The sequence below is a fragment of the Marivivens aquimaris genome, assembly GCF_015220045.1.
Taxonomy (GTDB): Bacteria; Pseudomonadota; Alphaproteobacteria; order Rhodobacterales; family Rhodobacteraceae; genus Marivivens; species Marivivens aquimaris.
Map to the genome: position 1 here is coordinate 2,317,501 of NZ_JADBGB010000001.1, position 56,744 is coordinate 2,374,244.

Consider the following 56,744-nt stretch of genomic DNA (forward strand, 5'->3'; position numbering starts at 1 on the left):
ACCTTGGGACGGCAAACACGCTTGTCTATGTTCGTGGCCGCGGGATCGTTCTGTCCGAACCATCGGTCGTAGCCTATCACGTCAAAGACGGCGTTAAGAAAGTGCTGGCGGTCGGTGAGGATGCGAAACTGATGCTGGGCCGTACGCCCGGCACCATTGAGGCGATCCGTCCGATGCGTGACGGTGTCATCGCGGACTTCGACACTGCGGAAGAGATGATCAAGCACTTCATCCGCAAGGTCCACAAGCGCACCACATTCTCCAAGCCGAAGATCATCGTCTGCGTTCCGCACGGCGCTACTCCGGTTGAAAAGCGCGCCATCCGTCAATCCGTTCTCTCTGCCGGTGCCCGCCGTGCCGGTCTAATTGCAGAACCGATTGCAGCTGCGATTGGTGCGGGTATGCCGATTACCGATCCGACCGGTTCGATGGTTGTCGACATTGGCGGCGGCACCACCGAGGTGGCCGTCCTGTCGCTCGGCGACATCGTCTATGCTCGTTCGGTTCGCGTTGGTGGTGACCGTATGGACGAAGCCATCGTTAACTATCTGCGCCGTCAGCATAACCTGCTGATTGGTGAATCGACGGCCGAGCGCATCAAGACCTCCATCGGTACGGCGCGTATGCCAGACGACGGTCGCGGCGCGTCCATGATGATCCGTGGTCGTGACCTGCTGAACGGCGTCCCGAAAGAAACCGAAATCAGCCAGGCACAGGTTGCAGAAGCTCTTGCCGAGCCGGTGCAGCAGATTTGCGAAGCCGTCATGACCGCTCTGGAAGCGACCCCGCCGGATCTGGCCGCAGACATCGTCGACCGCGGCGTGATGCTGACGGGTGGCGGCGCGCTGCTTGGCCAGCTTGATCTGGCACTGCGCGAACAGACCGGCCTTGCGATTTCGGTCGCGGACGAGACCCTGAACTGTGTAGCCCTCGGCACCGGCAAAGCGCTCGAATACGAAAAGCAGCTTCGCCACGTTATCGACTACGATAGCTGATCGGGGTCCGATCCGTGGCCCGCGATAACAATCGTGACGACACCTACGGGAAGCCGCTTCGGCGGCTTCTTGTGACTTTGCTTGTCGTTGTTCTGGCCGCGACTTTCCTTGTCTGGCGTATCGACAGCCCGCGCATGGAGCGGATGCGCCTCGCCATTATCGACCGCATCCTTCCCCCGATGGAATGGGTGATGGCGCCGGTCACTGGCCTTGCGACTCTGGTCACCAATTTCCAATCCTATCAGCGTCTGGCCGAGCAGAATGCCGACCTGCGCCGCGAACTTCAGCAGATGAAGGCATGGCGCGAGGCGGCTCTCCAGCTTGAGCAGGAAAACGCGAAGCTGCTCGACCTGAACAACGTCGAGCTTGATCCCAAGCTGACCTACATCACCGGCATTGTTCAGGCGGATAGCGGCTCGCCGTTCCGCCAGTCGGTGCTTCTGAACGTCGGGCAGCGTGACGGCGTGGTCGACGGTTGGGCTGTGATGGACGGTATCGGTCTTGTCGGGCGTATCTCTGGCATCGGGCGCAACACCAGCCGCGTGCTTCTGCTGACCGACACCTCCAGCAACGTGCCGATCATCATTCAGCCGTCAGGTCAGCGCGCCGTGCTCAAGGGCGACAACAGCCGCAATCCGTTGATCGAGTTTCTTGAGGACCCCGACTTGGTCCGCCCCGGTGACCGCGTGATTTCGACAGGCGACGGCGGCGTGTTCCCCTCGGATATTCTGGTGGGGCAAGTCGCCCTCGGCTCCGACCGGCGCCTACGGGTGCGCCTCTCTGCGGACTACGAACGCCTAGAATTCCTGCGCGTTCTGCGCAGCCAGCCGCACGAGATCATTTCGGACCAAGGCGGCCTACTCGTCACCGATCCGATCATCGAGGAAAGTGAGTTCATCGGGCCGCGCATGCCCGCCCAACCCGCTGTTCGTAACGATGGCTGAGGCCCAGACCACACGAAGCTGGGGCGGACGCGTCGGCTTTGCACTTCTGGCGGCCGCGATCCTTCTGGCACAGCTTCTGCCGCTTTCGACCCAGCCGCCGCAATGGGCACCGCCTGACTGGCTGCTACTCATCACCTTGGTCTGGGTGATCCGCCGCCCCGACCTCGCGCCGGTTTCGTTGATCGCAGTGATCTTCTTTATCTCCGACATCCTTCTGATGCGCCCGCCGGGTCTGCTCTCGGCCCTCGTCGTCTTTGCGTCCGAAATCCTGCGCCGCCGCTCCGCCAACCTTCGTGCGCTGTCGTTCCCTGTCGAATGGATCGCGGCGACTTCGGCGATTGTGGGGCTGACGCTCGCTTATCGCGTAATCTTGTTCTTGATGGTCTTGCCACGCCCACCTGTTATGCTGACATTCAGCCAGACCGCGACGACCGTGATTGCATATCCGCTGGTCGTACTCGCCGCCTATTTGCTGTTCGGCATCAGTCGGCCTGCGCAGGGTGAAGTGGACATTCTGGGGAAACGGATATGAGGCGACCGCCCAAAGAATCTGCCGAAAGCGCACGTATTATCGGGCGCCGTGCGCTCGTCGTGGGCGCGTTGCAGCTCGGTCTGGCGGGTAGCCTTCTCATGCGTATGCGCTCCATGCAGCTGGAGCAGGCCGAACAATTCCGTCTGCTCGCTGACGAAAACCGCATCAACGTACATCTTCTGCCACCCGCGCGCGGACTGATCTTTGATCGCAACGGTGTGCTGCTGGCTGGCAACGAACAGTATTACCGCGTGACGATGACCCGCGAGGACGCGGGCGACGTCGAAACTGTGCTGCGCCGCCTCTCGAAGCTTGTCCCGATGACCGAGGAAGAGATTCAGGACGCCATGAAAGAGGTGTCCGAACGCTCGCGTTTCGTCCCCGTGACCATCGTGGATCGCCTGTCTTGGGAAGACATATCCCGCGTCACCGTCAACGCCCCCGCCCTCCCCGGCATCACCGCCGAAGTCGGCCTCAGCCGTTTTTATCCGCAGGGCGCGGACATGGCGCACGTTGTCGGCTACGTTGGTCCCGTGTCGGACTACGACCTCAGCCGTATTGAAGACCGTGACCCGTTGCTGCAAATCCCGAAATTCCAGATCGGGAAGACAGGCGCAGAGAACAAGATGGAGCAGACGCTCCGCGGTTCTGCCGGTACGCTCCATGTGGAGGTCAACGCCCTTGGCCGCGTGATGCGCGAGCTTGACCGTCAAGAAGGCGAACCGGGTGCAGACATCCAGCTGACGATCGATTCCAAACTCCAGACCTATGTCGAGGCGCGTCTCGAAGGCGAATCCGCTGGCGCTGTGGTGATCGACCTCGAAAAGGGTGACCTTCGCGCCGTTGTGTCCGCGCCGTCGTTCGACCCGAACCTCTTTGTGCGGGGCATTTCGGTCAAAGATTGGACCGATCTGAACGAAAATCCCTACCGGCCGCTGGCAGCCAAGGCCGTGCAGGGCATCTACCCGCCCGGTTCGACGTTCAAAATGATGACCGCGCTTGCCGCGATCGAAGAAGGCGTGCTCGATCCTGAAGAGACAATCTATTGCCGCGGCTATACCGAAGTCTCTGGCACCCGCTTCCACTGCTGGAAGACGTCTGGTCATGGCAACGTGAACCTGCACGACAGCCTCAAGCATTCTTGCGACTGCTATTATTACGAAGTCGGGCAGCGCATCGGAATCGACAAAATCTCCGAGATGGCTCAGCGCTTTGGCATCGGTGTGAGGCATGACCTGCCGCTATCTGCCGTCGCCGAGGGCCTCGCACCGACGAAGGAGTGGAAACGCCGCGTGCGCGGTGAAGACTGGCGCATCGGTGATACGGTCAACGCGTCTATCGGTCAGGGCGACGTGCTGGCGTCACCGCTCCAACTTGCCGTTATGGCAGCGCGTCTTGCAACCGGCCGGAACATCATACCGCGCCTCGTTCACACGGTCGATGGCGTAGAGCAGGGAGCAGATGCGGACCAGCCGATTGGCGTGAACGAAAACTCCCTGCGCCGTATCCGCGCGGCGATGGACGCGGTTTCGAACAACAATCGCGGTACGGCTTACGGCTCGCGGATCTCTGAGGTGTCGATGCGCCTCGCGGGCAAAACGGGCACCAGTCAGGTCCGCCGCATCACCGCCGAAGAACGCGCGCGCGGCGTGACCAGTAACGCCGACCTGCCATGGGAGCGCCGCGACCACGCGCTGTTCGTTTCCTTCGCGCCAGTCGAAAACCCCAGATTTGCCTGCGCTATCGTCGTCGAGCATGGCGGCGGCGGCTCTTCGACCGCCGCGCCAATCGCGCGCGATATCATGCTGCAAGCCCTCTACGACGGACCGCCGCCGCTGGAGGCCTATCCCTCTAACGTGCGCAACCGCATTGAAGAGCAGCAAAAGCGGATCGAGAACCGCATCGCGCCGGGCGCCTATCCGACGAGCGACCGCGCATGAGCCTTCTGGAAAGCAGCTACAAGAACGTCCCGACTGGCATTCGCAAACTGCTCTACGTCAACTGGGCCATTGTCCTTTTGACAATCGCGATCGCCTGCGCGGGCTTTTTGATGCTCTATTCCGTGGCCGGCGGGTCGGTGGAGCCGTGGCTCGATCCACAGCTGAATCGCTTCGGCTTCGGCCTGTTTCTGATGATTGCCATCGGGATGGTGCCCATCTGGTTCTGGCGCAACGTGTCTGCGGTCGGCTACATCATATCCCTGCTTTTGCTGGTCGCCGTGGAGCTATTCGGCGAGGTTCGCATGGGCGCCCAGCGCTGGATCAACCTCGGTTTTATGGTGCTGCAACCTTCCGAGCTGGCCAAGATTACCTTGGTCATGTTTCTTGCCGCCTATTACGACTGGCTGCCACTGGCGAAACGCTCGCGCCCACTGTGGATCGCGATCCCGCTGGCCGCTGTGCTGGTCCCGACGTTCCTCGTATTTAAACAACCTGACCTAGGGACCGCGCTTTTGCTCGCCGTGGGTGGCGGGACGATCATATGGCTGGCCGGGGTGCATTGGGCCTACTTCGCTGTCGTCGTTAGCGCGGGCATTGGCACGATCTGGGCTGTTTTCGAGTCCAAGGGCACGAGCTGGCAGCTTCTGAAAGACTACCAGTATGACCGGATCAACATCTTCCTCGATCCGTCGCAGGACCCGCTCGGCGCGGGCTATCACATTACGCAGGCCAAGATCGCCTTGGGCTCCGGCGGTGTGACGGGACGCGGCTTTATGCAGGGAACACAGTCCGGCCTCGACTTCCTGCCCGAAGCGCATACCGACTTTATCTTCACGACCCTTGCCGAGGAGTTCGGCTTTATCGGGGCGACGACATTGCTCGCGCTCTATCTACTGCTGATCGGGTTCTGTTTTGCCTCTGCGCTCCAGAACCGCGACCGCTTCAGTTCGCTCCTGACGCTCGGCATTTCGATGACGTTTTTCCTCTATTTCGCCGTCAACATGGCGATGGTTATGGGGCTCGCGCCTGTTGTGGGCGTTCCCCTCCCGCTTGTCAGTTACGGCGGCTCGGCAATGCTCGTCCTGATGGTCGGCTTCGGCCTCGTCCAGAGCGCCCATATTCATAGGCCCAGATAATGACAGTCATTCTCTTCTCCGCCGAAAACCAACTTTGGGATACTTACAGCGAGCTTCTGCTCGATGCGTGTCAGGCGGAGGGGATCGAGGCTGACATCACCCGCGATGCCGAGCGGTCGGAGGCGGAGTTCATTGTTTATGCGCCGAACGACCAGCTCACCGACTTCACGCCCTACACCAATTGCAAAGCTGTCCTAAGCCTATGGGCCGGTGTCGAGCGAATCGTCGGGAATGAGACACTGACCCAGCCGCTTTGCCGCCTCGTCGATCCGGGGCTGACGCAGGGCATGGTCGAATGGGTGACGGGTCAGGTGCTGCGTCATCACCTTGGGCTGGACATGTATATCCACGGCACGAAGGGCGCTTGGAAGCAGGTTGTTCCTCCGCTGGCCGCTGATCGTCCGGTCACGATACTTGGTGCGGGTGCGCTCGGCGCGGCTTGTGCGCAGTCGCTGACGTACCTCGGGTTTCCGGTGACATGCTGGAGCCGCACGCCGAAAAACCTCGATGGCATCAAGACCATTGCAGGGATGGCGAACCTAAACAGCGCGCTCGAAAATGCGCACATCCTTGTTCTCCTGCTTCCGTTGACCGACAAAACGACAAACCTGCTGAATGACGAGCGCCTTGCCCATTTGCCGACGGGCGCGTTCATCATCAATCCGGGGCGCGGACCGCTGATCGACGATCAGTCGCTTCTTGCCATGCTCGATACAGGCCACGTTGAACATGCAACGCTGGATGTGTTCCGCGTGGAACCCCTGCCCGCCGAGCACCCCTATTGGACCCACCCGAGCGTGACGGTCACGCCGCATATTGCGAGCGCAACGCGGCCGGAAACGGCGGTCAAAAGTATCGCCGCGAATATGCGGCGCGCCTTGAACGGCGAGCCGCTTCTCAACCTCGTCGACCGTAGCCGCGGTTACTGATTACTTCAGCTTCGGCGGCTTGTTCGGGTCCATGCCGGGATTTGCACCGGGGACTTGGGTGTTCTGTTCGGGCTTAGGCAAATCGAACCGCAGACCGACACGTTCGAGCTGTGCGATGAACGGATTGTCCGACGCCACGAACGTCACGTCCAGCATTCCGGCGTCGATGCCCGAGAACGTCAGCGCTTCGGATACAGCGCGGGTCAGCGCAGGTTCGGCGCCTTCTTTCACACCGACGAAGCACAGGATGTGACCATTCGTGCCGTTGTCGTATTTGACGCCGGTTAAGAACGCGACTTCGGCCAGCCCGCCAGCAGTCGCCAGTTTGCGGTCGATGCCTGCGATCAGCGTTTCCGGCAGCCCCTTGGGTGCGGTGATTTCGGTCGGGCGGGCGTCTGCCTCTTCGGGCGCGTGGGCCAACGTTTCGACCAGCCACTCGATTGCGCTCGGCGGGATGAGGATCGACGACGGCTGACCGAGGTTCACACCCATGCCTATGCCCTGCCCCTGAAGCATCTGCGCCAGACCGCGACCCGAGATCGACGCGTAGGACGCCAGACGTTCGGTAAATTCGGCAAGACGCTCTTCACGGTCGAAGACGAGCACGTACTGGACGCCGTCAGCTTCGATCACTTCGGGCATGATGTCGTCGTCTCCTTCGGGCTCGCCAGCGAGCAGAAGAAACAGTTCGTTATCGGCGAGGCGTTCGTAGAACCGCAGACGTGCTGCGTCATCCTCGGGGTTGGCTTCCATAGCTGCGTGGGCGGCGTCGAGTTCAGTCTGCATCCAGTACCTCCTTCACCCGCGTTCGCAATACGGGCAGTAATTCGTCAGTAAACCAAGGGTTCTTCTTGAGCCATGCCGTATTGCGCCAAGACGGGTGGGGCAAGGGGATGACGGACGGAAAATGGTCACGCCAGCTGTGCACGGCCTGCGTCACGTTCCGCGTTCCGATATGCCAGCGCTGCGCATAGCCGCCGACGAGGATCGTCAACTGAAGGTCTTTCAAGCTGTCGATCACCGGGGCCCGCCATGTTTCCGCGCAAACCTTTGGCGGTGGCAGGTCGGCCCCCTTCGCGTCATAGCCTGGAAAGCAGAACGCCATCGGGACAATGGCAATCCGCGATTTGTCGTAGAACACATCCGGCCCGATCCCGAGCCAATCGCGCAACCTATCGCCCGACGGATCCGCGAACGGCCTGCCCGCTGCATGGACCCGCGCACCCGGTGCTTGCCCTGCAATCAGGATGCGCGCGGAGGGTTCGAACCATACAACCGGACGCGGATGATGGCGGGTTGCGGTTAGGGCAAAACGCTCCGCACAGATCCGGCACGCAGATATTTTTTCCGAAATTCCGTCCATTTCCATTAACATAGCCCGCAGCGGAGTGGTGCAAATGGACAATCACAAGCCCAAAGGCGGTAGTCACTCTCTCCGTATCGTTGTGAATGCCGTTCACTTCCATTATCGCATCGGTGCGTAACCAACGAGGAAAGCTGCATGTACCGCGTCTGGAACTTCGTCACGGAGTATTCGCTCCTACTTATCTTAGGTGCTCTGATTGCCCTTGGTTGGGCAAATATGAACCCTGACTCCTATCACCACTTTGTCGATTACGTACTGATCGACGACTTCTTCATCGGCCACCTCCATGACGATGGACACGGCCGTGTCGTTCGCACGCTGACCCTGCACTACTTGGTCAACGACGTGCTGATGGCGTTCTTCTTTGCCATTGCGGCCAAGGAAGTCTGGGAAGCCATCATCCTCAAGGACGGCTCGCTGCGCGGCAAGAAAGCCGCCACACCGCTGATCGCGACCGCTGGCGGCGTTATCGGTCCGGTTGCCGTCTACCTCGGCCTTGCTGCCATGCTGGGTTCGACCACCTATGACGCTGTCGCAAACGGCTGGGCGATTCCCACCGCGACCGACATCGCGTTCTCGTACCTCGTTGGTCGTCTGGTCTTTGGCGGCGGTCACCCTGCTGTGCGCTTCCTGCTTCTGCTGGCTATCGCCGACGACGCCGTGGGCCTTCTGATCCTCGCGATCTTCTACCCGTCGGGTGAACTTGCGCCGATCTGGCTGCTGCTCTCGCTGGGCGCTGCTATTGGCGTGTTCGTTCTGGCGAACTGGCTGCCGCGCTACCTTGACCAAGGCAAGCAGGACCGTCCGAATTCCACTTGGGTTCGCAAGTACCTGTCGTTCTGGCCGTACCTCATCGCAGCCTGCCTCAGCTGGTACGCTTTCCAGCAATCGGGCATCCACCCCGCTCTGGGTCTGCTGCCGATCGTTCCGACGATCCCGCACGCAGACCGCGCCTTCGGTATCTTCTCGCAAGCAGAAGAGCACCTGCACGACCTGCTCAACGATATCGAGCACGCGCTGAAGCGTCCGGTCGAGATCGTTCTGTTCTTCTTCGGCCTGCTGAATGCGGGTGTCGAATTCAGCTCGATTGGTGAGCCGACTTGGCTCGTTCTGGCCGGCCTTCTGATCGGTAAGCCGATCGGCGTTCTGATCATGGGCTGGATTGCAGCCAAACCGCTGGGCCTCGGCCTGCCGGAAGGAATGCGCATCATCGACCTGCTCGTTGTCGGCTGCGTTGCGGCTATCGGCTTCACCGTTGCGCTCTTCGTTGCTGCGGTGGCATTCAAGGACTCGCCTGCGCATGTGCTTGATGCGGCCAAGATGGGCGCGCTCTTCAGCTTCTTCGCTGCGATCATTTCGTTGGTCGTGGGCAAGCTGACCGGCGTCCAGAAGGTCAACGACTAAACCTCAAAGGCCCGCTCATTTGCGTGAGCGGGCCTTTTTTGTGGTATATTTTAACCTGCCGTTGCCACATTATAGCTCACATTCTGCGCCATAGTCGTAGAGCAAGCCCGAACGAATGGGCACCAAGAGCAGGACAACACCGCTAGCGATGCTGGAATTCGACAACGTCTCCAAGTCCTTCTGGACTGGGCAACAGCGCAAGGTGATTCTCGACCGCACGTCGTTTCGCGTCGAACTCGGGAATAGCCTCGGTATTCTTGCGCCTAACGGCACCGGCAAAACCACTCTGATCAATATGATGTCCGGCCTCGAAAAACCGGACGAAGGCGAGATCCACCGCAAATGCCGGATTTCGTTCCCGCTCGGCTTCATGGGCGGGTTGGTCAACAAACACACGGCCAAGGAAAACACCCGCTACATCGCGCGCCTTTACGGTCTGGACCCCGACTATATCGAGGCGTTCTGTCGCTGGCTCTGCGATATCAAGGAATACTTCGACATGCCTGTCGGCGTTTACAGCCAAGGTATGCGCGCGCGTCTGTCCTTTGCCCTGATGCTGGCACTGGATTTCGACATTTACCTGATCGACGAAGGGATGCCCCAGACCACCGACGTGGAATTCAACCGCAAAGCAGGCGGGCTTTTGCGTGAACGGCTAGAAACGACTACAGTCGTGATCGTGTCGCACCAAGCCGAAACGCTGGAGCGGTTTGCCCAATCCGCCGCGGTGATGATGGACGGGCAACTTCATATGTTCGACACTTTGGAAGAGGCGAAGCAGCTTTATGACTACCAAACTAAAGGCTAGAAAGTTTCGCATCCGCAGCGGTGAAACGCTCGGCGGCGCCCGCGCTGCTACTGTCGACCCTGAAATCGACATCGACGCCGATCCGTCTTCCATCAAACCCGAAACGCCCGGCATCGGTACAGGGCAGCAGGCCAGCACCGGCTCCGATAGCGATATGGATTCGATCCGCCGCGAAGGTCTGACCGGTCGTCAGCTTCGCATGGCGCGCCGCATCGCGCAGAAACACGGTTTGGCTGTGACTTCCGACTTCGACGCCGTGCGCCAGCTTCGAGCGCGCGGTATCGACCCGTTCGAGCGCTCCAGCATCCTCGAACTGGTGTCGAGCAGCAACGCGCAGAGCAACCTGCCCGCCACCAGCCCCGAGCCGAGCCAGCAACTGCCGCAGACCGTTCAGCAGCAGAGCCGCGAGGTCGCTCGCCCTGACACCACCGGCGGCCCGCTGTCGGCAGAACGCCGCGCCAGTGAAATCCAGAAAATCCAGCAGGACATCGTGCGCCGCCGGCGCCGCAAACTGATGTCGCTGTTCGCACGCCTCAGCGTGTTCGTCCTGCTGCCGACGTTTGTGATGGGCGTCTACTACTTCGTTTACGCGACCCCGATGTACGCGACGAAGTCTGAATTCGTGATCCAGCAGGCCCAGTCGCAAAGCGGCGGCGCAGGCGGCATCGCAGGACTGTTCCAAGGCACCTCGCTTGCGACCCAAGCGGACGCGGTCGCCGTGCAGTCCTATCTCACGTCCCGCTCCGCCATGGTGCGTCTGGACGAAGAAGAAGGCTTCAAGGAACACTTTGGCCAAGCGTGGATCGACCCGATCCAGCGCCTGCCCGAGGATGCGTCGAACGAGACCGCGTATAAGGTATACGAAAACCACGTCAAAATCGGCTACGATCCGACCGAAGGCATCCTACGGATGGAGGTCATCGCGGCCGATCCGGAGACCAGCCAGCGGTTCTCCGAGGCGCTGATTTCCTACGCCGAAGAGCAGGTCGACCAGCTGACCCAGCGCATGCGCGAAGACCAGATGCGCGGCGCCGACGAAAGCTACGAAAAAGCCGAGGCGCGCCGCGCCGAAGCGCTCGACCGTCTGCTGCAAATCCAGACCGAGCTTCAGGTTCTCAGCCCCGATAGCGAAGCGCAGCTCGTGCTGACCCAGATCAGCCAGCTTGAAACCCGCCGTCAGGATAAGATCCTCGAACTGTCGTCCCTCCAAAGCGTGGCCCGCCCGAATGAAGCGCGCGTGAATGCCGTGCAGAATGAAATCGCGAGCCTCCAGAACTCCATCACCTCGCTCCGGTCCGAACTGACCGAGCAGGCCGATACGGGTGTGTCGCTCGCGTCCAAGACCACCGAGCTGCGTACAGCCGAAGAGGACTACCAGTTCCAGGTCGGCCTTGTTCAGCAGGCGCTGACGATGATGGAAACCGCCCGTCTCGAGGCGAACCGTCAGGTGCGTTACCTGTCGCTGGGCGTTGAGCCGATTGCGCCCGACGATCCGACCTACCCGCGTGCGTTCGAAAACACGCTGGTGTCGCTGCTGATCTTTGCAGGCATCTACCTGATGCTGTCGCTGACAGCTTCGATCCTGCGCGAACAAGTCACGTCGTAAGGCTACCCCTTTAGCCGCACCGCGCTATGGTTAATCCCGTATTCAACGGGGTTAATTCAATGCGTGTCGTCCTTCTTGTCCTGTCTCTCCTGATAGCTCCGATCGTCGCCACGGCGCAGGAAACCACGATCGAGACAACGGCAACCGCCAGTGACGACGCCGCCATTGCCAACCGTATCCGCGACATCATCGCAGAGCTTGGCGGTTACGAGGACGTCACCGTTCAGGTCGCCGACGGTATCGTCACCCTTCGCGGCGAGACGACATCCTCCACGCAGATTGCCGACCTCAGCAGCCTGTCGAACCGCGTGCAGGGAGTTGTCGCGGTGAAGAACGAGGTGCTCGAGACAACCGACCTTTCTCGCCGCATCAACCCTGCTTACGAACGCCTGAAAACCCGACTGACCCAGATCATCGCGATCCTGCCACTAGTGCTAATCGCGTTGGTGCTATTCGGGGTCATCGCTCTCATCGGGTATGTGGTCGCTTATCGCACGCGGATATTCGACAGGCTTGCGCCAAACCTCTTCATCGCCGACCTCTATCGTCAGGTCGTTTTCCTGCTGTTCCTGCTCGGCGCGATGGTCATTTCGCTCGACCTGATGAACGCGACCGCACTGCTGTCCACGATCCTCGGCGCTGCGGGTATTATCGGCCTCGCACTCGGTTTCGCGGTAAAGGACACGGTGGAGAACTACATCGCCTCCGTCCTCCTTTCGATCCGCCAACCGTTCCGCCCGAATGATACTGTCGAAATCAACGGTGATGAGGGCAAGGTCATCCGTCTTACCAGCCGCGCGACGATTCTGCTGTCCTATGACGGCAACCACATCCGCATCCCCAACGCGACGGTCTTCAAAAGCCGCATCGTCAACTATTCGGATAACCCTGCCCGCCGCTTCATGTTCTGTCTACCTGTGGACCTCAGCGCGAATTTGACCATCGCACAGCAGGTCGCCACGGATGTCCTCGAAGGGCTGGCGTTCACGCTCAAGGACCCCGCCGTGCAGGTCTGGATCGACAAGACCACTCCCACCAGCGTGGAGCTTGTCTGCACCGGCTGGATCGACCAGACGATCACGTCGCTGCCCCTCGCCCGCAGCGAGGCTCTGCGACTGGTCAAGAAAGCGTTCGAGGAGCGCGAGCTTGATCGCCAGCCGATCGTCCAGCGCGTTCTCATCGAAGACGGCGATGAACCGGAATCTGTTGAAAACACGACAGAAGACCTTCCGGTAGATACATCTTCCGAGAATTCGCTCGACCGCATCGTCGATGCCGACCGCACGGAAAACGCCTCCGCCGATCTTTTGTCGAGCAAAGCGCCAAAAGAGTGATTTTTTTTCGAAACGCCCCTTGCGCTCCCCGACAGCTAATTGTAAATCCGCCCTCGCTGCTGGGGTGTAGCCAAGTGGTAAGGCACCGGTTTTTGGTACCGCGCACCGTAGGTTCGAATCCTACCACCCCAGCCAGTAATTCCCGACATCGGAATACAGACGCTCTTCGCTAGAGATAGCGAGAGCCGTTGGCGTTCACGCCAGCCCTAGAGGGCCCGCTGTTTCTTTGAATAATAGGTCCACGCCACAAAGCGGCTGGTCTTCTGGCCTTGCGCCATTTCAACGGTCTTTGTCTCGGAGACGCCGGCCTTGCTCAGGAACCTGTCGATGGTGCGCAAGTTGTCCTTCTTGGACACCAGCGTCGTGAACCACAGACACTGTGCTGCGAATTCAACGCTCTGTTCGACCATGCGGCCGATGAAACCGATCTCGCCGCCGGGGCACCACAGTTCCGCATTCTGACCACCGAAGTTCAGCTTGGAGGACGGCTCCTTGCCGAGGTTGCGCCACTTACGCTCGGTCCCCTTGCCCGCCTGTTCGAGCGAGGAATGAAACGGCGGATTGCACATCGTCAGGTGGAAGGTATCGCGCTGATGAATGACCCCGCGAAAGATGTTCTTGGGGTTCTTCTGATGCCGCAGGCTGATGCTCAGGTCGTTGCGATCGTTGATCTGGCGCGCGGCTTTGATCGACACCTGATCGATGTCGACGCCGGTGAAATCCCAACCGTATTCGTGCTGTCCGATCAGCGGGTATACAAGGCTCGCGCCCGTCCCGATATCAAGGACCTTGATGTCGTCGCCGCGCGGGATGTCTCCGCCATTATCCTCGGCCAGAAGGTCGGCGAGCGAGTGGATATAGTCCACACGGCCGGGGATCGGCGGACAAAGGTAGGCGTCAGGGAACTCCCAGAACTTCACATCATAATGCGCCGCGAGCAGCGCGCGGTTCAGCATTCGCACGGCCTCGGCATTCGCGAACTCGATAGTCATTTCGCCCCGCGGATTGCGGGTCACAAAGGGCTCAAGCTCCGGCGTCGCCTCCAACAGGCGCGCAAAGTCATAGCCGTCCCGATGTTGGTTTCGGGGATGCAGCATGGGCTTGATGGCCATTGAAAACCTTTGTGTTCTGCGGTGGGGCGAGATCGATAGATGCGGACCTTAATAGGTTCGGAATGCATTAGAAACACCCACCGTTCTACTTGTCGCTGGGTCGGAACTACGGCACGCTCAAGCAAATACAGCCGCTGGGAGGGGCACCCGAATGACGAAACCCTGTATGATTTGTTGCGCCATTACGGGCAGCCTTCCGACCAAGGCGAACAATCCCGCCGTGCCGATCACGGTCGAAGAACAGATCGAGAGCACGCATGAGGCTTTCGAGGCTGGTGCGACGATCGTTCACGCTCACGTCCGGAACGATGATCAGACGCCCTCCTCCGATCCGGAGAAGTTTGCGCGGCTGAAAGAAGGGCTGCTGAAGCACTGCCCCGGCATGATCATCCAGTTTTCGACCGGCGGGCGCTCTGGTGCAGGGACGACGCGCGGCGCGATGCTGCCGCTCAAGCCAGACATGGCGTCTTTGTCCGTGGGTTCGAACAACTTCCCGACCCGAGTTTATGAGAACCCGCCGGATCTGGTGGACTGGCTCGCGTCAGAGATGATGACCTACGGCATCAAGCCCGAAATCGAGGCGTTCGACCTCAGCCACATCATCAAAGCCAAGGAAATGATGGACAAAGGTCAGCTCAAAGCGCCGCCCTACGTCCAGTTTGTTATGGGTGTGAAAAACGCGATGCCTGCCGATCGGGATGTGTTCGACTATTACATCCATACCGTCAAACGCCTGTTTGGCGACGATGCGCCATGGTGCGCCGCCGGTATCGGAGCGCAGCAGATTGTTATCAACGAATGGGCGGTGTCGTCCGGCGGTCATGCGCGGACGGGGCTAGAGGACAACGTGCGGATCGACAAGAACACGCTCGCGGCCTCGAATGCGGCGCTGGTGAAACGTGTGGTCGATCTGTGTGACAAGTATGATCGCCCTGTCGCCACGGCAGCGCAGGCGCGCGACATCCTCGGACTGTAATTAAGCGAGAACGGGGTCGTGCTCCAGAATGCCGCTGGACACCCATTTCCCGAATTGCGCGCTGGCGGTAAGCCCTTGGCAGAACGGGAAGCGTCCGAGCAAGTACGGCGCGGCGGGCAGATAAAGCCGCCCGCGCCATTGGTCCGTGTCGACCGAAAGCTGATCTGTCACTGGGACTTCACCGTCAGGCAGGCTCGCTGCGAGGCTGGCGAATGACAGGTCGCTCGCGCCGAGCGACTTTTGTCCGCGGGCATCGATGATCACCTTGAACTCGCGAACCTCGCCTTCAGTGGTGGTCACGCGGCTGGCGTTGCCTGTGTTCCTGATCGCGTAGTCGTTGCCGAGGCGCATGACCGTCAGCTTTCCCGCATCATGCAGAGCCAGCATGCGCCGGATCGACGTGGGCGGTACGGCGGCGTAGTTGTCGATGAATACACGCGCCAAAGGCTTGAACCGCTCCTGATCTTTGGCGGTTAATTGACCCGCGATCTCCTCGAATTTCTCGTGCATATTCAGGATCGCGCACCGCCACGGCACAGCGTGCTGCTTGGCCGCATTTTCGTCGACCTCGGCGAGGTTGTCTCGCGCCCATTCGAACGGATCGGTTGCCAGACGTGGTTTGAAGTAAGCGCCCGCAAAATCTTCGGGAGAGGCCGAGGCGAGGCCCATGCGGTCGAAATACGCCCGATCTTCCAGCATCATTTCTTTGGTAAAGAGGGCCCACATCCGATCAAGCAGGCCGTCCCGTCCCTCGCTCAACGCGTTCTCGACGGCTTCATCGGTCATGATCCGCAGCGGTTTTGGCGGATAGTCGAACCAGAAGTCGGCTTCGGGCAGGATGCCCTGCCGAGACATCATCGTGATGCGCAAACCACCTGTGCGGGCATTCGGAACGTAAGTCAGGTCATCACCGTCCTCAACAAAATGGCCGTGCTGACACGCCACGGCGAGGACCGCATCCATACCGCTGAGCGATGTGCCGATGATCCCGACGTCGGTGGCCGGAACCTCTTCATGCGCTAGGCGGTCCCAAGGCGAACGGAACCGGCCTGTGCCCTCTTGGTCGCTGGGCCAAACGTGGCCGGTCGCGAGGACGACATGCGTAAAAAACTGATCGGGCACGCCACTTGCGGCATCAAACACAAGGCGGATCTGCCCGCCTTCGGATACCACATCCTCGACCGCTACATTTTCATGGATCGCGACCCGATGCCCTTTTTCGCGTGCCGCGTCGATCAGCACGTAAAGCTCGTCGCTGTACCACGACCCCAGCAGGATACGCGGCAGGAACATCCGGTCATGCAGTTCGTCATGCGTGACGCCATAGACTTGCAGCATCTCGGCAGACCGGCTTTGGAGCCATTCGAGATAGGTCTGCGTCAGCGGCGGAATCTCGATACTGCCGATGTTGGCAAGCATCAGCGCCTGCGCCGCGTTAGGGCTGTATGGCATCCCGAAACCGGCGAGCGACTGCGCCTCGAAGATCGTTATCATCTGCTTGACCGGCGATTTGATCAACTCGGCAAGCGTGTAGAGCGCCGTCGGGCCGGAGCCGACAATCGCGATATTCTTGGTCAGTGCCGCAGTGGGAACGTTCATGATGCTTCCATGGAGGAGTTACATCACTAAACGCTGCATAGCGGCGAACGTTCCTGCAATCAGCGGTCCTGACGCACCTTGATGGCCTTGGCAGGCTGATTAGCGCGTCTTTCTCGATGGAAAATATATAGGCCCGAGGACAGCACGACTGCCGTGCCCAGCACCGTCAGCCCGTCAGGCACATCGCCGAACACGAGGAACCCGATGGCCGTCGCGCCGAGGATTTCGAGGTATTGGAACGGTGCCAGCACGCTCGCCTCGGCCTGACTGAATGCATAGGCGATCAGCGGGAAGGTCGCTGCGGCTAGGATGCCTGACAGGACGAGGCTCGCCGACAGGCCGAACGTTATAGTTTCCTGCAATGCGCCAAGGTCGGAGTTGAATAACATGACGGCCATTAAAGTCAGGCAAGTGAACGTCGTCGAGCCGAGCTGGAACGTCAAAGCGGAGCAATTCCGCGTGCCTTTGCGGGTGATGATCATGTTCAACGCGTAGGCCGCTGCCGACACCAGTGGCAGAAGCACCGCAGGCCCGAAGACAGAGAAGTTCGGGCGCAGAATAATCAGCACGCCGATGAGCCCCACTACGATCGCGGCATAGCGATGCGGACCAGGCTTTTCGCCCAGCATCAAGCCCGCCAGCAGCGTCAGCAGCAGCGGCTCGACGAAGAAGATCGCAATAGCTGTGGGGAGCGGGATGGTCTTGAGCGCAGTGATCAGGCTGAGGCTCACGACCGCCACGCAGATGCCCGACGCGGCGGAGGCTTTGGTAAACGGGTTACCACGGGTCGATTTGTTCATCGCGGCGAACGCGATCCACAGAAGGCCCGCTTGGATGACAGACCTGATCGCCGCGATTTGCGACGGCTCGATGTAAGCCGTCAGAGTCTTCGTCACCGAGTCGCCGATTGGCAATAAGACCATCGCGAAAGACATCGCGGCCATGCCCATGAATGTTGACGAATTGCGGCTGTTCGGCTCGGCCATTGCGGACATGCTTGCTCCACGATGCAACATCGCTGCATCTCGCGGTCCGGGCGTACAGGACGAATGGTGGGGAAAACGGAACGACGCCATCGCCCGCTCCCCAATTGCTAGGTGGCGAGGCTGCAGCCTGTCAAGCGTTGGGCCAAAAACAAAACGGCGGAGAAAACTCCGCCGCTTGATCTCAGAACATGTGCTCGACTTCAGGAGCCGGAACAAAGCGCCAATTGCGGCGCGGGCCTGCCATGACGTTGAGGTAGTACATCTCGAACCCGTGGGGCGCACCGCAGGGGTGGTGACCGCGAGGGACGCAAACCACATCACCATTATAAACGGCCATGGTTTCGTTGAGGCTCAGGTCGTCGGTGTAAACGCGCTGGATGCCCCAACCACCTTCGGCGTTGATGCGGTGGTAGTAGGTCTCTTCGAGGTAGGTGATCCGCGGGAAGTCGTCTTCGTCGTGACGATGCGACGGAAACGACGACCAGTGACCGGCGGGGGTGAAGACCTCGGTGACCAGCAGGCTGTCACAGTAGTCTTCGGCTTCCATCGCGATGTTATTAATGTAGCGGGTGTTCACACCTTCGCCGCGCTGGGTCAGTTCGATGCCATCTGGGCCGATCTTGCGCGCCTCGTGGCCGCCCTTCCCCGGAGCCTGACAGACAGCGATGGTACAATCGGTGGTCGCGGTCGCTTCCCAGTCCTTGCCGTTCGGAACGTAGAGGCAATGCGGCGGCGTCTTTTCAAAGACGTTCATACGCTCGCCCAGTTCGCCCCAGTCTTTGCCCGCGGCGTTGATGGTCGCTTTGCCTTCGACCATCACCAGTATCACCTCGCAGTCTCCCGTCGCTTCACCAACGGTTTCGCCAGCGCGGATGCGGTAGAGAGAGAAACCCACATAGCGCCATCCAGCAGACTGCGGGGTGATTTCGTGCACCTTGCCGTGGGTGCCAAACGGTTTCTTCAGAAGGTCAGCCATATCAGTTCATCCCTGTCTGCGATGCGATCTGCGTGATGTATTCGGCGTAGCGATTACGCTGCTTTTCGCGCTCGGAGGTTTGCGGAACGGCGACGTCCCAGAAATAGCCGTGCTCGCCTGCGGTAGTTTCGAGACCGGTGCCGGGGAAGTCCTTGGCAATGGTGTCGATGACGATCACCGTCGGAATATTGCGCGAACGGGCGGCCTTGAGTTCGGCTTCCAACTCGTCAGTGCCAGCCGCTTTGACAGCGTGAGCACCCATGGAGCGGGCGTGCATGACGTAGTCGATCTCGGGCTGCACTTCGACGTTGCAGTCGACGTACATGTTGTTGAACGGCTCGCCGCCACAGCCCATCGTTTGCAGGCGGTTGATACAGCCATAGCCACGGTTATCGGTCAGCACGACAGTGAACGGAATGCGGCGCATCACGGCGGTCGCTAGTTCTGCGTTCGCCATCATGTAGCTGCCGTCACCGACAAAGCAGATCACGTCACGCTCGGGCGTCGCAAGCTTGATACCCATGGCACCGGCGACTTCGTAGCCCATGCAGGAATAGCCGTATTCCATGTGATAACCGCCTTGGCTCGGCTGCCACAGCAGCTTGAGAGCGCCCGGCATGGTACCGGCAGCGCACATGGCGACAGCGGTTTCGTCGGTTGCACGCTGAACGGCACCGATCACCTGACCGTCGGTCGGCGCAGCAGCCTGATCGTCGGGGCGTGCGCAGTATGCGTCGACGGCACGGAGCCAGTCTTCACGCGCATCGGGATCGAAAGCGGTGGCTTTGTAGTCACCGAGCTTTTCCGACAGCAGATCGAGCGCGACCTTGGCATCAGCAACGAGGCTTTCCGCACCGTGTTTGGCGGCGTCGTAGCCGTGGATGTTGATGGACACGAGTTGCGCGTCATTTCGGAACATGGTCCGCGAGCCGGTGGTGAAGTCTTGGAAACGGGTACCGACACCGATCACAACATCCGCGCTGGCGGAAATAGCGTTCGAAGCTGCCGAGCCGTCAACGCCCGAAGCACCGAAGTTCATCGGGTGGGACTGGGCGAGAGCGGACTTGCCCGCTTGGGTCTCGGCGACCGGAATACCGTGCTTGGCGGCGAAATCGGCCAGCGTCTGCTCGGCTTGGCTGTAGATCACACCGCCACCGGCGATGATGACGGGGTTCTTAGCCGCTTTGATCTGGGCGGCAACGCGCTCCAGTTCATTGGCGTCGGGTGCCGGACGGCGGATGTACCAGACGCGCGGTTCGAAGAATTCTTCGGGGTAGTCGTAGGCTTCAGCCTGAACGTCCTGACAGAACGCCAGCGTCGCGGGACCGCAGTTCGCCGGATCGGTCATCACGCGCAGCGCACGCGGCAGGGCCGACAGGATGTGCTCGGGACGGGTGATGCGGTCGAAGTAGCGGCTAACCGGCTTGAAGCAATCGTTGGCCGAAACTGTGCCGTCGTCGAAGTCTTCGACCTGCTGAAGAACCGGATCGGGCTTGCGGTTGGCGAACACGTCGCCAGCTACAATCAGAACCGGCAGGCGGTTGACGTGCGCCAGCGCAGCAGCGGTTACAACGTTGGTCGAGCCCGGCCCGATCGACGACGTCACTGCCATCGCGCGGGTGCGCTTCTTGGCCTTGGCATAGGCGATAGCGGCGTGGGCCATCGACTGTTCGTTCTGGCCGCGCCACGTCGGGAACACGTCCTGATAGGCGTGCAGCGCCTCGCCGATGCCAGCAACGTTGCCGTGGCCGAAGATCGCCCACATGCCGTCGATAAAGCGTTCGCCGTCTTCGGTCATCTGGACCGAGAGCCATTTGATCATGGCCTGTGCGGCCGTCAGTCGGATCGTGCTCATTGCGGTATTCCTTAGTTCGCGCTGTTCAGGCGGGCCATTTCACGGGCCTCGTCCCAGATTGCGCACAGGCGGGTGTAACGGTCGGCCATTTGTTCGATCGCAGCAGCGTCGGACATATCGCCCTTCATCCATGCGCGAGCGGCATCGCCAAAGATCGTGCGGCCAACGGCAAAGCCGCGAACCAATGGATAGGCGGCTGCCACTTCGAAGCTGGCGCGCAGTTCTTCTTCGGGCGCATCGAGGCCCAGAACCACAATACCGCGGGTGTAGGGGTCGTTCTCTTCGATGGCGGCGATGGCGTTCTGCCATGCTGCGTCGGTCTTGAACGGCTCCAGCTTCCACCAGTCCGGATAGACGCCGATTTCGTAGAAACGGCGGATCAGGGTCGCGCTGGTGTCGTCATCAACGGGCGCGACCTTGGACGGAATGATCTCCAGCAGGAATTCGAGGCGGTTGCGGCGCGAGGCTTCGAACAGGCGCTTGACGGTGTCTTCCTGTTTGGCCTGCGTTTCCGCGTCGTCGTCGGGGTGGCAGAAGCACAGAACCTTGACCACGTTTTCCTTGGCCCACTGGTTCAGACCACCGAAGTCGCCGCCCAGTTCCGGCTCCAGCGTCAGCGGACGCGACCCCGGCCATTCGGTCGGACGACCGATCCAGAGGCCCGAACCCGATGCGGCGTGCAGCGCACTGCGGCCGATACGGTTATCACAAAGGATGCCGTAGCCGTCCTTGCCGTCTTGAACTTTCTCAGCAGCCTTGAGGCAAAGCTCCTTGAACTCTCCCCCACGCTCCAGCGTGTAGCCTTCCATGTCTTCGAGCTGCATCCGGTGGTCGAATGCAAACACTCGCATCGTGGACCAGTCGCCGTGGCGGTTGGTCGACCAGTGGATCTGCTCCAGCTCCGGATCGTTGCGCAGGTCTTTTTGCTTGATGCCGCGCTCAAGGAAGAACTCCAGCTCGGTCAGCGACGGATATGCGGGGGTGCAGCCATGACGGCTGACGGCGAATGCGCCGCAAGCGTTGGCGTACTTCAATGCGGTCGGCCAGTCCTCATCATCGAGCCAGCCCTTAAGCAGACCCGAAAAGAAGCCGTCGCCAGCGCCAAGTACGTTGAATACTTCGATCGGAAAGCCCGGACCGGTCTGACCGTCGTCGAGACTATCGGGGATTTCACCTTCGAATGCGACAGCGCCGGCAGCGCCGCGCTTGCAAACGAGGGTCGCGTTCGAAACGGCGCGAACGGCGCGCAATGCTTCGATAGTGTTGGTCGAGCCGCCGGCGATATGGAATTCTTCTTCAGTGCCGACAATCAGATCGAAGTGATGCAGGGTCGACAGCAGCTTTTCGGTGACTTTCGCGCTCTCGACGAAACGGCTTTCGCCGTCACCGTGACCAGCCACGCCCCAAAGGTTCGGGCGGTAGTCGATGTCCAGCGCGGTACGGAGGCCATGCTTGCGGGCCAGTTCCAGTGCTTTCATGACAGCCGCTTCGGTCTTCACGTTTGACAGGTGGGTGCCGGTGACAACGACCGAACGGGCGGACGCGATAAAGTCTTCCTTGATGTCGTCTTCGCAGAGCGCCATGTCAGCGCAGTTTTCGCGGTAGAAAATCAGCGGGAACTGTTCTTCGTCACGAATGCCGAGGATCACCAGCGCGGTCAGACGCTCGGGGTCAGTCACGACGCCATCGGTGCTGACACCTTCGCGGGCAAGTTGTTCGAGGATGAAGCGGCCCATGTGTTCGTCACCCACGCGGGTAATCAGACCCGACTTCAGGCCCAGACGGGCCGTGCCGCACGCGATATTCGTCGGAGAGCCGCCGATGTATTTGTCGAAGGACCCCATGTCCTCAAGACGTCCACCGATCTGACCGCCGTAAAGGTCAACACCCGCGCGACCGATCGTAATTACATCCAACTTGCTCATCTGTTCCTCCCTGCCCTCAACCCAGAGGTTGCCACGCAGCCGTTTACTTCGCTAGGTGCGTTTTGCGATATACTGGATCGCAATCAGCGCACCAATTTGTGTCATTTCGGTTCAATGCGTCTTTCAAAAACGCCAAAAAAGATCACTCGCCAGAGGCGACGTTGATGGTCTCGAACACCAGCTTTTCGTTGAACTGCTCGTGGTAAGCGATGAAGTCCTTAGTGTGCTGCTGTTCCATGTGGAAGTCGTGCGCCGCTTGATCGACCCACGTTTCCACGAATACCAGACGGTCCGGTTTGTCCGTGCAGGCAAAGAAATCGTACTGGATGCAACCTTCCTCGGCGCGGGTGGCAGCTTGCGCTTCCGGCGCACGCTCAAGGATCTTGCCGCGCGTACCCGGCAGGCAATCAATCGTAATGATGAACTTGTACATAACAGTGTCGGGCGCGGCACGGAGCCGCGCCGCTCTCCTTAACGGATGATCGTCGCTTGCAGCGCGTCGATCGAAGACTGGATGCCTGCGTTGGTCGACATGGTGAAGTCTTCCATCTCGAGCGAAACCCAATCGTTGTAGCCGAGCATACCAACGACCGAGAAGAACTCTTTCCACCATTGCAGATCGTGACCTGCGCCGACGGCGACGTAGTTCCAAGCGCGGTTGGCCACGTCGGTGACTTCGCGCATTTCCAGCAGACCGTTCACATCTGCCAGACCGCGCTCGATGCGGGTGTCTTTGCCATGGACGTGGTGGATGGCATCGCCCAGAGCACGTGCAACCGCGATCGGGCAAGCGCCCTTCCAGAACAGGTGCGACGGGTCGAGGTTCATACCGACCATCGGGCCAACTTCGTTACGCAGACGGAACAAGGTGTCCGGATTCCAGACCAGCATGGCCGAGAAGTTTTCGAGAGCGATCTTCTCGACGCCGACTTTCTTGGCATGATCGACGATGCCGTGCCAATACGGGAAAGCACAGTCTTCCCACTGGTAACGGTCGCGCTCGGGCATCTCTGCGGGCCACGATTTGGTGTAGGTCAGCCAGTTCGGAACGGTGTCTTCGGGGGCCGCTGCCGGAAGACCCGACATGGTGACGATCTTGGTCACACCGATTTCACCGGCAAGGGTGAAGGTCTCTTCGATTTCCTTGCGGTGCTTAGCACCCAGATGACCCGGATCGAGCGGGTTGCCCGAGCAGTTCAGCGCGGCGATCTTCAGACCGCGCGCTTCGATTTCCTTCAGTTTCTGCGACCGCAGCCCCTTGTCGGCCAGCAGTTCGTCAGCGCGGAAGTGCGGAGCCGGCGACCAGCCGCCACCGGTCATTTCAACACCTTCGACGCCCAGCTCAACGCATTTGTCGAGCATATCGGTGAAGGACAGATCGCCCATCACGTCGGTGCAAATAGAAAGCTTCATCTTCTGTTCCTATTCACTCGGCCGCGACGGCCGGTGCTTCCAAGTAGAGGGCGGGTTTCTTAATCATCTTGAGCGGTTCGTACTTGCCCGATTCAGCAGCGCGGAGCGCAGCGTCGGCGGTCAAGGTCGAGGCGTAGCCGTCCCAAGCGCTGGGGCCGGTGGCAGTGCCTTCGCCAGCGGCAATGATCCACTCGCGGAATTCCTGGTCGTAGGCTTCGATGAAGCGCTCGCGCCAGTCTTCCGGCATAGCCTGACGGATGCCGTTGACGTCCGAAACAACGGTCGCCGGACGGTTCGGGAGCGAGGCAACACCGGTTTCGCCCGAAACTTCGCCACGGATGTCGTAGCCGTAGGTGATCGCAACCGAGATTTCGACGTCCACAATCGCACCGCTCTCCATGTGGAGAAGGACAATAACGGGGTTCTTCAGCTCGCCGCCACCAACGGTGGAACGACGGGGGTAACGAACCTCTACACCGACGATCTCGTCGGACAGCAGCCAGCGCGAGATGTCCGCATCATGCACGAGCGTATCGTTCAGCGGCATGTCCGAGGTGTAGTGCGATGGCACCGACGCGTTGCGGTGAACCGAGTGGTACATGAGCGGCGCACCGATCATGCCGCTATCGACCACGGCCTTCAGACGGCGGTAGTCAGCATCGAAACGACGCATAAAACCGACCTGGATCAGGCGCTTGCCGTAGGCAGCTTCGGCCTCAACGATACGGATCGCCGCTTCTTCCGAAGTGGTCATCGGCTTTTCGCAGAAGACCGGCTTGCCGGCAGCAATACAGTCGAGCAGTTGCTCTTCGTGGGCAGGACCCCACGAGCAGATGACGATTGCATCGACGTTGTCGGACTCGATCAGCGCCTTCGGAGTCTCGAAGACCTCAGCGCCATAGGGAGCAGCCTCTTTGGCGCGCTCCACATCGATGTCGTTGACGGCGGTGATTTCAACACCAGAGAGGACCTTTGTCAGGCGGCGGATGTGATCTTGACCGATCATGCCCGTGCCGATGACACCAACTTTCAAAGCCATCACATGCTTCCTTATTTGAAGTATTTGTCGATGTAGCGCTGCATTTCGTTGCGCATGAAGATGCCGGACTCGTCGGCCTTTTCTTCCCATGCGAACACGCAGGCGGTCATGATGCCGTCAAAACCGATCTCGGCGAGGGTCTTGTAGAAATCATCCCACGGCACTTCGCCCTGACCCATGTTCAGGTGCTGGTGAACGCGCGCGGTCGAACCCGGCGGGTTGATGATGTAGCGCAGGCCGCTCGATGCCTTGTGGTTGAAGGTGTCGGCGATGTGGACGTGAGCCAGAACGTCGGCGCATTCGCGCAGCATCGCAACGGTATCGTCACCAAAGTAGAAGGTGTGCGGCGTACAGTAGAGGAACTTCACGCGGTCCGAATTTACAGTGCGGATCAGGTCGACCGACGGCTGGAGCGTTTCAACCCAGTCTTCGGGGTGCGGTTCGATGTGCAGGTTGATGCCTTCACGTTCGAAGATCGGGACCAGCTCGTCCATCGAACGCCACCACGCGTCCTCACAGGCTTCGATCATCGAACCCGTGTGGCAGCAGTAGCAGGTGCCCTTATCGGGGTGCGGGCCACGGCCGAACTCGGAGTTCATGGTGTCCACTTCCAGCTCGACGGCGATCTCGATCGCACGCTTCCAGTGCTTGACGGCTGCACGGCGCTCTTCTTCGTCGTTCGAGGCCCAGCGGTACATCGGCAGCAGCGTGGCGATGCCGACGTCTGCGTCCTTCAGTGCTTTCTTGAAGCTCTTGACGCGGTCGGGGAACACGCGGGGAGCTTTGAACCACTCCAGAAAGTCACCACGGGGGCTGAGTTCGATCCAGTCATAACCGAGTTCTTTGACCTTGCTCGGAAGTTGTTCGAGCGACAGGTGACGGTGCATAAACGGGTCTAGCGCGATTTTCATGCGTCTTCCTCCAGAAATAAGTTGGGTCGCGCCGCCTCCTCAACGGCGCGGACCGGATCAGTCAGCCGAAGCAACCTTGGGCGGGTGACCATGATGGGAGTCCATGTAACCCTCGATGCTTGCTTCGAGGTCGGCCATGGTTTCGCCGCCGGCCATGAGGTCGGTGATCTCTTCGCGGGTCTTCTCGCCCTTGCGGAAGTCGGCGGCAATAGCGCCGCGGATCAGAACCGCGAAGTGGTCACCCACGGTCATCGCGTGCATGACCTGATGGGTGATGAAGATCACGGCGAGGCCGCGCTTTTTGGCTTCGTTGACGATGCGCAGAACGTGCGCCGCCTGCTTGACGCCAAGAGCCGCAGTCGGCTCATCGAGGATCAGAACGCGCGCACCGAAGTACACGGCGCGGGCAATCGCCAGCGACTGGCGCTCACCGCCCGACAGGCCGCCCACGAGGCGATCACCGTCGGTGATACGGGTGATGCCCATCTTCTGGACTTCCTCGACGGCGATCTTGTTCGCAGTCTTGCGGTCGAAGACCTTGAACGGACCAAAGCCCTTGGTCGGCTCCACGCCCATGAAGAAGTTACGGCCGACCGACATCAGCGGATACGTTCCGCCGAACTGGTGCACGGTCGCGATACCGCGATCCTGCGCGTCGCGCGGGCCCTCGAAAGTGACAGGCTTACCGTCGACAAGGATCTCGCCACGGGTCGGTGCGTGAACACCGGCGAGGGTCTTGATGAGGGTCGATTTACCGGCGCCGTTGTCGCCCAGCAGGCAGAGCACTTCGCCCGCGCGGACCTTCAGCGAGATTTCATGCAGAACGTCGATCGGGCCAAAGCTCTTGTCGACATTCTTCAGTTCGATAACGGGTGCGTTGGAAGACATGATCTCAGGCCTCACTTCTTCTTGGTCGACGCGTTGGTCGCGAGCTTGCGGAAGGTGTCGTTCATGAGAACAGCGATCAGCAGCAGCACACCGATAAAGAGCATGTTGAGGTCTTTATCGAAGGTGGTGAAGTTGATGCCCTGGAAGACGATACCGAAGGTCAGGGTGCCGAAGAACGTACCGGTCACGGTGCCGAAGCCGCCCGTCAGAAGCACGCCGCCGACAACCACACAGATGATCGAGTTGAAGATCATACCGAACTGGGTCGTCGTGGATGCCGAATTGGCGAGTACCGCTTCGGTCATGCCGACCAGTGCAGCGGCCATAGCCGAGAGCATGAACAGGGCGATCTTCAGACGGTTGGTCGGGATACCTGCGTTGCGTGCGGATTCCTGATCGCCGCCCATTGCAAAGATCCAGTTACCCCACGGGGAAACGTGCAACACGTAGAAACAGATCAGTGCAAAGCCGATCCAGATGAAGAACGAGCTCTGGAGGCTGCGGAAGATGGTGAAACCTTCACCGAGAATGAGGTTGTGATAGTCGCCGAGGATGAACTCGGACACGACACCTGCATCGGGCAGGCTGTGCTGCGTGGTGCCCGCGATTTGCTTGGACACGTAGGCGTTCAGACCTGCGATCACGAAGAGCGTTGCGAGCGTCACAATGAGCGATGGCACCTGCGTGCGAGTGACCAACATGCCATTGACCCAGCCGATGACACCGGCCACGACCAGCGTGAACAGGACAGCGAGCCAGATGTTCATTCCGAACTGTTCGACCGACATCGCGAGAACGATACCGCCTGCGGGGATCAGAGCGCCCACAGAGATATCGAGTTCACCTGCGATCATCAGGAAGCCGACCGGAATGGCGATAATGCCGACTTTGGATGCGAAGTTCAGCCAGGTCGAAGACCCGAGCGGAGTGAGGAAGTTCTTGTCCCAGCCAAAGTAGCTAAAGAAGACGAAAACCAGAATGAAACCCGCGGCAGCACCTGCCTCGGGGCGACGCAACAGGCCCAAAAGCGATAAACCGCTGCCCCCTGTCGAATTTCCGTTGTTTGATGTGTCGGCCATTTTGGCACTTCTCCAAGTGTCTTGATTGCGCCCACTGTCCCAGTCGCGGACTTAGTAGAAGAACGCCGGCCAACGACGAAGCGCTGGCCGGCATCGGGAGGGAGAGGTTTAGCGTGCGCCCAGCTCGGCGCCCGACTTCACAACATCAACGTTCGAAGCGTCGATGATTGCCGGACCGGTGAGAACCGGATCGGTCGAGATTTCGGTGCCGAACTTGAGGTTCGAGAACAGCATCGAAGTCGCGAGGAAGCCCTGCAGGTACGGCTGCTGGTCGATCGCCATGGTCTGGGTGCCAGCCGAGATACGCTCGAGCGAAGCCGGCGAGAAGTCGAATGCACCGATCATGAGTTCCATGCCGGTCTGCTCGACTGCGTTGGCGGCCGAAGCTGCACCGAAGTCTGCACAGGATACGAGAGCGTCGATCGAGCTGTCGCCGATGAGTTCAGCCTTGAACGCCTCGGCAGTACCGGTGACGTCGCCGTCGAGGTTCGGCGGGGTGTTCAGGACGGTAACCTTTACGCCGTGAGCAGCAGCACCGTCGGTGACGCCTTCACAACGCTGTTCGAGGTTGATCGCACCCGGAAGCTGGATGTGGCACAGGATGTGGGTCGCGCCCTGCTCTGCGAGGTATTCACCACCGCCGTAGCCAGCTGCGTATTCATCCGAACCGAAGTAATTGATCGCGCCGATGTCTTCTTTGACCGGCAGACCCGAGTTGTACTGCATGATCTTGATGCCCTGCTCGGCAGCAGCCTGAAGCGCGGGAATCTGGGCGTCCGGAACCCAAACCGGGATCGCGATGCCATCTACGCCCTGAGCGACAGCCTGGTTGATCAGGGTCACAAGGTCAGGGCCGAAGTTTTCGTAGTTCTGGGTGCGCAGGTACTGAACGGTACCGCCGTTGGCTTCGACCATGTGGGTCGCGTCATCAACGCCCTTTTTGATTTTGTCCATGAAAGCGTCTTCGATCGAGCCAGCGATGACAGCGATGTCCTGAGCCATTGCCGAACCAGCAGTCATTGCCAGTGCCGACACCATGAGACCACGCATAATGCGAGTTTTAATAGTCATTCGGTATTTCCTCCCGTGGATACACACCGGCGGCATCTCCATTGCTGCCGGTGAAAGGAAATTACCAAAAGAGCGCCCATCGCGAAATATCGCTTGCCTCATAAAGACATTTTTGTTTCATTTTATGGCATGTCAAAATGAAGCTTCAATAATTCAAAATGAAAAATCGCCCTACTATCGCAGACTTAGCCGAAGCCGCAGGTGTCAGCGTCTCTACAGTGAATCGCATTCTCGCAGGCACATCCCGCGTTCGCCCTGCCACAATCCAGCAGGTTCAGCACGCCGCAGAGCGTATAGGTTATTACGGTTTGAATGTGATCGAGGCGCGCCGCGATGAGCAACTTCCTAACTTTCGATTCGGATTTCTGCTCCAGCAGTCGACTCGCGAGGTGTACCGAATCTTCGCGCAGCACATCAAAGAAGCCTCCGCGATGCGCCGAGACGAGAAGGTCACGCCGCTCGTCGACTTCGTTGACCTGCTGGAACCCTCCAACATCGCGGAGCGCCTGACCGCGCTTGGCAAGGAATGCGATGCTGTAGCGATCATCGCGGCCGACCATCCGCTGATCGGTCAGGCTATTCGCGACCTCAAAATGCAGGGCAAGCCGACCGTCGCCTATATCACGGACCAAAGCTCGCCCGACCGCGCGGCCTTCGTCGGCACCGACAACTGGCGGCTGGGCCGCACCGCTGCATGGTTCATTTCCGAAATGTCACCCGATCCAGGAACAGTCGCGCTGTTCCTCGGCAACCACCGCTACCAGTGTCAGGACATGGCCGATGCCGCATTCCGGTCGTACCTGCGCGAAAACGCACCCCACCTGACAGTGACGGAGTCGCGCCCGACTAACGAGGACTCGGCTGAGGCCTATAGAATGGTGAAGTCATTGCTGGAGACCGAAGAGAAACTCGCCGGCCTCATGATCGCGGGCGGCGGGATCTCCGGTGTGCTGAAGGCACTGCGCGAGGCGCCTGCCGAACGGCGGCGCGGTGTGCGTGTAATTTGCCGCGATATCGGGCCAGAGACGCGCAAAGGGCTGACCGAAGGGCTCATCACCGCCGCGCTCTGTCACCCGCTCAAGGAAATCTCGTCTACGCTGATCGAGACGATGATCGACGTGACCAACAGCAAAGGCGCGGGGATTACACTCCAGCGGACCGTGCCGCTAGAGGTCGTGACGCCAGAAAATATCTGATCAGGCGCGGAGCGCGGGAACCAGAGGAACGCCGCACCGCTCGGACATGCGAGCGGTGTAGTCCATGACTTCGTCCGGCATGGTGAGGTTCGGCACGATGGTCAGGCAGCGCAGAACGGGGAACAGGTAGATGTCGTCGATCGACGCGCCTTCGGCATCCGGCAGATGCGGGACGAGATCGGCCAGAGCCACCTCGACCTCTGCAAGACGCTCGTCGGTCTGTGCGCGCAGGCCATCGAAATCGCCGAGCCAAGCTTCTTTCTTGCCGGTGAAATACTCAATCGCTTCGGGCACGCGGAACTCAGGGTAAACCGGATCGGGCGAGCGCGGGATGACCAGCACGTTGATCGCATGGTTATGCTTGTCCATCCAATCGGTGATCTCGGCACGCGGCTTGCCGCCGAACACGGGCTCACCCGACAGGCCGTCCAGCTTCTCCACGATGTCGAGGCTTTCGCCCATGTAGCCGTCCGCATCCTCGAGGATCGGGAGCATCTTGGCACCGATCATAGAGATCGGGGTCTCTTCGTCATGGTTCGGAATATAGTGGACTTCTGCATCGATCCCTTTCAGGCCAAGCGGCATACGGGCGCGGATGCAGTACGGGCAATGGTCGTAGACAAATAGCTTCAACGCGGTCTCCTTTCGGTCACCGTGACAAATGTTGGCATGAAACGGAATACGCCCCTCACCTGCCATGACGGCACGCAAGGGGCAAGGGTTTCGCGATTATTCGACGGACTTGAGGAAAGCGTCGAACTCGTCGTCTTTGATCGGAACGGTGTGCTGGGCTTCGGGATAGCCACCGTTATCGACGTCAGCGCGGAAGGCTTTGAACGCTTCGATGCGCTCGGCCTGAAGTTCGCGCATCTTCTTGCCGAGGTCGGCGTAGACCTTGCCGTGGCGCGGTTTGTGGTTGACGCCGTAACCGCAGACATCCTCGGTAAAGAGGTACTGTGCGTCGGCGTATTTGCCCGCGCCCATGCCGAGCATAATCAGATTGGTGTTCTCGGTCAGGTACTTTGCAACGCGGTCGGGAACGACTTCGAGCTCGGCACCAAAGACGCCGATTTCTTCCATTTTCTTGGCGTGAGCATAAAGCGCCGCAGCCTCGTCGCCGGTTTTGCCAACAGCGCGCCAACCAGTCCATGTGATATAGGACGGGATGAGGCCGATGTGACCGACGACCGCGAGGTGGTTGTCCACCATGGCCTTCTGGATGTCGTAGGACGCTGCGCAATAGTAGCAGTCGGCGCCGATAGCACCGGCTTCGAACGCGGCGCGGATGTAATCCTCTGCCGTGACGAGCTTCGCGCCAGCGGGGCCGTGCGGACCGTAGGGCAGACCGACCTGAACAAAGCACTGACCGGCAGCTTCGCGCATCTCGGGCGACCAGAACTTGCGTTCGATCGACAGCATGTGGATGCCGGCCTCGTTCGCAGCGGCAGCCTCTTCCAGCGTGGTCACGTAGAGCATGGAGATTTTCTCTCCACGCTTCTTCATGGCGCGGATGTCTTCGACGTGCGGACGGTTGTGGTACATAAAACGTATCCTTGGTTAGAGGGTAAAGGCAGCGCGGAACGCTTCGAGAGCGACCTCGGGGTCACCCTTCGCAAAGGCTTCCATCGCGACAGGTCCGCGATAGCCCATGTCGAACAGCGCCTGCGCAATGCCGGGGTAATTGATCTCGCCGGTACCGGGTTCACAGCGACCAGGATTGTCGGCAACCTGCACTTCGCCGATCCACGGAAGGCACGCTTCGCACCAGCGGATCAAGTCACCTTCGCCGATCTGGGTGTGATAGAGGTCAAGGTTGATCCGCAGCTGCGGACGGTTGACCTCGGCCACGAGCGACAGGACTTCGGCGGTGGTGTTGAACGGACAGCCGGGATGTTCGCGCAGGTTCAGGTTTTCGAGCGTGAAGACCACGCCCTCTTCCTCGGCCATGTCGCAAATGCGGTGCAGCGTATCGCGGGCGCGAAGGCGCATACCAGGCGCGAAGGCCGAAAGCTGCGGGATCGGCAAACCGAAGTCACCAAGTCCCGTGCCGTGCAGGTTCAGACGGTCAACGCCGAGGCGCTTGCCGACCTGCGCGGTTTCGCGCGCCGACGCCAGCAGCATGTCCGCGCCCTCGTCGTCAGCCAGACGGCCAACGAGATAGCCGTTCATAATGGTGTAATTGGCGCCGACCTTTTCGAGGGCGCCCAGATCATGCGCCGGCCAGTTCCAGAGGCCGACACCAAAGCCCATCTCGGTCAGGCGCGCAGCGCGCCATTCCATAGGCTTGTCCTGCCACAGCATCTCGGCGCAGGCCGCCAGCGGAAACGGTTGAGTCATTATAACGAACTTTCAGATGATAGCGCTGAGCTGATCAGATTTCGACGAAGACGCGGCCACCCTCAACCTTGGTCGGGTAGGTGTGCAGGTTTTCGCAAGCGGGCGGCGTTTCGACTTCACCGTTTTCCATGTTGAAGATCGACGAATGCTTCGGGCATTCGATGGTCGCTTCGACCACCATACCGTCGGACAGGTGCACGTCCTCGTGGGTGCACAGGCCGTCGGTGCAGTAGTAGTTGTCTTCGTGATCACGTACGATGATGAAGGTACGGTCGCCATGGTCGAAACGGATGACATCCTCTTCTTCGATGTCATCGGTTGCGCACGCATCAATCCATTGAGCCATTCGGCCTCTCCTTTGTGGGGCAGTCTCAGACTGCGCTTTTGTCCTGATATGGGTTCGCCGTTGCGGGGAGCGGACGGCGGATGTGGTAGTCGGGATCCTTGCGCTGCTTCCACAATGCGGGGAGCATTTCGGCATAACCCTCGGCTATCGACTTGCACGGGACAGGGAAGTCCCAACCGCAGACGCGGTGCAATTCGGGGAGTTTGTAGTACGGCACCAGCGGGAACATGTGGTGTTCGACGTGGTAGTTCATGTTCCAGTAGATGAAGCGGCTGATCGGGTTCATCATCACGGTACGGCTGTTCAGACGGTGATCGTTCACATTGTCCGACAGCCCGCCATGCTGGAGCCAGCCGCACATCACCATGTGCCAGCATCCGAAGAGACGCGGCAGACCGATGAGCAGCAGCGGAATCCACGACTGGAACACAATGGCCGCTGCGATGGTCACGGCATAGATCGCCAGCCAGATCCGCGCGGTGCGGATGGTTTTGGCGTGGAAGACTTCGGGCAGATACTCGGCCTCTTCCGCGTCGATTTTGCCGAACGCGTGGAAGAACATCGCCTTCACGCCGCCGATAACATCGGGAATGCCGATGAGGTTCGACGTGCTGTTGAGCATCATGACGGGACGCATGATCGAAATCTCCGGATCGCGCCCGACGATGATCGTGTCCGAGTGGTGGCGGGCGTGGCTGAATTTCCAGCAATACGGATCGCGGATCATGCAAAAGCAGGCGACCTGATAGACTGCGTTGTTCATCCAGCGGGTCTTGAACGCGGAGCCGTGCCCGCACTCGTGCCAGCGGCTATCCATGGCCGAGCCATAAAGCACGCCGTAAGCCAGCCAGAACGGCACCGACCACCACGACGGCATCAGCACGATGGCAATGGCCGCGAATGCTGCCATCAGGCCGAACAGGATGATGGTATCGCGGATCGCAGGCTGGTCCGAACGGCGCATGAGCGCCTTCATTTCCTTGCGATCGATAGGCGTACGATACCAGTCCTCGGTCACGAGGCCGGTTTCGACAGCGCGAATGGAGTCAGGGCCGACAAGGCTGTAGTCACGAGGCATATCGACCTCCAGAGAGCAAAGAGACTAGGTCAAAAACGCCGAAGTGCGGCGCATGGTAAATTCAGGCGCCCGCGAACGGGCGCTTTTTACTGGGCGGCCATCGCGGTCTGGCTTTCGGCATAGCCCTCGATGCTTGCTTCGAGGTCGGCCATGGTTTCGCCGCCGGCCATGAGGTCGGTGATCTCTTCGCGGGTCTTTTCACCCTTGCGGAAGTCGGCGGCGATCGCGCCGCGGATCAGAACCGCGAAGTGGTCGCCCACAGTCATCGCGTGCATGACCTGATGGGTGATGAAGATCACGGCGAGGCCGCGCTTTTTCGCTTCATTCACAATGCGCAGAACGTGCGCCGCCTGCTTGACGCCAAGTGCCGCAGTCGGCTCATCAAGGATCAGAACGCGGGCACCGAAGTACACGGCGCGGGCAATCGCGAGCGACTGGCGCTCACCGCCCGACAGGCCGCCCACGAGGCGATCACCGTCGGTGATGCGCGTGATGCCCATCTTCTGGACTTCCTCGACGGCGATCTTGTTCGCGGTCTTGCGGTCGAAGACCTTGAACGGACCGAAGCCCTTGGTCGGCTCGACGCCCATGAAGAAGTTACGGCCGACCGACATTAGCGGATACGTTCCGCCAAACTGGTGCACGGTCGCAATGCCGCGATCCTGCGCGTCGCGCGGGCCGTCGAACGTAACCGGCTTACCGTCGACGAGGATCTCGCCGCGGGTCGGTGCGTGAACACCGGCAAGAGTCTTGATGAGGGTCGATTTACCGGCGCCGTTGTCACCCAGCAGGCAGAGCACTTCGCCCGCGCGGACCTTCAGCGAGATTTCATGCAGAACGTCGATCGGGCCAAAGCTCTTGTCGACATTCTTCAGTTCGATAACGGGTGCGTTGGAAGACATGATCTCAGGCCTTTTTCTTGGAAACGGCGCTGAGCGCCTTTTTGCGGAAGGTCTCGTTCATGCCGACGGCGGCAAGAAGCATGATGCCGATGATCAGGCTGGACCAGTTGCGGTCGATATCGGTGAAGTAGATGCCTTGGCTCACCACACCGAAAGTCAGCGTGCCGAAGAAGATACCCACGACAGATCCGAAGCCGCCCGTGATCAGCGTGCCGCCAACGACGACGCTGACGATGACGTTGAAGATGATGTTCATGCCGCCCGACACCTGAGCCGAGTTGAACAGGATCGCCTGACACATGCCGACGAAGGTCGCGGCGGTAGCTGACAGGATGAACAGACCGATGGTCATCTTGCGGACGGGGATACCTGCGTTGCGGGCAGAATCTTTGTCGCCGCCCATGGCGAACAGCCAGTTGCCGAACGGGCTCTTGTGGACGAAGAACCAGTACACAACGGCGAAGATGATCCACCACACGATGATGATCTGGTGGCTGCCTCCGACGAGACGGCCAAAGATGAACTTGGCCCATTCCGGTGCGTCGAGCGACACGCTGGCAGCGCCGGTCAGAACCTTGGACGCCGACAGGACCACGCCCTGCATCGCGACCAGCGTACCGAGCGTGATGATCAGCGTCGGCACCGTAGTGCGGATCGCAAGGATGCCGTTGATCGTGCCAACGATGACACCCAGCGCGAGTGCGCCCAACATCCCGACGATGATCGGCATTCCGTAGTGACCGGAGATAATCGCGATGGTCATCGATCCGGCGGGGATCATCGCACCGATGGAGATGTCGAGCTCTCCGGCGATCATCAGCAGACCGACCGGAAGGGCCACAATGCCCATATTGGCCGCGAAGTTGACCCAGCTCGCCGCGCCGCCGAGGGCGACGATATTGACGCCGCCGAAGACCACGTAAAAAGCGATAACGCCGATCAGGCTGAGGATCGCAGGGGTGCCGGGCTGGCGGAAGGCTTTCATCATAGTATCGTTCATGGCTCTGGCCCTCACTTCTTCTTGGTCGCGTAGGTGAGCGCGAGCTTGCGGAACGTGTCGTTAGACATCACGGCGATCAGCAGAAGCGCACCGATGATGATCGAGCCGTAGTTCGGGTCGAGGCCGCTGAAGAAGATGCCTTGGTTCACGATGGCAAAGGTCAGCGTACCGAAGACGATGCCGATGACCGAACCAGCGCCGCCGGTCATCAGAACGCCGCCGATAACAACGCACATGATCGAGTTGAAGATGAACGCCTGACCCGCCGCAACCTGCGCGGACTGGAACGTCAGAACCTGCGAGACACCGACGAATGCCGCGCCGAAACCGGACAGCATATAGAGGCCGATGGTCAGCTTGTTGGTCGGGATACCTGCGTTGCGGGCGCTTTCGCGGTCACCGCCGATAGCGAAGACCCAGTTGCCCCACGGGGACATGTGCAGGAAGAAATAGATGACGGCAGCAAAGCCGAACCACCAGAACATCGTGACCTGGAACATGCCGCCGATGAACTGACCCAGCAGCGACTTGGCGAGTGGGTCGGGTGTCATGAAGACGCCGGTGCTGCCTGCGATCAGAACGGTGAAACCGAGTGTCAGGCCCATCACGCCAAACATCGTGCCGATGGTGATGATGAGCGACGGGATCGTGGTACGAGTCACCAGAAGGCCGTTCACGAGGCCGACCAGAAGGCCGACGCTGAGACCGCCGAGGATGCCCATCCAAGTGGGCAAATCGTAATGGCCGGAAATCAGCGCGGTGGTGAGCGACGCTGCGGGCAGGACGGAGCCCACCGACAGATCAAGCTCGCCCGCGATCATCAGAAGGCCGACGGGAAGTGCGATGATACCGACTTCGGCGGCCATGTTCAGGAAGCTCGACCAACCGGGAGCGCCCACGAAAACCTCGCCGCCCATACTGGCAAAGAAGATGTAGACGACAATCGTTCCAAGCAGCGTCCCTGCTTCGGGACGGCGGATCAGACTGCCGAAATTGATGGATGAACCACCGGAATTCGTCGTTTCAGATGACATTTCTCTCCCCCAGTGCGCCACGCACTTCACCATGCCCCAATGCGCGGGCCTTCGTTTTGGACGGACCGCGCAACGGATTGCGCGGTCCTATTTCGTATTGCTCGAGAATTAGCGGGTGCCCTGCGAAGCGCCCGACATGGTCGACGCGATGTTCGACGCATCAACGATGCCCGGGCCGGTGAGGATTTCACGGGTCGGAATGTTGAGGCCGTAGTTCACGTAGCCGTTCAGGATCGAAACTGCGTAGTAGCCCTGCTGGTAACCCTGCTGGTCGATTGCGCAGGCCTGCTTGCCGTCGTTGATGTTGGTCAGGATGGCTTCGTCGAAGTTGATACCGCAGAGCGATACAGCGCCTTCTTTGCCAGCCTGAGCGATGCCCTGAACTGCGCCAACTGCGTCGAGGTTAGCCGTGGTGAAGACCGAGTCGATGTCCGGGTTCTGCAGGAGGTGAGCACGGATCGCCTGAGCGACTGCGGTCACGTTACCCTGTGCGGTTGCCGGCAGCGGCAGGACCGAACCGGTACCACCGGTGCTTTCGATGCCTTCAACGAAACCGTTGCAGTAGTCTTCGATGTTCGCAGCGCCCGGCAGCGAGTTGATGCAAACGCCGTTCTTGCCACCGTTCGAGCCGAGGTATTCACCGCCAGCAACACCGGCTTTGTAGTCGACTGCGCCGACGTAGTTCATAGCGCCGAGGCGGTCAGCCGCTTCGATGCCGCCAGCGTTGTAGATGACAAGCGGGATGCCTGCGTCGACAACAGCCTGGAATGCAGGGTCCATGGCTTCCGGAACCCAGTCCGGACCGACGATTGCGTCAGCGCCTTGGTCGATGGCCTGACGGATCAGTTCCGCAGCGTCGACGCCGAGGTTGTCGTAGTTCTGCGGACCAAGCCAAGTGACCGAGCCACCCTGTGCTTCGACAACAAGACCTGCGTCTTCGGCGCCGCGCTTAACGATCGACCAGAACGGATCGTCCGGCTTACCGCCGATAACAAAGATGTCTGCGGACATCGCGGTGGTCGCCATCATCGCAGTCGTCGCAGCCGCGACAAAAAGATTGGTCAGTTTCATGTTCAGTATCCTCCAATTTTTCACCGCATAACCGCGGCCCGAACATTTCGTGGTAGTCCCCGAGTCCTCCTCAGTCGTCGGGGGCGTGAGGGTCACGGTGAGGTGGCCCCTCCCGTTCCTTTGGCTCTCAGCTTTTCGCGTTTTGCGCGAAAGCGGGCCTTCATCTCTTCGTCGGCTTTCTTAGAGCCGTCGTGCCATGTGCCGAACCAGCGGTCCCACGGCAGCACGCCGTCATCACAGTAATTCACCTCGAAGTACTTATGATGAAGGTAATGGGCGTAAGCGTGGCTCTCGATTGCGCGGTCTTTACCCACTTCGAGCCGATCAAAGCCGATATGCCCCACGATCGCTGCGAAAGCGGCAAGGTTGAATTGCCAAAGCACGAGAAAGGGGTGCGAAAACAGCGCGAGGTGAAACGCAACCGTCCCGAAATATAGCAGTCCTTCGACCGGATGCATCGACAGCGACGACCACGGGCTCGGGTTGATCGAGTTGTGGTGCACCGAGTGGACGTGCTTGTAGAGCGGTCCCCAGTGGATCAGGCGATGCACGAAGAAAAAGTAACCTTCATGCAGGATCGGCGAGAGCACGAGCAGGACGGCGAACCAGACGAAGTTGCTTTCCAGCGACAGCGTCGGCACAGCGCCCGAATACATCAGCCACAGGCAAACCACCTCGATCGCGGTGCCAATGGGCACGGTTACGAACAGCGAGCGGATGCAGTTGTCGATGGCCTGCGATTTGAACCAGAACACGTCCGACGGGCGCTCTGCCGGGAAGGTGCCGTTATATTTGAAACGCCCATGCTGGCGCTTGCGGATATAGAGGTGCAGCTCGAAGCCGCCGAAGAACAGCGCGATGGCGGCGATATTCACGATCAGCAGGCGTAGTGCCCAGCCCCACTCCAGCGTCGCCATCGTCTCGGCGCTCGGCAGAACGAGGAACCAGTAGACCAGCGTGATTGCCATGTAGACGGCGTTCCAGCCGAACAGATAGCTGACGACGAACTCCGGAACCTTGCCAAGCGCGCCCGTGGCGACGGGCGACAGACCTATCGGCTCGTTCGGGCGGAAGTTTCCGCGCTTGTCCTTGGTTCCGAAGGCGAGATCATCCATCCCGATCAGCCCTTCGCCGCAACGCCGGCATTCCTTGCCTTAACGCGCTCTTTTTTGGCCTTGAAACGCGTCTTCATACGCTCTTCGGCTTCTTTCGAACCGTCGTGCCAGAAGCCGAACATCTTATCGAGCGGGATCAGGCCGTCGCCACCGTAGTTCACCTCGAAGTACTTGTGGTGCAGGTAGTGGGCGTAGGCGTGCGTATCGACCGCACTGTCTTCGGTCACTTCAAGCTTGTCGAAACCGATGTGACCGTTGACGGCACCAAAGCCGATCATCTTGGACGTGAACATGCCGACGATCGGGTTTGACGGGATGATCAGATACCAGAGCACCTCGGCGAAATAGAGCGTGCTTTCCACCGGATGCATCGACAGCGACGACCACGGACTCGGGTTGATCGAGTTGTGGTGGACCGAATGCACCCACTTATAAAGCGGCTGTTGGTGGATGAGCCAATGGATGCAGAAGAAGTGCACTTCGTGGATCATCGGCGTGATCAGCGTCAGAATAACGAGGTAGATCCAGCTGTCTTCCCAGCTCAGCCAGCCGAAGGCGTGGATACCGTTGGTGAAGCAGTAGAGGAAGATCACCTCGATCACCGTCCAGATCGGCACGGACATGAACATGCTACGCACGAAGTTGTCGAGATTCTGGGATTTGAACCAGAACACGTCAGACGGATTTTCCGACGGAAACTTGGCGTTGTACTTGAAACGATTGTCCTGCTTGCGGCGGACGTAGAAGAACAGCTCGATCGAGCCGTACATCGCAAAGATACAAGCCGCATTGGCAGCCAGCAGCAGCGCGAAACCGGCGAGGCTGAACGTCTGGAACAGCGCGAGGTTCGGCTGGATTAGCAGGAACCAGTAGGCGAGCGTCATCGCCATGTGGAACGCATTCCACGGCCAAAGATAGGCACGCGCGAACTCACCGAGCATGTTGAATTTGCCGGTCCAGAACGGTGCGATATCGAGCGGTTCATTGGGTGCCCAATTGCCGCGCTTGTCGCGCGAACCGAACTTCAGATCATCCATGACTAATACTCCCCTCAACCGCCCTGCCGTTCTCCTCAGATGGCCGAGCGGGTTGCAGAGATGGTTGACAGATTGTCGCAAGATCGATCAAGACTGATCCAATCTGTATCAAAATTTGGTTCCAATTCATCTCAGGGAGAGGATGCTTTGGAACTTTTTGAGGGAGGCAAAGATGGTTTCGCGACCAACGATACGGGATTTGGCTGACGCGGCAGGGGTATCCGTTTCCACGGTGAACAGGGTCATCAACCAGCCAGAATCGGTGCGTCTGCCGACACGCAATCGGGTGCTTCATGCCGCCGAAGATATCGGTTTCTATGGCCTCGGCTCGATCGAGACAGCCATCATGAAATCGCGCGAAACGCACACCATCGGCGTACTGCTTCAACAGAGCGACCGTGCGTTTTATCGCGGGCTAGGCAATGCGTTGGAGCAGATCGCGGAGTCGTATCAGAACGCGCGGATCGTGCTGAAACTCGAATACCTCAGTGATCTCAATCCCGAAAACGTCGCCGCCCGCATTCGTAATCTGGGCAACCAGTGCGAGGCGATTGCGGTTGTTGCTGCCGAACATCCCCGCGTCTCGCAGGCTATCAACGACGTCCAAGCCACCGACACGCCGGTCATTGCGTTGATCGCACCTCTCTCCGCCGATGGCGAGGTCGGTTACGTGGGCCTCGATTCCTGGAAAGTCGGCCGCACCGCCGCTTGGGGCTTTGATAAGATGTGCCGCGACGAGGGCGAGATCGCCATTCTGGTCGGCAACCCGCGCTACCGGAATCAGGAACTGAACGAGATCGGCTTCCGCTCCTATTTCCGCGAACACGCCTCTGGGTTCACATTGCTAGAGCCTCGCTCGACCTTCGAGAGCCTTGCGATTGCCAAGGAACTGACGACCGAATTGATCCGCGACCACCCCAACCTTAAGGGTATTTTCGTGTCCGGCGGGGGCATCACCGGCGTGCTTGAAGCAGTGCGTCAGACAAGTCGGGACCACGAGTTGATCGTCATCGGATACGAGCTTTTCGAGGCAACGCGGAACGGTCTCATCGACGGCTCGATGACCATGTCGATCTGCCATCCGATCTTCCCCATGGCGCGCCAGACGATCCAAAGCTTGATCGATGCAAAGGTCCGCGGTGTGGTCACAGGCGCGACGACGACCCATCTGAACTTCGAGATTTACACCTCACAGAACATATGACGTAAAAACGTCAGAAAGTGTCATTGATGGCAAACCGTCCGACAATCAAAGACGTAGCTGCGGCCGCTGGCGTCAGCGCAACGACTGTAGATCGCGCCATCAACGGGCGGATGACCGTCCGCAAGGACACCCTGCAGAAGATCGTCGATGCCGCGCACCGCGTTGGCTACCACGGCAAGGGTAGCCTGATGAGCCAGCTTGCCGAAAACAAGCCACGCTGCCGGCTTGGGGTTGTGCTGGTGAAGCGTTCGCAAGAGTTCTACCAGAACTTCGCCAAAGAGATCGAAACGGCCATGGCGACCCAACATTACGTGCGCGGCGAGGTCATCATCCGCTACGCCGCCTCGCAGTCGCCCGATGACTTCGCAACGGAACTTCGCGCGCTGGGAAATACCGTCGACGCCATCGCTTGCGTTGCGATCAACCACCAGAAACTTGACGAGGTCGTGCAAGAGTTGAAGGACAAAGGCGTGCCGGTCGTCGCGCTCCTGAATGACACTGCTCAGGGTATCCGGAAATACTATATTGGCCTTAACAATATGAAGGTCGGGCGCACTGCCGCTTGGTTCCTGACGCACACGATCAGCAAACCCGGCAAGCTAGCAGTGTTCGTTGGCGGCAACCGCTGGCACGGTCATGACCTGCGCGAAGTCGGTTTCCGCTCCTATATCCGCGCCGAAGCGCCAAGCTTTACAGTGCTGGATACGCTGGTGAATCTCGAAACGCGCAAGGTGACTTATGAGGCGACGCTTGACCTCCTCCACCGTCACTCCGACCTGACCGGCATCTACGTCGCAGGCGGCGGAATGGAAGGTGCGATCGCTGCACTAAGGGAAAGCCGCAAGGCCGGAGAAGTCAGTCTGATCGTCAACGAACTGACCCACGAAAGCCGCGCGGCGCTCGCTGATGGCTACGTGCAAATGGTCAATGTCACCCCCCTGCCCGAGCTTTGCAGCGAACTGGTCAAATTGGTGACGGAGACCTTCGACGACGCATCAGAAGGCGTGGCAGGCCAGAGCTTTCTGGAACCGAGGGTCATTCTACCGGAGATGATCTGATGACGTTTTTACGTCATTAACTCCTACCAAATTTCGTCATCAATGACGCGATATGTGCCTCACCAAATTGACCTGACACGGGCTTCGGCCTCACGGTGCCACCAACAGCGGCCGGAAGTGGAGATTCGGGCGCTCTTGGAGGACACAATGAAAAAAGTGCTGAACCAGATTACGGTTCCCCATCTCTCGTTCGAAGCATTCCTTGATCTGGCGGCCCAGCTCGGTTGCATCGGCGTCGAAGCCCGCAATGACATGGACGCGCTGGATCGCCCGCTTTTCGACAACATGGACCCCGCCGCTGCGGGCGAGATGATCCGCGCCAAGGGACTGCGCCTCGTCGGTCTGAGCCAGGTTTATCCGTTCAATGATTGGAACGATGACCGCCGCGCGGAAGTCGCCAAGCTGATCGAAACCGCAAAAGCCGCGCAGGCCGAAACCATCAGCCTGATCCCGCGGAACGACGGCGTCGGCACAGCCAATGGCGAGCGTCAGGCGAACCTGCGCATCGCGCTTAAGGAAATTTACCCGATGCTGGTCGAGGCCGACATGATCGCGCTCGTCGAACCGCTCGGCTTCGGTCGCTCGTCGCTGCGGTCGAAGGACGAACTGATCGAGACTCTCAAGGCGCTCGAGGTCGAGGACCGCTACAAGCTCGTCCACGACACCTTCCACCACACACTTGCTGAAGGCGGCTCGATCTATCCCGGGCAGACGGGCATCGTGCACATCTCGGGCGTCAGTGACCCCTCGCTCACCATCGACGATATGGACGACGCGCACCGCGTGCTGATCGACGCGAACGACCAGCTCGGCAATATCGAGCAGATGCAGGCGTTCATCGACGCGGGCTACGAAGGTGCTTTCTCCTACGAATGCTTCGCACCGGAAACGCAGCAGCTCGACAATCACGCGGAAGAAATCGGCAAGTCCTTCGACTACATCGAAGCGCAGCTGAACGCTTGATGATGGCCGAGCAGATCCACCAGAACACGGCTGCGTTGGTCATTGGCGGCACGCAAGGTGTCGGCGAAGCGATTGCGCTTCGTCTGATCGCTGAAGGTTGCCGCAAGATCGTCATCACTGGCCGCAATCCCGAAGTTGGCGAGGCAACGGCTCAGCGCATTGGTGCTGAGTTCATGCCAGTCGATCTTTCGGACACGGCGGCGGTAATGAAGCTGGTGGATGATGCGGACGCAATGTTCGGCGGTCTGAACGCGATGGCGATTGCGGGTGCGTCGACCGAGCGGGGCTCGATCCTCGATACGTCGATGGAGCTTTACGACCGCATGTTCACGATCAACACGCGCTCGCCGTTCTTTGCGATCCAGCGGTTTGCGCAGAATGCCATCGACGCGGGGCGGCCTGCGTCGATCGTCAATATCCTCACGGTTTCGGCGATGGTCGGGCAGAGCTTCCTCAGCCCCTACGCCGCTTCCAAAGGCGCCCTGACGACGATTACCCGCAACGCGGCGCAGGCGCTTCGCCACAACCGCATCCGCGTCAATGGCATCAACTGCGGTTGGATGGACACGCCGGGCGAGCACAAGATCCAACGCGATTTTCACGGAGCCGATGACGATTGGCTCGCAAAAGCAGAAGCAGCGCAGCCGATGGGCACGCTGGTCAAAACGGACACCGTGGCGCGGCAGGCATCGCTGATGCTCAGCCCCGCGTCGGGCGTCATGACCGGCGCCATCGTGGACTTCGATCAGAACGTGGTCGGCGCGCTGCCAGAGTAAGAGGACAAGGTTATGAAACTAGGTTTGGTAGGCTACGGATTTGGCGGTCGCGTTTTCCACGCGCCGTATATCGAAGTTGCTGAGGGCATCGAAATTGCGGGCGTCGTTGCGCGCTCGGCGGACAAAATCGCCCAGATCAACGAACAGTTCCCGGGCGTGCCGGTCTACGCGAGCCTCGCCGACATGATCGCGGCGGGCGAGATCGAAGCCGTGACCGTCACCACCCCGCCCGAAACGCACAAGCCGCTCGTCATGGAAGCGATCGAGGCGGGCCTGCACGTTGTCTGCGACAAACCGTTTGCCCCGACGCTGGAAGACGCGAAAGAGATGGTCGAAGCGGCCAAGGCGAAAGGCGTTCTGCTCAACGTGTTCCACAACCGTCGTTGGGACACCGATTTCCGCACGGTGAAGAGCGTGATCGACAGCGGCAAGATCGGTGACGTCTGGCGCGTTCACAACCGCATGGACTTCGATGACTGGGAGACGCTGGAGGCTGGCCCCGGCGGCGGCCTGCTGCGCGACCTCGGCAGCCACGTCATCGACCAGATGCTCTACCTCTTCGGTCCTGCTGCGGCGGTCGACGCGCAGGTCGACTATGTTGATCTGCCCGAAGGCAAAACCGACGCCAGCTTCAACGTCCACGTCCGTCACAAGAGCGGCGTGCATTCCTACATCAGCGCGACCAAGATAAACTACTTCACCGAGCGCGAAATCCGCGTCTACGGGTCCAAAGGTTGCTTTGTCGTCAACGGCACCGACGTTCAGGCCCGCCGCGCCATCGCTGGCGAGCGCCCGATCAACGACCCCGAAGGCTGGGGCATCGAGCCCGAAGAGGCGTGGGGCACGCTCTACACCAAGGGCAGCCAAGAAATCGTCCCCTCGGTCCAATCCAAGATTCAGGACCTCTACTCCGAATTCGCCAAGGCCGCCCAATCCGGCGGCACTGGCCCCGTTCCGTCCGAAGGCGCTCTGCACACCGTTCGCATCCTCGATGCGGCGCGTGAGGCTGCGCGCACCGGCCAAACCGTTCTTATCGACTAACACTATGGCCCGAGCGGCCACTTACAGGAGCTCTAAATGACCGTTCGTTTCGCAATTCTCGGCGCAGGCCGTATCGGGCAAGTCCACGCCCGCGCTGTGTCGTCCATCCCGTCCGCCCAGCTGGTCGCTGTTGCCGAACCGTTTGCCGAAGCGGCACAGCGCGTCGCCGACAAGTACGGCTGCGAAATCCGCGAGATCGACGCGATCGCAACCTCGGACGACATCGACGCCGTTGTCATCTGCACCCCGACCGATACCCACGCCGACCTGATCGAAAAGTTCGCCAAGGCCGGCAAGGCCGTGTTCTGTGAAAAGCCCGTCGACCTGAACGTCGAGCGCGTGAAGCAGGCTCTGGCCACCGTCGAAGCCGAAGGCGCGACTCTCATGGTCGGCTTCAACCGCCGTTTCGACCCCGACTTCATGGCGCTCAAAGCTGCCATCGACAGCGGCAAGATCGGCGACGTGGAGATGGTCACCATTACCTCGCGCGATCCGGGCGCGCCGCCCGCGTCGTACATCAAGGTCTCGGGCGGCATCTTCCGCGACATGACCATCCATGACTTCGACGTGGCCCGCTGGCTGCTGGGCGAAGAAGTCACCACCGTCATGGCACGCGGCAGCGTTCTGACCGATCCGGCGATTGGCGAACTTGGCGACTTCGACAGCGTCAACGTCATCCTGACCACCGCGTCGGGCAAGCAGTGCACCATCACCAACTCGCGCCGCGCGACCTACGGCTACGATCAGCGCATGGAAGTGCTCGGCTCGCTCGGTATGGCGCATGCCCAGAACACCCATGAGAACACCGTCGAAGTCGCGGTCGAGGACGGCTACCACAAAGCGCCGCTCCTGAACTTCTTCATGGATCGTTACACCATGGCCTACGCCAACGAGATCGCCGCATTCGTCGACTCGATCGAGAACGGCACGCCGACCCCGACCACCGGTCTGGACGGTCTGAAGGCACTGGAACTGGCCGAGGCGGCTCTGGAAAGCGCCAAGACCGGCAAAGCCGTGACGCTGGGCTGATCCGATGGTCCAATTCGGCACGAACCCTATCGCTTGGGCGAATGACGACGATCAGTCGATCGGCGCGGACATCCCGACCGAGCGCATCCTCGACGAAGCCGGTCGCCAGATCGGTTTCGACGGGATCGAGAACGGCCACCGCTGGCCAGAAGATCCGGTCGAACTGCGCGAGACGCTTGGCGCCTATGGCCTCAAGTTCATCTCGGGCTGGTATTCGACCGAGCTTCTGACCCGTTCGCTGGAAGACGAGATCGCGGCGTTCCAGCCGCATCTCGCCAAGCTCAAGGAAAACGGCTGCAAGGTCTGCGTGACTTGCGAAACCTCGAACGCGATCCACTCCGACCCGACCATCCCTGTCAACGACAAGCCCAGCCTGTCCGCAGACGAGATGGCCGCTTTCGGTGCCAAGATCGAAGAGTTCGCCAAGTACATGGAGAGCGAAGGCATCTCGCTCGCCTACCATCACCACATGGGCACCATCGTTGAATCTCCCGAAGAGATCGACGCGTTCATGGCGGCGACGGGTCCGGCGACGAAACTGCTGTTCGATGCGGGTCACTGCTTCTTCGGTGGTGGCAATCCCGAAGAAGTGCTGGCCAAGCATATCGACCGCGTTGCGCACTTCCACGCCAAGAACGTCCGCCCCGCTGTGGCGGAGCGTGTTCGCAAGGACCGTATGTCGTTCATCCAAGGCGTGATCTCGGGCGCGTTCACCGTTCCCGGCGATCAGGAAGGCGCGGTCGATTTCAAACCGCTCCTCACCCAGTTGGCTGCCAAAGGCTACGACGGCTGGATTGTTATCGAAGCGGAGCAGGACCCGAACGTCCGCAATCCGCTGCTCTACCAGACCCTCGGTCTGGCGACGCTCAAGCGTCTGGCAAAAGAAACCGGTCTGATTTGACCGTCCGGCGCGGCGGCCCCTGCTGCCGCGCCTGCAATACCCGCGACCATCCACATCAGGGAGGATAGAATGGGCTATTTCACCAAAGACGACTGCAAGATCGAAGACTTCGCAAAACTCTGCGAACAAACGCTTGATCCATCCGCCGTTCCGCAGGCCGACAGGATCGAGAAGAACATCCCGATTTACGACATGGCACGCCTCGGCCCTGCGCTAAGCGACACCGCCCAGCGCCGCAAGTTGATGGCGGAATGGGCCGAGGTGCTCGGCAAAACCGCTGGCGTTCTGGTCATCAAGAACAGCTTTGCCGATCTAAGCGTGCTGGATGAGGCGACGCGCCTCTATGAAGAGATCATCGCGGAGGAGAAAGCGGCGAGCGGAGGCGGTGCTGACCACTTTGCGGCCGCTGGCGCGAATGACCGCGTCTGGAACGCGCTGCAAAAGCTTTGCCTGAAAGACCCCGCGGCCTTTGCCCGTTATCACGCCAATCCGTCCATTGATGCGGTGGCCGAGGCTTGGCTCGGGCGCGGATACCAGATGACGTCGCAGGTGAACCTCGTCCGTCCGGGCGGCAAGGCGCAGCAAGCGCACCGCGATTTCCACCTTGGCTTCATGACCGAAGGGCAAGCCGCCGCGCTGCCGATTATGGTCCACCTTCTGTCGCCCGCGATGACGCTGCAGGGCGCGGTCGCTCACTGCGATATGTCAGTCGAAAGCGGCCCGACCCGTCTGCTGCCGTTCAGCCAGACCTACGAGCCCGGCTACCTCGCTTACCGAATGCCGGAGTTTGTCGCGTACTTCGACGAGCACTTCGTCCAGCTGCCGCTTGAAAAGGGCGATCTGGTGTTCTTCAGCCCCGCACTGTTCCATGCAGCCGGTGACAACCGGACGTCGGACGTGGCGCGCTTTGCGAACCTACTGCAAGTTTCGTCCCCGATGGGACGCGCGATGGAGGCGATCGACCGCGACGCCATGGCCCGCGCGCTTTACCCAGCGTTAGCTACTTTGGATCAGTCCAAAGCAGAACAGGACGCCGCGATTGCTGCCTGTGCCGAAGGGTACTCATTCCCGACAAACCTCGACACCGACCCACCGATTGGTGGCCTCGCGCCCAAGACCCAAGCGGTGATGATGTCGGAAATGCTGGCCGAGGGCGCATCGCCCGAGGAATTCAACAGCGCGCTCGACGCCTACACCGCCCGCCGCAAGGCTTGAAAAAGAACGCCGGAAGGAAAACCCATGATCAGATACGCCGTCGTCGGAGCTGGCTGGATTTCGCAGGAAGCCTTCCTGCCCGGCGTCCACACCACCGACAATTCCGTCGTCACCGCCATCGTCTCGGGCAACACGGAAGCCGCCGAAAAGCTCACGGCTTTCCATGACGTGCCTTACGTTTGCGGCTACGATGGCTACGACGACCTGCTGGCAAGCGACAAAATCGACGCCGTCTACATCGCGCTGCCGAACTCCATGCACGCCGACTACGCGATCCGTGCGGCCAAGGCAGGCAAGCATATCCTCGTCGAAAAGCCGCTGGCGAACACCGTCGAGGAAGCCGAAGCAATGATCGCCGCTGCGCGCGAGGCTGGCGTCTTCCTGATGACCGCCTACCGTTTGCACACCGAGCCTGGCAACCTCGACGCGCTGCGCCGCATTCGGTCAGGCGAGATCGGGAAGCCCATCGTCGTACAGACGAACTTCTGCTTCCAGAACGCTGCCGGCAATCACCGCCTCAAAGCCGAGCACCTCGGCGGCGCGTTGCAGGACGTCGGCGTTTATTGCGTCAATGCCGTGCGCCATATCTTCGGCGAAGAACCCACCGAGGCTCGTGCGCAGCACCATTGGCACGATGACGATCCGCGTTTCGATGAAGTGCCCGCGACCACAACCGCCACGCTGAACTTTCCGTCGGGCGGTGTTGCGCAGTTTGTCGCCAGCTTTGCCATTCGCGAGACCGCCATGTTCCGCGTGATGGGCACGAAGGGCTGGATCGAGCTCGACCCCGGTTTCCGGTTCGAATACGGCACGACGATGCGCGTTGGATATGACAATGAAATCGAGACGACGCTCTTCCCGCAAGTGGACCAGTTCGGCGGGCAGACGTCCTATTTCTCGGACTGCATCAAGACGGGCAAAGAGCCTGTGTCCAATGGGGAGGAAGGTCTCGCGGATATGCGCGTGCTGATCGCCGTGGAAGAAGCCGCCCGCACAGGCAAGGTCGTTCTGATCGACAGCCCAGCACGTGACCGCCATCCGGACATGAGCATGGAGCGTCGCTGCCCCGTCACCGACCGCCGTCTGGTTCTGCCGAAAGCCGCGCCGTATCTCGGCTGACCCAGACCATCCGGTCAAGCAGCCAGAGCTTTCCGATCATCGCCGTCACCATGCCGCCCACTGTGAGCGGCAGGTTCAGCAGCGCAAGGCCAACGATCATCACCATGGCCCCTGCCCCGCTGAGACGTGTTAGCCATTTGACGACTGCGACGTGATGGGCGAGCGCTGGGTCGGAGGACCGCTCCAGCCAGATGCGTTCGCCGATGACGCCTTGGCTCATCCAGTTGTCGGTGCGTTCTGGCTTTGGGAAGACGCGCGGGTTCAGCCATCCCCATAGGATCACGAGCGCCACGAGGCCCAGCGCCCACCATCCGATCCATTCCACACTCCACCTGGCGAGGCATAGCAGCGGAAGCAGAGTGATCCGCGTCCAGCCGCTCCACGGATTGACGTGTCGATCCCAGACGTCGGGCGACATACCCATCACACGCTCCGCCCTTCCGAACGCGCGGTCGGTCATTTGGCGCTCGCCAGCTCGGCCATCCGCTGATCCACGACATCATCCACCAGCATCGACGCAAGTTTCTGGCGGCAGTTGACGTCGCTCTTGCGCAGGACGGTGGACACTTGGCTCTTCGTGGTCGCCAAAGCCGTCCCGCGCAGGTCGGCGATTTCCTGATTGCTAAAGCCTTTGATCATGAACAGCGCGACCTCCTTTTCGCTATCGCTAAGGTGCCATTCCTCGAACCGCGCGTCGATCACCGCACCGATATCGCCCGAGACGGCCTGAAGCCTCAACTCTAGATCTTTCTCCCTATTCCGGAAGCGGTCCAGCCGATCCATGATACTGTAGATGAGAAGCCCGCTCGCTACCGCAGCGAGAATTGCTGACGAACAAATCAGTACGTGAGCCACGCCATGAGAAATTCGCGTCAGCAGGAGAAGTGCCTGAACGCCGGCGATATAGGCAACAAAAAACAGCAAAAGCGCAGTCTTGGTACTGGTCTTGAGGTTCACGAACACGGTGACCCTCCCGAAAACTAACGAAATCCAGAATTAGAGTAAGCGTTCTATAAGTTGTAAGCGAACAGAACCCGAAGGCAATTCCGCATTCTCGCACCAAAGCCATCATACCTTAGGTGGAAATGAACAGATTTGCGGGGTCGTAATCCCTCCGGCTCATGGGCAGCTTGTCGCACCGCTCTTTTGTCCTCCCCATCACCATTTTCTTGGGAGGAGGCTATGTCAGCCCACAAGTTACTTATCTCGGCCGCTGCGGCGGCGCTTATTTCTACCCCTATCTATCTTCACGCCGATGGCCTTGGCGACGCGATCAAGGATGTCGGAGATTCAGTCAGCGAAGGCGTCGGTGACAATGCCGTTGGCGATGCTATCGACGGTGCCACCAATGGTGCCGGAGATGCCGTCAACGATGTTGGCGATGCCCTGAACGGCGCCGACAATGGCGGTGACGGCGGTCTTGGCGATGGCGTCGATGACGCGCTGGGCAACAACAACACCAGCGGTACGGTCAATGATGTGGTCGACGAGGTTGGTGACGTCCTCAACGGCGGCAACGAAGACGACGGCTCCGGCGGTGCGTCGGGCGTGGTCGATGACGTGGGCGATGCCCTCAACGGTGGCGACGATGGCGAAGGCGGAATCGGCGATGCCGTGAACGACGCGATCGGCAACAATGATGTGGGCAACGGGCTCGACGATGTGGTCGACGGTGTGGGTGACGCCCTGAACGGAGGTTCCGGCGGCGATGGCTCCGGGTCCGGCAGTGGAGGCTCTGGTAGCGGTGGATCTGGTAGCGGAGGCTCTGGTAGCGGCGGATCGGGCGGCTCGGGTGACGGGTCCGGCGGTTCCGGCTCCGGTGACGGGTCCGGCGGTTCCGGTTCCGGCTCCGGCGGCGGCGATACTGGCAGCGGTTCGGGCGGTGGAGACACTGGCTCGGGTAGCGGCGGCGGCTCCGGTGGCGGAGGCAACGGCTCTGGCGGTGACGGCATGGGCGGTTCAGGCGATGGCACTGGCGATATGGGTGACATGATGGACGACGATAATACCGTCGGCATGGCCCAAGGTTCTGACGTCAACATGGACGAGCTTGTCTGTAACGACGGTGGCAACACGGTCGCCTACCTTGGCTGGCCCGTTTACACCTCCGGCAATGCTGAGGTCGGCACCGTTCACCGCGTCACCCTAGGTGATGGCGGCATGATTGCCTCTATTCGCTTCGAGACAATCGCATCGGTGACCAACGGCGCCTATTGCGTGACCGTGCCGGGCGGAAACATCCAGCCCATGGGCAGCTACATCAGCATCCCGATCACGCTGTCGCAAATTATGGCTGCGCGCTAAGCGAACGCCACTCGCGGAAAGCCCGACGACCCTCACGGTTGTCGGGCTTTTTGCTCTGACCTGCGAAATTTTCGCGGCAGGCGACGGGTAGCCATTGCCTTTACTTCGGACCAATTCATTTCTCCTCATATGACTTTGATCCCTTGGCTCGATACCCATATCGCATTGATGCTGACCGTTCTGGCGGCCGTCGGCACGGCAGCTGCTATCCTGAGGCAACGCCGCTCGCCGCGCTCTGCGATGGCGTGGCTCGCGTTTGTCGTGTTGATACCCTACATAGCGGTGCCGCTGTTTATCGCACTGGGCATCCGTCGCCGTGGTCAGCGCCACAGACGCGCGATCAAGGACCAGAACGGCGAGCCGGGGCTTCAGCGGATGCTGCGCGCCTATGACATGCCAGCGCCTGTGGATAACAACAAGATCGAGTTCCTGCCGACGCCCGAAGTCGCCAAGAAAGCCGTGTTCGACGTTATCGCATCGGCCGAGAAGGATATCGTCGTATCGCTCTACGCTTTGACCCGCGATGAGACGGGCGCTGCGTTCGTTCACGCGTTGACCGATGCGGTCAAACGCGGCGTGACCGTCCGGCTCGAGGTCGACGCCTTCGGTAGCCTCAAGCGCCCCCGCTCCGCCATCCGCAAATTCAAGAAAGCCGGTGGTCATTTCCGCCTGTTCGCGCCGCTTATCCACGGCCCTATGGGACAGCCCATGAACCTGCGCAACCACCGCAAATTGGTGCTCGCCGACGGCAAGCGCCTCTGGGCTGGTGGTCGCAACGTGGGGCGGCGGTACCTTGGCGACTCCCAGAATAGCGATACGTGGGTCGACCTGTCGTTCTATGCCGAAGGCCCGATCACGCACGAATTCGCCCAGCTATTCTGCGAGACATGGACCCGCTGCGGCGGCGAGATTGAGGATGACTGGCTGGAGAACCTCGGCCCCTACATCGAAAATCCGGGGAACTCCTGCCTGCAATTGATGCCGTCGGGCGCGGACCAGCAGGGCGATGCGCTGCACGATCTGATCGTGCATCTTGTCCATCGCGCCGAGCGCCGCATCTGGATCTGCACCCCCTATTTCGTACCGAGCAGCAGCCTGTTCGAAGCCCTCTCGACCGCACGTCGCCGCGGCGTCGAGGTGCGCGTCACGTTCCCCGAACGCTCCAACCAGTCGCTCGCGGACCTCGCGCGCGGGCCCTTTGTCAACGAACTCGAAGAACTCGGGGTCGAAATGAACGTGCTGCGCGGAAAGATGCTCCACGCCAAGGTCATTATTCTGGACGACTATACATTTGTCGGCTCTGCGAATGTGGACGAACGCAGCCTTCTGGTGAACTATGAATCCATGGTCATCGCGTGGTCGCAAGAAGACAGGGAATACCTCGTCGACTGGTACCAGAACCTCGCAGAAAGGGCCGACACGGGATTGAAGCCCGCATCGAAACCGTGGCGACTGCTGGAAAAAATCGTGAGTCTCGCGGGCCCCGAATTGTAAGGGACGCTATGGAAGGCTTCGACCTATTTATCATTTCGACCGGTATCATTCTTTACGCATTGATATCGGGCAAGGCCGACAAGAAGTCCTTCACCGGCCCAATTGCCTTCACCGTGTTCGGGCTCGTCGTTGGCGCAGGGCTGCTCGATCTGATCGACATCCCAATCCACAACGAGGTGCTCAACACGCTGGCCGAGATCACTCTGGTCGTCACGCTGTTCTGTGATGCGGCACGGATCGACGTAACGAAGCTGTCTCGCGAGCATAATCTGCCGATCAAGCTGTTGGCTCTCGGGCTGCCTATGACGATGGCTCTGGGTGCTGCCGTGGCTTGGGGCATATTCCCTGAAATCGGGATCGGCGCTGCGTTGCTGATCGGGATCGCACTTGCGCCGACTGATGCGGCACTGGGGCAGGCTGTGGTGTCGAACAAGGCGGTGCCCCAACGCATTCGCCAAGCGCTCAACGTCGAAAGCGGGTTGAATGACGGCTTGGCCTATCCGGCGCTTCTGATTGCCGTGTCAGTCGCTATCGCAACGTCCGAAGCGCGTGGAGCCTCGGCGTGGGTTGCTTTTGTTGCAGCGCAAGTCGTGCTCGGCCCGCTGGTTGGTATCATCGTCGGCGGCGTCGGCGGCTGGTTGGCCGAGAAAAGCGCGGCGTCCGGCGCGATGAATGAGGCGTTCTCGCAGATCATTGTCCTTGGTCTCGCCCTCGCATCCTACAGCGGTGCAGAGATGGTGGGCGGCAACGGCTTCCTTGCAGCTTTCGCGGCAGGTCTCATGATCGCCCGCCGTGCCAAGCATATTGTGCGCGAAGCCACCCAATTCGGAGAGGCCGAGGGGCAACTCCTCGGCCTGATCGTGTTCATTGTTTTCGGCGCTGTGCTTGTGCCCGACGCGTTCAGAAACGGGATGGACTGGCGCATCTGGCCATACGCCATCCTGTCGCTAACCGTCATCCGCATGGGCCCGGTTGCGGTATCGCTGCTCGGATCGGGCCTGAAGCCGAATACCGTCGCGTTCATCGGATGGTTCGGTCCCCGAGGGTTGGCGTCGATCCTGTATGTGCTCCTCCTTCTCGAAGAGAGTGAAATCACCATGGACGGCATAATCGTGCAGACGGTCTTTGCCACCGTGATCCTGTCGATCGTCGCCCACGGGCTGACCGCTGTGCCCTTCGCCCGCGCCTACGCCGCCTCGACATCCGGAGACGCCGAAGAGGAAAGCAAGCAGGTCCATAGCTTCGCCCACAAATCGACGAAGAAGCGGGCTCAGTCGTGACCACCAATGAACGAGATCGAATAGGTCAGCGCTTGGCCCGACCGGTTTTCGATCAGGATCGCGCCGCTCTGCACCGCAATGTTTGTCAGCCCGTCTGCTCCGCTTTGGCCCTGCAGTGCGCTGGCGCCTGCGTTCGCTATGCCCGATGCGACCGACATTGTGACCAGCTCTGGCGAAGTCCCCGTATCGTAGACAAAAATCGCGCTGTGTGACGCTGACGGATTGAGGCTATCCACTGCAGTGACGAATACGAAACCCGCCGCGCCGGGCGTCTGTACCACTCCAACCTGATCGTCAGCCACGGCAACCGACCCCGAAGACATGCGTGCGAGCTTGGACCAGCCCGTTGCCGCATCGACGCTGAGGCCCATGTTCCAGTTTGCGCCGTCGTAGCTCACCTTGATCGCGAAGTCGTCACTGCCCATCGTTCCCATCTCGGCCCGCGCGGACCAGCCCGTCTGGAACAAGAGGCTCGCCGTATCGACCTCTGACGACTTGTTAATTTTTAGCTGATGACCGGCCCCGTCGTGGGTCAAAAGCGTCGAGGGAGCAGAGACAGCCAGTCGGTTCTGCTCATCGGCAGAGGTGTTCACACCTAGCGTGTCAGGCGCGGCGATGTCGGCCCACGCAGTCCCGTCGAACACGACTTGTCGCTCCCCTTCGGCCAGCCAACCTTGCCACCCACGTTTAGGCGTCACAAACAGCCAGCCATTCCCGGACCGACACGCAAGTTTGCCGCCCTGCCCGCTCCAATCGCCCGTCGGCGCGGCGCCCAGTGCGTAAACCGCACCATCCTCAACCGAAGCAGGCGGATTGAGGGCGTCGACCTCCGCCAGAACAAGCTGCGTGACGTGGTCGAGTACTTCGATAGCCTCGTTGTGCGTGACATGTTTTTGCGCCTGCGCGGGCTGGATAAACGGAAGGTTCAGGTTGGTGGATGTGTCGGTCATTGCGGCGATCCTCTGGTTTGTCGCCAAAATGACCCAGAGCCGTTGCCATCCGCTTAAGCCACCGTACGGCTCGATCCAATCTGCATAAAAGGCATCTCAAATCGCGGGTTTAGTCCGCTTTGCCGCCCCAATCCTGCCCCGCATTCACCTGCGGGGGGATTAACTCTGAATGACATTATCATGCCTGTGGGGGGCAAATGTTAGATTACGAAATTCGCGCCGGTGTTGTCGGCGCAAACGACGCGGGTCACTCGCACATCACTGACCTTGAAGTTGTCAAAATCGGTGGAGACGAATTTCTGTTTTCCACCAATCGCACTGACGGCGGGATCACTATGTGGTCTACGAATTTGAAAGAGATCGGCTACTTCGCCTACTCCGGCACCGACACCGCCGGATCGCAGCCAGATATCACCTATTTCGAAGCGGGCGGACGCGATTACCTGCTCGTAGATGACAACGGTATCAAGGCCGTGGCGATCACCGAAAACGGCTTTGGAAAGGTCGTCGATCTAGGTGCCAATTTCAGCATTTCGGCCACCGCGACGTTCGATACGGTCACACGCGAATTTATCGTTTTCGGCGGGATGGACGATGGGAGCGGCATTGTCCGCCTTAGGATTGACGATGACCTGACACTCACAGGACAAGCGGTCACATCCGACTACCCCGACACGTTCGCAGGCGGGGTCACTGACCTGCTTCACGTAAACTCAGATGGCAGCGACTACCTACTGTCCATCGCAAGCGAAGCTCCAGGCATCACAGTCTGGAACGCTCAAAAGAGCAGCTTTATCAAAAACGCACATACCTACAGCACCGAAGACGGTTTGTGGATCGCCTCCCCGACTGCGTTGGAGACGGTCGCCATTGGCGGCGTGACCTATGCGCTTTTGGCTTCATCGGGCAGCAGTTCCGTTACCGTGATGCAGGTATCGCCGACCGGAGAGCTGCTTGTGACCGACCACGTCATCGACGGATTGGAGACATCGCTCGCGAATGCAAGCGCGTTGGCAGTTTGCGAGAGCGGCGAACAGGTTTGGGTGGCGGCAGGCGGCAGCGACGGCGTAAATCTGTTCATTTTGAACGACGGCCGACTGTATCTGATCGAAACTTTCAGCGGCGCCGACTTTGCCGACTGCTCGGCGTTGGAGATCACGTCAGCCGAGAACCAACTCCGGATATACGCAAGCAGCGCGAGCGGCCAAGGTGTCACGCAAGTCGTCGTCGATACATCGATGTTTGATGTCACAATCAACAACGGTGACAAGGGCGGCGATCTCGTACTGGACACCCCGGGGTCCGACACACTTACAGGCGGCTCGGGCGATGACATTTTCGCGCTTTCTGCCGACGGACAGACCGACACGATCAGCGACTTCCAGATCGGAAAGGACTGGATCGACCTTAGCGCGTGGAACATGCTGCGATCGCCCGAACAGCTGTCATTCCAGACGAGTCCGAACGGGC

General features: G+C 60.1%; 53 protein-coding genes, 1 tRNA gene and 1 pseudogene (2 of these 55 only partly in view). 26 read left to right on the forward strand and 29 right to left on the reverse strand.

The features are described 5' to 3' along the window. The 6 genes in view from IF204_RS11455 to IF204_RS11480 are tightly spaced (at most 14 nt apart) and all read left to right on the forward strand, a layout consistent with a single transcriptional unit that may run on beyond the window. Positions 1 to 995: the 3' portion of a rod shape-determining protein gene (locus IF204_RS11455; protein ID WP_167639116.1), read on the forward strand. It extends 46 nt beyond the left edge of the window; only the last 995 of its 1,041 coding nucleotides appear in the window; its start codon lies off the left edge, out of view; the stop codon is at positions 993 to 995. A gap of 14 nt (positions 996 to 1,009) precedes the next feature. Further along, positions 1,010 to 1,939 (forward strand): rod shape-determining protein MreC, encoded by a 930-nt coding sequence (gene mreC, locus IF204_RS11460; protein ID WP_194097110.1) that lies wholly within the window; start codon positions 1,010 to 1,012, stop codon positions 1,937 to 1,939. Beyond that, entirely contained in the window at positions 1,932 to 2,471 is a 540-nt protein-coding gene (locus IF204_RS11465) for a rod shape-determining protein MreD (RefSeq protein ID WP_194097112.1), read from the forward strand. The genes mreC and IF204_RS11465 overlap by 8 nt, the downstream gene beginning before the upstream one ends. Beyond that, on the forward strand, positions 2,468 to 4,411 hold the full coding sequence (gene mrdA / locus IF204_RS11470) for a penicillin-binding protein 2 (protein WP_194097114.1): 1,944 nt from the start codon (positions 2,468 to 2,470) through the stop codon (positions 4,409 to 4,411). Before IF204_RS11465 ends, mrdA begins: the two co-directional genes overlap by 4 nt. Next, positions 4,408 to 5,547: a rod shape-determining protein RodA gene (rodA, locus tag IF204_RS11475; protein WP_167639120.1), complete on the forward strand. Its 1,140-nt coding sequence runs from the start codon at positions 4,408 to 4,410 to the stop codon at positions 5,545 to 5,547. The genes mrdA and rodA overlap by 4 nt, the downstream gene beginning before the upstream one ends. Beyond that, positions 5,547 to 6,476, forward strand: coding sequence for a 2-hydroxyacid dehydrogenase (locus tag IF204_RS11480; RefSeq protein ID WP_194097116.1), 930 nt, complete (start codon positions 5,547 to 5,549; stop codon positions 6,474 to 6,476). The genes rodA and IF204_RS11480 overlap by 1 nt, the downstream gene beginning before the upstream one ends. Here IF204_RS11480 and IF204_RS11485 read toward each other — a convergent pair whose 3' ends face one another. Together IF204_RS11485 and IF204_RS11490 are read right to left on the reverse strand one after the other, a co-directional pair. Further along, on the reverse strand, positions 6,477 to 7,262 hold the full coding sequence (locus tag IF204_RS11485; RefSeq protein ID WP_194097118.1) for an SseB family protein: 786 nt from the start codon (positions 7,260 to 7,262) through the stop codon (positions 6,477 to 6,479). Further along, on the reverse strand, positions 7,252 to 7,839 hold the full coding sequence (locus IF204_RS11490; protein WP_194097120.1) for a uracil-DNA glycosylase family protein: 588 nt from the start codon (positions 7,837 to 7,839) through the stop codon (positions 7,252 to 7,254). The genes IF204_RS11485 and IF204_RS11490 overlap by 11 nt, the downstream gene beginning before the upstream one ends. Before the next feature lie 138 nt (positions 7,840 to 7,977). Here IF204_RS11490 and IF204_RS11495 point away from each other — a divergent pair, with 138 nt between their 5' ends. From IF204_RS11495 to IF204_RS11515, 5 genes are all read left to right on the forward strand, one after another. Then, positions 7,978 to 9,246 carry a Na+/H+ antiporter NhaA gene (locus IF204_RS11495; protein WP_194097122.1) on the forward strand — a complete coding sequence of 423 codons (1,269 nt, stop codon included), beginning with the start codon at positions 7,978 to 7,980 and terminating at the stop codon, positions 9,244 to 9,246. A gap of 148 nt (positions 9,247 to 9,394) precedes the next feature. Then, the gene (locus tag IF204_RS11500) at positions 9,395 to 10,054 is read left to right on the forward strand and encodes an ABC transporter ATP-binding protein (protein WP_194097124.1); all 660 of its coding nucleotides are present in this window, start codon (positions 9,395 to 9,397) and stop codon (positions 10,052 to 10,054) included. Further along, positions 10,032 to 11,660, forward strand: coding sequence for a capsule biosynthesis protein (locus IF204_RS11505; RefSeq protein WP_194097126.1), 1,629 nt, complete (start codon positions 10,032 to 10,034; stop codon positions 11,658 to 11,660). Before IF204_RS11500 ends, IF204_RS11505 begins: the two co-directional genes overlap by 23 nt. A 59-nt stretch (positions 11,661 to 11,719) precedes the next feature. Next, complete coding sequence (locus IF204_RS11510) at positions 11,720 to 12,994, forward strand: mechanosensitive ion channel domain-containing protein (RefSeq protein WP_194097128.1); 1,275 nt, start codon at positions 11,720 to 11,722, stop codon at positions 12,992 to 12,994. Between the two features lie 60 nt (positions 12,995 to 13,054). Beyond that, positions 13,055 to 13,129: transfer RNA gene (locus tag IF204_RS11515), tRNA-Gln, on the forward strand. A 71-nt stretch (positions 13,130 to 13,200) separates the two neighbouring features. On the opposite strand, the gene rlmF is transcribed toward IF204_RS11515, so the two are convergent. Beyond that, positions 13,201 to 14,106 carry a 23S rRNA (adenine(1618)-N(6))-methyltransferase RlmF gene (rlmF, locus tag IF204_RS11520; RefSeq protein ID WP_194097130.1) on the reverse strand — a complete coding sequence of 302 codons (906 nt, stop codon included), beginning with the start codon at positions 14,104 to 14,106 and terminating at the stop codon, positions 13,201 to 13,203. Between the two features lie 151 nt (positions 14,107 to 14,257). Here rlmF and IF204_RS11525 point away from each other — a divergent pair, with 151 nt between their 5' ends. Next, entirely contained in the window at positions 14,258 to 15,082 is an 825-nt protein-coding gene (locus IF204_RS11525) for a BKACE family enzyme (protein ID WP_194097132.1), read from the forward strand. Here IF204_RS11525 and IF204_RS11530 read toward each other — a convergent pair whose 3' ends face one another. The 12 genes from IF204_RS11530 to IF204_RS11585 form a co-directional block, all read right to left on the reverse strand. Continuing rightward, positions 15,083 to 16,681 (reverse strand): FAD/NAD(P)-binding protein, encoded by a 1,599-nt coding sequence (locus IF204_RS11530; protein WP_194097134.1) that lies wholly within the window; start codon positions 16,679 to 16,681, stop codon positions 15,083 to 15,085. It abuts the gene before it with no gap. 59 nt (positions 16,682 to 16,740) lie between these two features. Next, positions 16,741 to 17,676: a DMT family transporter gene (locus IF204_RS11535; protein ID WP_228069164.1), complete on the reverse strand. Its 936-nt coding sequence runs from the start codon at positions 17,674 to 17,676 to the stop codon at positions 16,741 to 16,743. A 172-nt stretch (positions 17,677 to 17,848) separates the two neighbouring features. Beyond that, positions 17,849 to 18,643 (reverse strand): 5-deoxy-glucuronate isomerase, encoded by a 795-nt coding sequence (iolB, locus tag IF204_RS11540; RefSeq protein ID WP_194097135.1) that lies wholly within the window; start codon positions 18,641 to 18,643, stop codon positions 17,849 to 17,851. A gap of 1 nt (position 18,644) precedes the next feature. Continuing rightward, a complete protein-coding gene (gene iolD / locus IF204_RS11545) occupies positions 18,645 to 20,498 on the reverse strand; it encodes a 3D-(3,5/4)-trihydroxycyclohexane-1,2-dione acylhydrolase (decyclizing) (protein ID WP_194097137.1) in 1,854 nt (617 codons plus the stop codon). Between the two features lie 11 nt (positions 20,499 to 20,509). Further along, a complete protein-coding gene (locus IF204_RS11550; protein ID WP_194097139.1) occupies positions 20,510 to 22,423 on the reverse strand; it encodes a bifunctional 5-dehydro-2-deoxygluconokinase/5-dehydro-2-deoxyphosphogluconate aldolase in 1,914 nt (637 codons plus the stop codon). A 142-nt stretch (positions 22,424 to 22,565) separates the two neighbouring features. Next, positions 22,566 to 22,856 (reverse strand): putative quinol monooxygenase, encoded by a 291-nt coding sequence (locus IF204_RS11555; RefSeq protein WP_194097141.1) that lies wholly within the window; start codon positions 22,854 to 22,856, stop codon positions 22,566 to 22,568. Positions 22,857 to 22,894: 38 nt separating this feature from the next. Further along, on the reverse strand, positions 22,895 to 23,836 hold the full coding sequence (locus IF204_RS11560) for a sugar phosphate isomerase/epimerase family protein (RefSeq protein WP_194097143.1): 942 nt from the start codon (positions 23,834 to 23,836) through the stop codon (positions 22,895 to 22,897). Positions 23,837 to 23,849: 13 nt separating this feature from the next. Further along, positions 23,850 to 24,875: a Gfo/Idh/MocA family oxidoreductase gene (locus IF204_RS11565; RefSeq protein WP_194097145.1), complete on the reverse strand. Its 1,026-nt coding sequence runs from the start codon at positions 24,873 to 24,875 to the stop codon at positions 23,850 to 23,852. 11 nt (positions 24,876 to 24,886) lie between these two features. After that, positions 24,887 to 25,786, reverse strand: a complete 900-nt coding sequence (locus IF204_RS11570; protein WP_194097147.1) for a sugar phosphate isomerase/epimerase family protein — start codon at positions 25,784 to 25,786, stop codon at positions 24,887 to 24,889. Between the two features lie 57 nt (positions 25,787 to 25,843). Further along, positions 25,844 to 26,674, reverse strand: coding sequence for an ATP-binding cassette domain-containing protein (locus IF204_RS11575; RefSeq protein ID WP_194097149.1), 831 nt, complete (start codon positions 26,672 to 26,674; stop codon positions 25,844 to 25,846). Positions 26,675 to 26,685: 11 nt separating this feature from the next. After that, the gene (locus IF204_RS11580) at positions 26,686 to 27,753 is read right to left on the reverse strand and encodes an ABC transporter permease (protein WP_194097151.1); all 1,068 of its coding nucleotides are present in this window, start codon (positions 27,751 to 27,753) and stop codon (positions 26,686 to 26,688) included. 108 nt (positions 27,754 to 27,861) lie between these two features. Then, positions 27,862 to 28,824 (reverse strand): substrate-binding domain-containing protein, encoded by a 963-nt coding sequence (locus IF204_RS11585; RefSeq protein WP_228069165.1) that lies wholly within the window; start codon positions 28,822 to 28,824, stop codon positions 27,862 to 27,864. A gap of 158 nt (positions 28,825 to 28,982) precedes the next feature. Here IF204_RS11585 and IF204_RS11590 point away from each other — a divergent pair, with 158 nt between their 5' ends. Beyond that, a complete protein-coding gene (locus IF204_RS11590) occupies positions 28,983 to 30,020 on the forward strand; it encodes a LacI family DNA-binding transcriptional regulator (RefSeq protein WP_194097153.1) in 1,038 nt (345 codons plus the stop codon). On the opposite strand, the gene grxB is transcribed toward IF204_RS11590, so the two are convergent. The 11 genes from grxB to IF204_RS11645 form a co-directional block, all read right to left on the reverse strand. Continuing rightward, positions 30,021 to 30,653: a glutaredoxin 2 gene (gene grxB / locus IF204_RS11595; RefSeq protein ID WP_194097155.1), complete on the reverse strand. Its 633-nt coding sequence runs from the start codon at positions 30,651 to 30,653 to the stop codon at positions 30,021 to 30,023. Between the two features lie 96 nt (positions 30,654 to 30,749). Further along, positions 30,750 to 31,562, reverse strand: coding sequence for a 3-methyl-2-oxobutanoate hydroxymethyltransferase (locus tag IF204_RS11600; RefSeq protein WP_194097156.1), 813 nt, complete (start codon positions 31,560 to 31,562; stop codon positions 30,750 to 30,752). A gap of 15 nt (positions 31,563 to 31,577) precedes the next feature. Then, positions 31,578 to 32,357, reverse strand: a complete 780-nt coding sequence (locus IF204_RS11605) for a TIM barrel protein (protein WP_194097158.1) — start codon at positions 32,355 to 32,357, stop codon at positions 31,578 to 31,580. Positions 32,358 to 32,391: 34 nt separating this feature from the next. Further along, a complete protein-coding gene (locus IF204_RS11610) occupies positions 32,392 to 32,703 on the reverse strand; it encodes a MocE family 2Fe-2S type ferredoxin (protein WP_194097160.1) in 312 nt (103 codons plus the stop codon). A 25-nt stretch (positions 32,704 to 32,728) separates the two neighbouring features. After that, positions 32,729 to 33,781, reverse strand: coding sequence for a fatty acid desaturase (locus IF204_RS11615; protein ID WP_194097162.1), 1,053 nt, complete (start codon positions 33,779 to 33,781; stop codon positions 32,729 to 32,731). 86 nt (positions 33,782 to 33,867) lie between these two features. Next, positions 33,868 to 34,683 carry an ATP-binding cassette domain-containing protein gene (locus tag IF204_RS11620; RefSeq protein WP_194097164.1) on the reverse strand — a complete coding sequence of 272 codons (816 nt, stop codon included), beginning with the start codon at positions 34,681 to 34,683 and terminating at the stop codon, positions 33,868 to 33,870. 4 nt (positions 34,684 to 34,687) lie between these two features. Next, positions 34,688 to 35,683, reverse strand: a complete 996-nt coding sequence (locus IF204_RS11625) for an ABC transporter permease (RefSeq protein WP_194097166.1) — start codon at positions 35,681 to 35,683, stop codon at positions 34,688 to 34,690. An 11-nt stretch (positions 35,684 to 35,694) separates the two neighbouring features. Continuing rightward, the gene (locus IF204_RS11630; RefSeq protein WP_194097168.1) at positions 35,695 to 36,717 is read right to left on the reverse strand and encodes an ABC transporter permease; all 1,023 of its coding nucleotides are present in this window, start codon (positions 36,715 to 36,717) and stop codon (positions 35,695 to 35,697) included. Positions 36,718 to 36,825: 108 nt separating this feature from the next. After that, positions 36,826 to 37,788, reverse strand: coding sequence for a sugar ABC transporter substrate-binding protein (locus IF204_RS11635; protein WP_228069166.1), 963 nt, complete (start codon positions 37,786 to 37,788; stop codon positions 36,826 to 36,828). Between the two features lie 92 nt (positions 37,789 to 37,880). After that, on the reverse strand, positions 37,881 to 38,903 hold the full coding sequence (locus tag IF204_RS11640) for a sterol desaturase family protein (protein ID WP_194097170.1): 1,023 nt from the start codon (positions 38,901 to 38,903) through the stop codon (positions 37,881 to 37,883). Positions 38,904 to 38,908: 5 nt separating this feature from the next. After that, the gene (locus IF204_RS11645) at positions 38,909 to 39,940 is read right to left on the reverse strand and encodes a sterol desaturase family protein (RefSeq protein ID WP_194097172.1); all 1,032 of its coding nucleotides are present in this window, start codon (positions 39,938 to 39,940) and stop codon (positions 38,909 to 38,911) included. Positions 39,941 to 40,112: 172 nt separating this feature from the next. On the opposite strand from IF204_RS11645, the gene IF204_RS11650 reads away from it, so the two are divergent. The 9 genes from IF204_RS11650 (at position 40,113) to IF204_RS11690 (ending at position 49,246) form a co-directional block, all read left to right on the forward strand. Next, positions 40,113 to 41,144 carry a LacI family DNA-binding transcriptional regulator gene (locus IF204_RS11650; RefSeq protein WP_194097174.1) on the forward strand — a complete coding sequence of 344 codons (1,032 nt, stop codon included), beginning with the start codon at positions 40,113 to 40,115 and terminating at the stop codon, positions 41,142 to 41,144. A gap of 26 nt (positions 41,145 to 41,170) precedes the next feature. Then, on the forward strand, positions 41,171 to 42,202 hold the full coding sequence (locus IF204_RS11655; RefSeq protein WP_194097176.1) for a LacI family DNA-binding transcriptional regulator: 1,032 nt from the start codon (positions 41,171 to 41,173) through the stop codon (positions 42,200 to 42,202). 147 nt (positions 42,203 to 42,349) lie between these two features. Then, complete coding sequence (locus IF204_RS11660) at positions 42,350 to 43,165, forward strand: TIM barrel protein (RefSeq protein ID WP_194097178.1); 816 nt, start codon at positions 42,350 to 42,352, stop codon at positions 43,163 to 43,165. 2 nt (positions 43,166 to 43,167) lie between these two features. After that, positions 43,168 to 43,941, forward strand: a complete 774-nt coding sequence (locus IF204_RS11665; protein WP_194097180.1) for an SDR family oxidoreductase — start codon at positions 43,168 to 43,170, stop codon at positions 43,939 to 43,941. Positions 43,942 to 43,953: 12 nt separating this feature from the next. Next, complete coding sequence (locus tag IF204_RS11670; RefSeq protein WP_194097181.1) at positions 43,954 to 44,982, forward strand: Gfo/Idh/MocA family protein; 1,029 nt, start codon at positions 43,954 to 43,956, stop codon at positions 44,980 to 44,982. A 36-nt stretch (positions 44,983 to 45,018) separates the two neighbouring features. After that, positions 45,019 to 46,011, forward strand: a complete 993-nt coding sequence (gene iolG / locus IF204_RS11675; RefSeq protein ID WP_194097183.1) for an inositol 2-dehydrogenase — start codon at positions 45,019 to 45,021, stop codon at positions 46,009 to 46,011. 4 nt (positions 46,012 to 46,015) lie between these two features. After that, entirely contained in the window at positions 46,016 to 46,912 is an 897-nt protein-coding gene (gene iolE / locus IF204_RS11680) for a myo-inosose-2 dehydratase (RefSeq protein ID WP_194097185.1), read from the forward strand. A gap of 69 nt (positions 46,913 to 46,981) precedes the next feature. Then, on the forward strand, positions 46,982 to 48,127 hold the full coding sequence (locus IF204_RS11685) for a phytanoyl-CoA dioxygenase family protein (RefSeq protein ID WP_194097187.1): 1,146 nt from the start codon (positions 46,982 to 46,984) through the stop codon (positions 48,125 to 48,127). A gap of 24 nt (positions 48,128 to 48,151) precedes the next feature. After that, positions 48,152 to 49,246, forward strand: a complete 1,095-nt coding sequence (locus IF204_RS11690) for a Gfo/Idh/MocA family protein (RefSeq protein WP_194097189.1) — start codon at positions 48,152 to 48,154, stop codon at positions 49,244 to 49,246. Here IF204_RS11690 and IF204_RS11695 read toward each other — a convergent pair. Next, positions 49,197 to 49,706 carry a DUF6653 family protein gene (locus IF204_RS11695; RefSeq protein ID WP_194097191.1) on the reverse strand — a complete coding sequence of 170 codons (510 nt, stop codon included), beginning with the start codon at positions 49,704 to 49,706 and terminating at the stop codon, positions 49,197 to 49,199. The two genes, IF204_RS11690 and IF204_RS11695, sit on opposite strands and share 50 nt — an antisense overlap. Further along, complete coding sequence (locus tag IF204_RS11700; protein WP_194097192.1) at positions 49,703 to 50,203, reverse strand: helix-turn-helix transcriptional regulator; 501 nt, start codon at positions 50,201 to 50,203, stop codon at positions 49,703 to 49,705. The genes IF204_RS11695 and IF204_RS11700 overlap by 4 nt, the downstream gene beginning before the upstream one ends. Positions 50,204 to 50,428: 225 nt before the next feature. Between IF204_RS11700 and IF204_RS20090 the strand changes: the two genes are divergently transcribed. From IF204_RS20090 to IF204_RS11715, 3 genes are all read left to right on the forward strand, one after another. Then, positions 50,429 to 51,550, forward strand: a complete 1,122-nt coding sequence (locus tag IF204_RS20090; RefSeq protein ID WP_228069169.1) for a hypothetical protein — start codon at positions 50,429 to 50,431, stop codon at positions 51,548 to 51,550. A 129-nt stretch (positions 51,551 to 51,679) separates the two neighbouring features. Then, on the forward strand, positions 51,680 to 53,044 hold the full coding sequence (locus tag IF204_RS11710; RefSeq protein WP_194097193.1) for a phospholipase D-like domain-containing protein: 1,365 nt from the start codon (positions 51,680 to 51,682) through the stop codon (positions 53,042 to 53,044). An 8-nt stretch (positions 53,045 to 53,052) separates the two neighbouring features. Next, positions 53,053 to 54,324, forward strand: coding sequence for a cation:proton antiporter (locus tag IF204_RS11715; RefSeq protein ID WP_194097194.1), 1,272 nt, complete (start codon positions 53,053 to 53,055; stop codon positions 54,322 to 54,324). Here the strand turns inward: IF204_RS11715 and IF204_RS11720 are convergent. Beyond that, entirely contained in the window at positions 54,315 to 55,274 is a 960-nt protein-coding gene (locus IF204_RS11720) for a DUF2793 domain-containing protein (protein WP_194097195.1), read from the reverse strand. The genes IF204_RS11715 and IF204_RS11720 overlap by 10 nt on opposite strands. A 1,238-nt stretch (positions 55,275 to 56,512) precedes the next feature. Here IF204_RS11720 and IF204_RS20095 point away from each other — a divergent pair. Beyond that, positions 56,513 to 56,744: pseudogene (locus IF204_RS20095) on the forward strand (calcium-binding protein) (its annotated part continues 455 nt past the right edge of the window); the annotation flags it as partial.

What these genes read in the sequence shown, in the direction of transcription:
- IF204_RS11465 (WP_194097112.1), top strand. Translation starts at nt 1,932, where the DNA reads ATGGCTGAGGCCCAGACCACACGAAGCTGGGGCGGACGCGTCGGCTTT.
- mrdA (WP_194097114.1), top strand. Translation starts at nt 2,468, where the DNA reads ATGAGGCGACCGCCCAAAGAATCTGCCGAAAGCGCACGTATTATCGGG.
- rodA (WP_167639120.1), top strand. Translation starts at nt 4,408, where the DNA reads ATGAGCCTTCTGGAAAGCAGCTACAAGAACGTCCCGACTGGCATTCGC.
- IF204_RS11480 (WP_194097116.1), top strand. Translation starts at nt 5,547, where the DNA reads ATGACAGTCATTCTCTTCTCCGCCGAAAACCAACTTTGGGATACTTAC.
- IF204_RS11485 (WP_194097118.1), bottom strand. Translation starts at nt 7,262, where the DNA reads ATGCAGACTGAACTCGACGCCGCCCACGCAGCTATGGAAGCCAACCCC.
- IF204_RS11490 (WP_194097120.1), bottom strand. Translation starts at nt 7,839, where the DNA reads ATGGACGGAATTTCGGAAAAAATATCTGCGTGCCGGATCTGTGCGGAG.
- IF204_RS11495 (WP_194097122.1), top strand. Translation starts at nt 7,978, where the DNA reads ATGTACCGCGTCTGGAACTTCGTCACGGAGTATTCGCTCCTACTTATC.
- IF204_RS11500 (WP_194097124.1), top strand. Translation starts at nt 9,395, where the DNA reads ATGCTGGAATTCGACAACGTCTCCAAGTCCTTCTGGACTGGGCAACAG.
- IF204_RS11505 (WP_194097126.1), top strand. Translation starts at nt 10,032, where the DNA reads ATGACTACCAAACTAAAGGCTAGAAAGTTTCGCATCCGCAGCGGTGAA.
- IF204_RS11510 (WP_194097128.1), top strand. Translation starts at nt 11,720, where the DNA reads ATGCGTGTCGTCCTTCTTGTCCTGTCTCTCCTGATAGCTCCGATCGTC.
- rlmF (WP_194097130.1), bottom strand. Translation starts at nt 14,106, where the DNA reads ATGGCCATCAAGCCCATGCTGCATCCCCGAAACCAACATCGGGACGGC.
- IF204_RS11525 (WP_194097132.1), top strand. Translation starts at nt 14,258, where the DNA reads ATGACGAAACCCTGTATGATTTGTTGCGCCATTACGGGCAGCCTTCCG.
- IF204_RS11530 (WP_194097134.1), bottom strand. Translation starts at nt 16,681, where the DNA reads ATGAACGTTCCCACTGCGGCACTGACCAAGAATATCGCGATTGTCGGC.
- IF204_RS11535 (WP_228069164.1), bottom strand. Translation starts at nt 17,676, where the DNA reads ATGTCCGCAATGGCCGAGCCGAACAGCCGCAATTCGTCAACATTCATG.
- iolB (WP_194097135.1), bottom strand. Translation starts at nt 18,643, where the DNA reads ATGGCTGACCTTCTGAAGAAACCGTTTGGCACCCACGGCAAGGTGCAC.
- iolD (WP_194097137.1), bottom strand. Translation starts at nt 20,498, where the DNA reads ATGAGCACGATCCGACTGACGGCCGCACAGGCCATGATCAAATGGCTC.
- IF204_RS11550 (WP_194097139.1), bottom strand. Translation starts at nt 22,423, where the DNA reads ATGAGCAAGTTGGATGTAATTACGATCGGTCGCGCGGGTGTTGACCTT.
- IF204_RS11555 (WP_194097141.1), bottom strand. Translation starts at nt 22,856, where the DNA reads ATGTACAAGTTCATCATTACGATTGATTGCCTGCCGGGTACGCGCGGC.
- IF204_RS11560 (WP_194097143.1), bottom strand. Translation starts at nt 23,836, where the DNA reads ATGAAGCTTTCTATTTGCACCGACGTGATGGGCGATCTGTCCTTCACC.
- IF204_RS11565 (WP_194097145.1), bottom strand. Translation starts at nt 24,875, where the DNA reads ATGGCTTTGAAAGTTGGTGTCATCGGCACGGGCATGATCGGTCAAGAT.
- IF204_RS11570 (WP_194097147.1), bottom strand. Translation starts at nt 25,786, where the DNA reads ATGAAAATCGCGCTAGACCCGTTTATGCACCGTCACCTGTCGCTCGAA.
- IF204_RS11575 (WP_194097149.1), bottom strand. Translation starts at nt 26,674, where the DNA reads ATGTCTTCCAACGCACCCGTTATCGAACTGAAGAATGTCGACAAGAGC.
- IF204_RS11580 (WP_194097151.1), bottom strand. Translation starts at nt 27,753, where the DNA reads ATGGCCGACACATCAAACAACGGAAATTCGACAGGGGGCAGCGGTTTA.
- IF204_RS11585 (WP_228069165.1), bottom strand. Translation starts at nt 28,824, where the DNA reads ATGACTATTAAAACTCGCATTATGCGTGGTCTCATGGTGTCGGCACTG.
- IF204_RS11590 (WP_194097153.1), top strand. Translation starts at nt 28,983, where the DNA reads ATGAAAAATCGCCCTACTATCGCAGACTTAGCCGAAGCCGCAGGTGTC.
- IF204_RS11600 (WP_194097156.1), bottom strand. Translation starts at nt 31,562, where the DNA reads ATGTACCACAACCGTCCGCACGTCGAAGACATCCGCGCCATGAAGAAG.
- IF204_RS11605 (WP_194097158.1), bottom strand. Translation starts at nt 32,357, where the DNA reads ATGACTCAACCGTTTCCGCTGGCGGCCTGCGCCGAGATGCTGTGGCAG.
- IF204_RS11610 (WP_194097160.1), bottom strand. Translation starts at nt 32,703, where the DNA reads ATGGCTCAATGGATTGATGCGTGCGCAACCGATGACATCGAAGAAGAG.
- IF204_RS11615 (WP_194097162.1), bottom strand. Translation starts at nt 33,781, where the DNA reads ATGCCTCGTGACTACAGCCTTGTCGGCCCTGACTCCATTCGCGCTGTC.
- IF204_RS11620 (WP_194097164.1), bottom strand. Translation starts at nt 34,683, where the DNA reads ATGTCTTCCAACGCACCCGTTATCGAACTGAAGAATGTCGACAAGAGC.
- IF204_RS11625 (WP_194097166.1), bottom strand. Translation starts at nt 35,683, where the DNA reads ATGAACGATACTATGATGAAAGCCTTCCGCCAGCCCGGCACCCCTGCG.
- IF204_RS11630 (WP_194097168.1), bottom strand. Translation starts at nt 36,717, where the DNA reads ATGTCATCTGAAACGACGAATTCCGGTGGTTCATCCATCAATTTCGGC.
- IF204_RS11635 (WP_228069166.1), bottom strand. Translation starts at nt 37,788, where the DNA reads ATGAAACTGACCAATCTTTTTGTCGCGGCTGCGACGACTGCGATGATG.
- IF204_RS11640 (WP_194097170.1), bottom strand. Translation starts at nt 38,903, where the DNA reads ATGGATGATCTCGCCTTCGGAACCAAGGACAAGCGCGGAAACTTCCGC.
- IF204_RS11645 (WP_194097172.1), bottom strand. Translation starts at nt 39,940, where the DNA reads ATGGATGATCTGAAGTTCGGTTCGCGCGACAAGCGCGGCAATTGGGCA.
- IF204_RS11650 (WP_194097174.1), top strand. Translation starts at nt 40,113, where the DNA reads ATGGTTTCGCGACCAACGATACGGGATTTGGCTGACGCGGCAGGGGTA.
- IF204_RS11655 (WP_194097176.1), top strand. Translation starts at nt 41,171, where the DNA reads ATGGCAAACCGTCCGACAATCAAAGACGTAGCTGCGGCCGCTGGCGTC.
- IF204_RS11660 (WP_194097178.1), top strand. Translation starts at nt 42,350, where the DNA reads ATGAAAAAAGTGCTGAACCAGATTACGGTTCCCCATCTCTCGTTCGAA.
- IF204_RS11665 (WP_194097180.1), top strand. Translation starts at nt 43,168, where the DNA reads ATGGCCGAGCAGATCCACCAGAACACGGCTGCGTTGGTCATTGGCGGC.
- IF204_RS11670 (WP_194097181.1), top strand. Translation starts at nt 43,954, where the DNA reads ATGAAACTAGGTTTGGTAGGCTACGGATTTGGCGGTCGCGTTTTCCAC.
- iolG (WP_194097183.1), top strand. Translation starts at nt 45,019, where the DNA reads ATGACCGTTCGTTTCGCAATTCTCGGCGCAGGCCGTATCGGGCAAGTC.
- iolE (WP_194097185.1), top strand. Translation starts at nt 46,016, where the DNA reads ATGGTCCAATTCGGCACGAACCCTATCGCTTGGGCGAATGACGACGAT.
- IF204_RS11685 (WP_194097187.1), top strand. Translation starts at nt 46,982, where the DNA reads ATGGGCTATTTCACCAAAGACGACTGCAAGATCGAAGACTTCGCAAAA.
- IF204_RS11690 (WP_194097189.1), top strand. Translation starts at nt 48,152, where the DNA reads ATGATCAGATACGCCGTCGTCGGAGCTGGCTGGATTTCGCAGGAAGCC.
- IF204_RS11695 (WP_194097191.1), bottom strand. Translation starts at nt 49,706, where the DNA reads ATGACCGACCGCGCGTTCGGAAGGGCGGAGCGTGTGATGGGTATGTCG.
- IF204_RS20090 (WP_228069169.1), top strand. Translation starts at nt 50,429, where the DNA reads ATGTCAGCCCACAAGTTACTTATCTCGGCCGCTGCGGCGGCGCTTATT.
- IF204_RS11710 (WP_194097193.1), top strand. Translation starts at nt 51,680, where the DNA reads ATGACTTTGATCCCTTGGCTCGATACCCATATCGCATTGATGCTGACC.
- IF204_RS11715 (WP_194097194.1), top strand. Translation starts at nt 53,053, where the DNA reads ATGGAAGGCTTCGACCTATTTATCATTTCGACCGGTATCATTCTTTAC.
- IF204_RS11720 (WP_194097195.1), bottom strand. Translation starts at nt 55,274, where the DNA reads ATGACCGACACATCCACCAACCTGAACCTTCCGTTTATCCAGCCCGCG.